At 55.4% G+C, this 56845-nt stretch carries 58 protein-coding genes (1 of these 58 running past the window's edge); 37 read left to right on the forward strand and 21 right to left on the reverse strand.

All coding sequences use genetic code 11. From position 1 onward, the window contains the following. Positions 1-67: 67 nt before the first annotated feature. On the forward strand, positions 68-211 hold the full coding sequence (locus LC417_RS08235) for a hypothetical protein (RefSeq protein WP_010246429.1): 144 nt from the start codon (positions 68-70) through the stop codon (positions 209-211). A 39-nt stretch (positions 212-250) separates the two neighbouring features. Next, positions 251-424, forward strand: a complete 174-nt coding sequence (locus tag LC417_RS08240; RefSeq protein ID WP_010246427.1) for a hypothetical protein — start codon at positions 251-253, stop codon at positions 422-424. On the opposite strand, the gene LC417_RS08245 is transcribed toward LC417_RS08240, so the two are convergent. Continuing rightward, on the reverse strand, positions 412-1575 hold the full coding sequence (locus tag LC417_RS08245; protein ID WP_223565696.1) for a beta-glucosidase: 1164 nt from the start codon (positions 1573-1575) through the stop codon (positions 412-414). The genes LC417_RS08240 and LC417_RS08245 overlap by 13 nt on opposite strands. Positions 1576-1730: 155 nt before the next feature. Here LC417_RS08245 and LC417_RS08250 point away from each other — a divergent pair, with 155 nt between their 5' ends. After that, positions 1731-3191, forward strand: coding sequence for a phospholipase D family protein (locus LC417_RS08250; protein ID WP_010246423.1), 1461 nt, complete (start codon positions 1731-1733; stop codon positions 3189-3191). A 296-nt stretch (positions 3192-3487) separates the two neighbouring features. Here LC417_RS08250 and mdoC read toward each other — a convergent pair whose 3' ends face one another. Next, positions 3488-4621 carry a glucans biosynthesis protein MdoC gene (mdoC, locus tag LC417_RS08255; RefSeq protein WP_010246421.1) on the reverse strand — a complete coding sequence of 378 codons (1134 nt, stop codon included), beginning with the start codon at positions 4619-4621 and terminating at the stop codon, positions 3488-3490. 268 nt (positions 4622-4889) lie between these two features. Between mdoC and LC417_RS08260 the strand changes: the two genes are divergently transcribed. The 3 genes from LC417_RS08260 (at position 4890) to LC417_RS08270 (ending at position 9344) form a co-directional block, all read left to right on the forward strand. Then, positions 4890-6425: a glucan biosynthesis protein G gene (locus LC417_RS08260; protein ID WP_223565734.1), complete on the forward strand. Its 1536-nt coding sequence runs from the start codon at positions 4890-4892 to the stop codon at positions 6423-6425. Then, positions 6418-8970, forward strand: coding sequence for a glucans biosynthesis glucosyltransferase MdoH (gene mdoH, locus LC417_RS08265; protein WP_223565697.1), 2553 nt, complete (start codon positions 6418-6420; stop codon positions 8968-8970). Before LC417_RS08260 ends, mdoH begins: the two co-directional genes overlap by 8 nt. Positions 8971-9104: 134 nt before the next feature. Then, on the forward strand, positions 9105-9344 hold the full coding sequence (locus tag LC417_RS08270; RefSeq protein ID WP_010669829.1) for a YceK/YidQ family lipoprotein: 240 nt from the start codon (positions 9105-9107) through the stop codon (positions 9342-9344). Here LC417_RS08270 and LC417_RS08275 read toward each other — a convergent pair. The 3 genes from LC417_RS08275 to LC417_RS08285 all read right to left on the reverse strand — a co-directional run bounded on the left by LC417_RS08275 (position 9335) and on the right by LC417_RS08285 (position 11586). Then, positions 9335-9736 (reverse strand): MysB family protein, encoded by a 402-nt coding sequence (locus LC417_RS08275; RefSeq protein ID WP_010246413.1) that lies wholly within the window; start codon positions 9734-9736, stop codon positions 9335-9337. The two genes, LC417_RS08270 and LC417_RS08275, sit on opposite strands and share 10 nt — an antisense overlap. A gap of 130 nt (positions 9737-9866) precedes the next feature. Next, positions 9867-10133, reverse strand: coding sequence for a hypothetical protein (locus LC417_RS08280; RefSeq protein WP_010669830.1), 267 nt, complete (start codon positions 10131-10133; stop codon positions 9867-9869). A 529-nt stretch (positions 10134-10662) separates the two neighbouring features. After that, positions 10663-11586, reverse strand: a complete 924-nt coding sequence (locus LC417_RS08285; RefSeq protein ID WP_010246409.1) for a Kdo(2)-lipid IV(A) acyltransferase — start codon at positions 11584-11586, stop codon at positions 10663-10665. Between the two features lie 252 nt (positions 11587-11838). Between LC417_RS08285 and LC417_RS08290 the strand changes: the two genes are divergently transcribed. Then, a complete protein-coding gene (locus LC417_RS08290; RefSeq protein WP_010246407.1) occupies positions 11839-12888 on the forward strand; it encodes a rhodanese-related sulfurtransferase in 1050 nt (349 codons plus the stop codon). Between the two features lie 39 nt (positions 12889-12927). On the opposite strand, the gene LC417_RS08295 is transcribed toward LC417_RS08290, so the two are convergent. From LC417_RS08295 to grxB, 9 genes are all read right to left on the reverse strand, one after another. Then, positions 12928-13503 carry a YceI family protein gene (locus tag LC417_RS08295; protein WP_159226301.1) on the reverse strand — a complete coding sequence of 192 codons (576 nt, stop codon included), beginning with the start codon at positions 13501-13503 and terminating at the stop codon, positions 12928-12930. Between the two features lies 1 nt (position 13504). Next, positions 13505-14080 (reverse strand): cytochrome b, encoded by a 576-nt coding sequence (locus LC417_RS08300; RefSeq protein ID WP_029519566.1) that lies wholly within the window; start codon positions 14078-14080, stop codon positions 13505-13507. A gap of 294 nt (positions 14081-14374) precedes the next feature. Then, positions 14375-15487, reverse strand: coding sequence for an N-methyl-L-tryptophan oxidase (gene solA, locus LC417_RS08305; RefSeq protein WP_010246401.1), 1113 nt, complete (start codon positions 15485-15487; stop codon positions 14375-14377). Positions 15488-15581: 94 nt separating this feature from the next. After that, entirely contained in the window at positions 15582-15836 is a 255-nt protein-coding gene (bssS, locus tag LC417_RS08310; RefSeq protein ID WP_010246399.1) for a biofilm formation regulator BssS, read from the reverse strand. A gap of 246 nt (positions 15837-16082) precedes the next feature. Further along, positions 16083-16355, reverse strand: a complete 273-nt coding sequence (locus LC417_RS08315; RefSeq protein ID WP_010246397.1) for a hypothetical protein — start codon at positions 16353-16355, stop codon at positions 16083-16085. A 145-nt stretch (positions 16356-16500) separates the two neighbouring features. Next, a complete protein-coding gene (gene dinI, locus LC417_RS08320) occupies positions 16501-16746 on the reverse strand; it encodes a DNA damage-inducible protein I (RefSeq protein ID WP_010246395.1) in 246 nt (81 codons plus the stop codon). A gap of 62 nt (positions 16747-16808) precedes the next feature. Continuing rightward, positions 16809-17852 (reverse strand): dihydroorotase, encoded by a 1044-nt coding sequence (gene pyrC, locus LC417_RS08325; RefSeq protein WP_033766918.1) that lies wholly within the window; start codon positions 17850-17852, stop codon positions 16809-16811. 684 nt (positions 17853-18536) lie between these two features. After that, positions 18537-19100 (reverse strand): lipoprotein, encoded by a 564-nt coding sequence (locus LC417_RS08330; RefSeq protein ID WP_010246390.1) that lies wholly within the window; start codon positions 19098-19100, stop codon positions 18537-18539. Positions 19101-19214: 114 nt separating this feature from the next. Beyond that, positions 19215-19862 (reverse strand): glutaredoxin 2, encoded by a 648-nt coding sequence (grxB, locus tag LC417_RS08335; RefSeq protein ID WP_033757257.1) that lies wholly within the window; start codon positions 19860-19862, stop codon positions 19215-19217. A 299-nt stretch (positions 19863-20161) separates the two neighbouring features. Here grxB and rimJ point away from each other — a divergent pair, with 299 nt between their 5' ends. From rimJ to murJ, 4 genes are all read left to right on the forward strand, one after another. Continuing rightward, the gene (gene rimJ, locus LC417_RS08340) at positions 20162-20752 is read left to right on the forward strand and encodes a ribosomal protein S5-alanine N-acetyltransferase (protein ID WP_163639613.1); all 591 of its coding nucleotides are present in this window, start codon (positions 20162-20164) and stop codon (positions 20750-20752) included. A 16-nt stretch (positions 20753-20768) separates the two neighbouring features. Continuing rightward, positions 20769-21407: a YceH family protein gene (locus LC417_RS08345; RefSeq protein WP_223565698.1), complete on the forward strand. Its 639-nt coding sequence runs from the start codon at positions 20769-20771 to the stop codon at positions 21405-21407. 1 nt (position 21408) lies between these two features. Next, positions 21409-22329 carry a Gfo/Idh/MocA family protein gene (locus LC417_RS08350; RefSeq protein WP_223565699.1) on the forward strand — a complete coding sequence of 307 codons (921 nt, stop codon included), beginning with the start codon at positions 21409-21411 and terminating at the stop codon, positions 22327-22329. Between the two features lie 122 nt (positions 22330-22451). Further along, positions 22452-23990 (forward strand): murein biosynthesis integral membrane protein MurJ, encoded by a 1539-nt coding sequence (gene murJ, locus LC417_RS08355; protein ID WP_010246379.1) that lies wholly within the window; start codon positions 22452-22454, stop codon positions 23988-23990. 306 nt (positions 23991-24296) lie between these two features. Here murJ and flgN read toward each other — a convergent pair whose 3' ends face one another. The 3 genes from flgN to flgA form a co-directional block, all read right to left on the reverse strand. Beyond that, positions 24297-24728 carry a flagellar export chaperone FlgN gene (gene flgN / locus LC417_RS08360; protein ID WP_010246377.1) on the reverse strand — a complete coding sequence of 144 codons (432 nt, stop codon included), beginning with the start codon at positions 24726-24728 and terminating at the stop codon, positions 24297-24299. Positions 24729-24733: 5 nt separating this feature from the next. Next, the gene (flgM, locus tag LC417_RS08365; RefSeq protein ID WP_010246375.1) at positions 24734-25042 is read right to left on the reverse strand and encodes a flagellar biosynthesis anti-sigma factor FlgM; all 309 of its coding nucleotides are present in this window, start codon (positions 25040-25042) and stop codon (positions 24734-24736) included. A 104-nt stretch (positions 25043-25146) separates the two neighbouring features. After that, positions 25147-25806 (reverse strand): flagellar basal body P-ring formation chaperone FlgA, encoded by a 660-nt coding sequence (gene flgA / locus LC417_RS08370; RefSeq protein ID WP_010246373.1) that lies wholly within the window; start codon positions 25804-25806, stop codon positions 25147-25149. 154 nt (positions 25807-25960) lie between these two features. Between flgA and flgB the strand changes: the two genes are divergently transcribed. From flgB to flgL, 11 genes are all read left to right on the forward strand, one after another. Beyond that, the gene (flgB, locus tag LC417_RS08375) at positions 25961-26374 is read left to right on the forward strand and encodes a flagellar basal body rod protein FlgB (protein WP_009090882.1); all 414 of its coding nucleotides are present in this window, start codon (positions 25961-25963) and stop codon (positions 26372-26374) included. Positions 26375-26376: 2 nt separating this feature from the next. Next, entirely contained in the window at positions 26377-26781 is a 405-nt protein-coding gene (gene flgC, locus LC417_RS08380; RefSeq protein WP_013357440.1) for a flagellar basal body rod protein FlgC, read from the forward strand. Between the two features lie 12 nt (positions 26782-26793). Further along, positions 26794-27468: a flagellar hook assembly protein FlgD gene (gene flgD / locus LC417_RS08385; protein ID WP_033766924.1), complete on the forward strand. Its 675-nt coding sequence runs from the start codon at positions 26794-26796 to the stop codon at positions 27466-27468. 26 nt (positions 27469-27494) lie between these two features. Next, entirely contained in the window at positions 27495-28751 is a 1257-nt protein-coding gene (gene flgE, locus LC417_RS08390; RefSeq protein ID WP_033766926.1) for a flagellar hook protein FlgE, read from the forward strand. A 20-nt stretch (positions 28752-28771) separates the two neighbouring features. Further along, on the forward strand, positions 28772-29527 hold the full coding sequence (locus LC417_RS08395; protein WP_010669843.1) for a flagellar basal body rod protein FlgF: 756 nt from the start codon (positions 28772-28774) through the stop codon (positions 29525-29527). Positions 29528-29544: 17 nt separating this feature from the next. Next, a complete protein-coding gene (gene flgG / locus LC417_RS08400) occupies positions 29545-30327 on the forward strand; it encodes a flagellar basal-body rod protein FlgG (RefSeq protein ID WP_003849881.1) in 783 nt (260 codons plus the stop codon). 60 nt (positions 30328-30387) lie between these two features. Next, positions 30388-31098: a flagellar basal body L-ring protein FlgH gene (locus tag LC417_RS08405; RefSeq protein WP_029518984.1), complete on the forward strand. Its 711-nt coding sequence runs from the start codon at positions 30388-30390 to the stop codon at positions 31096-31098. Between the two features lie 9 nt (positions 31099-31107). Then, positions 31108-32217 carry a flagellar basal body P-ring protein FlgI gene (locus LC417_RS08410; protein ID WP_010669845.1) on the forward strand — a complete coding sequence of 370 codons (1110 nt, stop codon included), beginning with the start codon at positions 31108-31110 and terminating at the stop codon, positions 32215-32217. Beyond that, a complete protein-coding gene (gene flgJ / locus LC417_RS08415) occupies positions 32217-33179 on the forward strand; it encodes a flagellar assembly peptidoglycan hydrolase FlgJ (protein ID WP_111533670.1) in 963 nt (320 codons plus the stop codon). The genes LC417_RS08410 and flgJ overlap by 1 nt, the downstream gene beginning before the upstream one ends. Positions 33180-33302: 123 nt before the next feature. Then, complete coding sequence (flgK, locus tag LC417_RS08420) at positions 33303-34952, forward strand: flagellar hook-associated protein FlgK (protein ID WP_010246355.1); 1650 nt, start codon at positions 33303-33305, stop codon at positions 34950-34952. A gap of 14 nt (positions 34953-34966) precedes the next feature. Further along, positions 34967-35932 (forward strand): flagellar hook-associated protein FlgL, encoded by a 966-nt coding sequence (gene flgL / locus LC417_RS08425; protein ID WP_033766930.1) that lies wholly within the window; start codon positions 34967-34969, stop codon positions 35930-35932. 396 nt (positions 35933-36328) lie between these two features. Here flgL and rne read toward each other — a convergent pair whose 3' ends face one another. Beyond that, entirely contained in the window at positions 36329-39787 is a 3459-nt protein-coding gene (rne, locus tag LC417_RS08430) for a ribonuclease E (RefSeq protein ID WP_223565700.1), read from the reverse strand. A gap of 573 nt (positions 39788-40360) precedes the next feature. Here rne and rluC point away from each other — a divergent pair. After that, positions 40361-41317 carry a 23S rRNA pseudouridine(955/2504/2580) synthase RluC gene (gene rluC / locus LC417_RS08435; protein ID WP_010246350.1) on the forward strand — a complete coding sequence of 319 codons (957 nt, stop codon included), beginning with the start codon at positions 40361-40363 and terminating at the stop codon, positions 41315-41317. A gap of 11 nt (positions 41318-41328) precedes the next feature. Here rluC and LC417_RS08440 read toward each other — a convergent pair whose 3' ends face one another. Further along, positions 41329-41916, reverse strand: coding sequence for a nucleoside triphosphate pyrophosphatase (locus LC417_RS08440; protein WP_052270907.1), 588 nt, complete (start codon positions 41914-41916; stop codon positions 41329-41331). A 140-nt stretch (positions 41917-42056) separates the two neighbouring features. On the opposite strand from LC417_RS08440, the gene yceD reads away from it, so the two are divergent. The 14 genes from yceD to ptsG all read left to right on the forward strand — a co-directional run bounded on the left by yceD (position 42057) and on the right by ptsG (position 54265). Further along, entirely contained in the window at positions 42057-42578 is a 522-nt protein-coding gene (yceD, locus tag LC417_RS08445; RefSeq protein ID WP_010246346.1) for a 23S rRNA accumulation protein YceD, read from the forward strand. Positions 42579-42592: 14 nt separating this feature from the next. Then, on the forward strand, positions 42593-42763 hold the full coding sequence (rpmF, locus tag LC417_RS08450; RefSeq protein WP_003849870.1) for a 50S ribosomal protein L32: 171 nt from the start codon (positions 42593-42595) through the stop codon (positions 42761-42763). Between the two features lie 25 nt (positions 42764-42788). After that, positions 42789-43829, forward strand: a complete 1041-nt coding sequence (plsX, locus tag LC417_RS08455) for a phosphate acyltransferase PlsX (protein ID WP_022625870.1) — start codon at positions 42789-42791, stop codon at positions 43827-43829. Further along, positions 43830-44783 carry a beta-ketoacyl-ACP synthase III gene (locus LC417_RS08460; protein ID WP_010246341.1) on the forward strand — a complete coding sequence of 318 codons (954 nt, stop codon included), beginning with the start codon at positions 43830-43832 and terminating at the stop codon, positions 44781-44783. Between the two features lie 16 nt (positions 44784-44799). Then, positions 44800-45732, forward strand: coding sequence for an ACP S-malonyltransferase (gene fabD / locus LC417_RS08465; RefSeq protein ID WP_010669852.1), 933 nt, complete (start codon positions 44800-44802; stop codon positions 45730-45732). A 10-nt stretch (positions 45733-45742) separates the two neighbouring features. Continuing rightward, positions 45743-46477, forward strand: coding sequence for a 3-oxoacyl-ACP reductase FabG (gene fabG, locus LC417_RS08470; RefSeq protein ID WP_010246337.1), 735 nt, complete (start codon positions 45743-45745; stop codon positions 46475-46477). Between the two features lie 154 nt (positions 46478-46631). Further along, positions 46632-46868: an acyl carrier protein gene (gene acpP / locus LC417_RS08475; RefSeq protein ID WP_003849865.1), complete on the forward strand. Its 237-nt coding sequence runs from the start codon at positions 46632-46634 to the stop codon at positions 46866-46868. An 85-nt stretch (positions 46869-46953) separates the two neighbouring features. Further along, complete coding sequence (fabF, locus tag LC417_RS08480) at positions 46954-48195, forward strand: beta-ketoacyl-ACP synthase II (protein WP_022625869.1); 1242 nt, start codon at positions 46954-46956, stop codon at positions 48193-48195. Between the two features lie 91 nt (positions 48196-48286). Beyond that, positions 48287-49102, forward strand: coding sequence for an aminodeoxychorismate lyase (gene pabC, locus LC417_RS08485; protein ID WP_223565701.1), 816 nt, complete (start codon positions 48287-48289; stop codon positions 49100-49102). After that, complete coding sequence (yceG, locus tag LC417_RS08490) at positions 49099-50118, forward strand: cell division protein YceG (protein ID WP_050680208.1); 1020 nt, start codon at positions 49099-49101, stop codon at positions 50116-50118. The genes pabC and yceG overlap by 4 nt, the downstream gene beginning before the upstream one ends. Further along, complete coding sequence (tmk, locus tag LC417_RS08495; protein WP_223565702.1) at positions 50108-50740, forward strand: dTMP kinase; 633 nt, start codon at positions 50108-50110, stop codon at positions 50738-50740. Before yceG ends, tmk begins: the two co-directional genes overlap by 11 nt. Beyond that, entirely contained in the window at positions 50740-51729 is a 990-nt protein-coding gene (holB, locus tag LC417_RS08500; RefSeq protein WP_062757401.1) for a DNA polymerase III subunit delta', read from the forward strand. Before tmk ends, holB begins: the two co-directional genes overlap by 1 nt. An 18-nt stretch (positions 51730-51747) precedes the next feature. Beyond that, the gene (locus LC417_RS08505; protein ID WP_223565703.1) at positions 51748-52539 is read left to right on the forward strand and encodes a metal-dependent hydrolase; all 792 of its coding nucleotides are present in this window, start codon (positions 51748-51750) and stop codon (positions 52537-52539) included. A gap of 289 nt (positions 52540-52828) precedes the next feature. Next, complete coding sequence (gene ptsG / locus LC417_RS08510) at positions 52829-54265, forward strand: PTS glucose transporter subunit IIBC (protein WP_010669858.1); 1437 nt, start codon at positions 52829-52831, stop codon at positions 54263-54265. A 54-nt stretch (positions 54266-54319) separates the two neighbouring features. On the opposite strand, the gene LC417_RS08515 is transcribed toward ptsG, so the two are convergent. Next, the gene (locus LC417_RS08515; RefSeq protein WP_223565704.1) at positions 54320-55459 is read right to left on the reverse strand and encodes a glycoside hydrolase family 105 protein; all 1140 of its coding nucleotides are present in this window, start codon (positions 55457-55459) and stop codon (positions 54320-54322) included. A gap of 3 nt (positions 55460-55462) precedes the next feature. After that, positions 55463-56845, reverse strand: partial view of an MFS transporter gene (locus LC417_RS08520; RefSeq protein WP_111533674.1) — the 3' portion only. 216 nt of this gene lie beyond the right edge of the window; 1383 of the gene's 1599 nt are visible here — the last part of the coding sequence; its start codon lies beyond the right edge, outside the window; it ends in the stop codon at positions 55463-55465.

The following is a 56845-nucleotide window of genomic DNA, read 5'->3' on the forward strand; positions in this document are numbered from 1 at the left end:
CAGCCTTTCATCTACACTGTCACTCACCGCATCACTCCCGGCGGCCCATGTTTTTCACAGGATAGTTATGTCTTTACCCTTGCCGCCCGACGATCACGATGAGCCAATTCGCCAGTCACTTGACGATGCGCACTTTGCGATAGTGGTGCTTGCGGTGACCTCGGTAACGCTTATAATCTTTGTCCTGATGATTACGCTCTGGATGAGCTGACACGCACAGGGATTCAACGGATTGAATAAGGAGAAGGCGATGGACTCCGGAGATGACAAATTAATCGCAATTATCGGTTTGCTGGCGGCCTGCCTGATCGGGGTGACCTTCCTGTTTACCATGGTCTGGCTGACCGACGTACGTCATCCTGCCGATCCCTCTCTCGACGTTCGCTCCTGTTACCCTAAAAAGCCACCTTCTCAGCACGTCTGATTTCGTGTCGCAAACTTAATCTGCTGACTGCGCAATACCAGCGCCAGCGGCTCATGTAGATTACGGTTGCCATTGGGATCGGCTAATCCCAGCAGCGGGCCAGGGGAACGCCGGTCATCGGCCCAGGCCGGATACTCCACTACCGGATAGAGCGAAATCCCCTCCACCGCAATGCCCTGATCCAGCGCCACCGCCACATTTTCACTGATCTCCTGCAGCCAGGGCGCGCGCGCTTCACCCTCAGCGCCGGTTTCGGCAATCAGCATCGGACGCTGGTAGCGCTTCCAGCACTGTGCCAGCAGAATATGCAGCGGCACACGCTCCGGATCCTCCAGCGACATCGGCTGGTCGGGGAAAAACCAGTGGTTATCGGGATAGTAGTTCAGGCCGAGGATATCCAGGCAATCTTCACTGCCGCCTAGCTCCTTATCGACGCGACCGGCCAGCATGTCCCAGGCTTCGAACTGCGCCTGATGCTGCGCATCGGCATAGGGTTTGCTGTCCGGATTATCAGGATGATGAGCGATCTGCACCAGCGGGTCAGTCAGCACAAAGCGCGCCTCCGGATAGACCTCGCGAATGGCATGTATCGCCGCCAGCGAGGCGCGGACCAGCTGGCGCTTCAGCTCTTTACCGCGCTGCGCAGCATGAGGATTAAACCAGGCCACATCCGCCCCGGCCCATGACCAGAATGAGATTTGATTAACCGGTGTAAAGAAGGGGCGTTCGATGCCCTGATCGCGCATCAGTTGTGCCATCGCGCGGGCGAAACGACTAAAATGGTCAACAAATTCGGCTTTCCAGATATTAAGATGATCGGGATAACCGAAATGAGCCAGCTCCCAGATGATCTCCATCTGCTGACGTCGTGCGGCGTCGACCATCGGCAGAAAGCTCTGCCAGTCATACTGGCCAGGGATCTTTTCGATCAGATGCCAGCGCGCACCGTCGCGGGCGGTGAGCAGATGCTGCTCAGCCAGGGCGGCATAATCTTTTTCCAGCAGCATATCGTGTCCGCTGCTGATCACCATATCCAGCCGTTTCCCGGGTGTACGGCAGGCTGTGGAACAGGGGAAACTGCCCTGGAAAAAGCTGCGAAACAGGCTGGGATGATAGCGCTGGCGGGCATCTGTAAGGGATTGATGAGACATATTCCTCTCCTGCCGGGATAATGCCGGTCACAGATCGTCCGGTTAAGTCTAGACTAAAAAACGCCCGTGACCCCTCACTAACTCAGAACAGAGGAATAGCATCAGAGGTCGGACCGGGGAATAATAAAAATAACTGCATTTTACAGGGAAATGTCATGACCGAAGCGTTTGAGCTCTCCCAGCCATTGGAACGGTCCAGCTGGCTGGAAACACAGCTGGAGCCAGAGTGTCTGCGCCATCCGGGGCTGAGCGGCGTCCATCAGCTGAGCGACGGGCTGGATGCTTTTGCTGCCCGCTATCTGCTGATGCAAAAAGCGGAGCGTTCACTCGATATCCAGTATTACATCTGGCAAAACGATCTCTCTGGCCGGTTGCTGTTCAGCGCCGTGCTGGAAGCTGCCCGACGCGGGGTGAAAGTGCGGCTGCTGCTGGATGACAACAATACGCCGGGCCTGGACGACACGCTGGCCCAGCTCAACCGCCATCCCAACATTGAGGTGCGGCTGTTTAATCCGTTCTCGTTTCGCACCCTGCGCGCGCTGGGTTATCTCACCGACTTTGCCCGTCTGAACCGACGCATGCACAACAAAAGCTTTACGGTGGATGGCGTCACGACCGTGGTCGGTGGGCGCAATATCGGCGACGAATATTTCGGCACCGGTAATGAACCGCTGTTTGCCGATCTCGACGTCATGGCAATAGGCCCGGTGGTTAAAGAAGTCGCAGAGGATTTTGAGCGCTACTGGCGCAGCAAGCCGGTCTCGCCGCTGCAGCAGGTGCTGGATGAAGAGGAGCCGGAAGAGGACAGTGTGAGTCTGCCAGCAGAGTGGCGTCACAGTGAACCGGTGCAGCGCTATCTTCAGCGGCTGGAAAATTCTTCGCTGCTGCAGGAGCTGGAAGAGGGCACGCTGGCTCTGACCTGGGCAAAAGCGCGCCTGCTGAGCGATGATCCGCGTAAAGGGCTGGGCAAAGCGCGTGCCAGAAGCCTGCTGCCGCAGCGAATGCTGGAGGTGATAGGCACGCCGCAAAAGCAGTTCGACATCATCTCGGCCTATTTCGTGCCGACCCGCGCAGGGGTCGCTCAGCTGCTGTCGCTGAAGCGCAAAGGGGTAAAAATTGCCATTCTGACCAATTCGCTGGCGGCTAACGATGTGTCGATTGTCCATGCCGGCTACGCTAAGTGGCGCAAAAAACTGCTGCGTCATGGTATTGCGCTCTATGAGCTGAAACCGCAGGCGGGCGTGCCTGATGCCCCGCACGACCGTGGATTAACCGGTAACTCCGGCTCCAGCCTGCATGCCAAAACCTTCTCAGTGGATCAACAGACGCTGTTTATCGGCTCGTTTAACTTCGATCCCCGTTCAGCGGTGCTGAATACGGAAATGGGACTGGTGATTGAGAGTGCGGCGCTCGCCGGAGAGACGCATCAGCGTTTCAGCCAGTCAATGCGCGATCGGGCATGGACGCTGCGGCTGGATAAGTGGGGCAGGGTAAACTGGCTGGAGTATCCGGGTGAGCCGGAGCAGATTGTGCATAAACACGAGCCGGGCTGCTCCTGGTGGCAACGGCTGCAGGTACGCCTGGTGTGGCGGTTGCCGATTGAGTGGCTGCTTTAAGCTGGACCTTGCCTGGGTACAGGCGCTGGCTCAGGAAGCATACGCCCTCCGCAAAGACGCAAAACCCGCCATCCCTGGCGGGCTCAGCGCGGGCGATTACGCACCTCATCCCTGAGGTGCGCCCGTTGCCGGGCCAACGCGTTGCGTTGTTCAAAAACGCTCCCGGCGTTTTTGTCCCTGGCCCGCTATGCTTTGCTACTGGCGTATGCTCCCATCGCTTTAAACTCTTAAGCTGTCTGTGAGACACATCATTTATAGCCTGACCTCACTTATGGCCCGAGGTCACTGATCGCCTGTCATTGTGCTTGTTTACGCTCAAATTTCCCCGAGAACAGGAACCGCAGCAGCGGAATGCGCAGGTGAATCTCATACAGCAGAAACGCGATGCCAAACACCATCAGCAGGCCAACGAAGAAGCCCAGCGTGTTGTTTTCAATCCGCGGCGTCACGTAAATGCCATACAGCAGCGTCAGCGGATGGTGCACCAGATAGATAAACAGTGATGCATTGACCAGATACATAATGCGCGGCGAATGTGAATTCAGCAGCTTATGACCAAAGCAGAAGCAGACGTTCAGCATGCAAATGCCCATCAGCGTCGAGATAATCGCATCCAGCTCATACAACCAGCCCTCACCGCTGCTCAGTCGCTGGTTGGCGCAATAGGCCGCAAACATCAGCAGCGCACCGACCCACATCACCAGATTGAAGCGGACAAACAGCTGCTTCAGCGGGGGATGTTTCCACGCCAGCGCTCCCAGCATAAAGAACGGCAGATAGAAGAGCGTCTGCATTACAATGATGCTAAACAAACCATCCATCAGCCACGCAGGCTGGAAAATAAACACCAGACGCCGGAACACGCACCAGAGTAGCGCCCACGCCAGTACGCCCGCCGTCAGCGATCCCCAGCCAACCCGCGAATAATCAATGGTGCGATGCTGATCGCGCAACCAGCGGAAGGTCACCATCCCCAGCGTGGTCAGCATCACCAGCACCACCAGGAACCACAGGTGTGAAATCAGCTCCCACATCAGGTTATTAAACTTCTGATAGGGCGTGAAACGGGGCCAGTCAGCCAGCTTATCCGTCCACTCTTTCAGCATAAAAAATTGCGGCAGCGTCAGCAGCGGAATGGCGGTCAGCATTGGGATACCTACCCGTTCCAGACGCACCTTCAGGAAGCGACGTGGCTGATAGCGCAGATACAGCATGTAGGAGAAATAGCCCGAAATGACGAAAAACACCTGCATACGAAACGCATGAATAAAATCATTCAGCAGCGTCAGCCATAACGACGCTTCATGACTGTTTACTGCCCATTTCTGCGCAGAGTAGATGAGGGAAACGTGAAACGGCACCCCCAGTAACATCAGATAGGCGCGGATGGAGTCGAGGAAGTATTCACGTTCAGGTTTTACAGTACTCATAAAGTTCCAGTTCGTTAGTACGTTTAACCGGTTTCACCCTGAAACCGGATTATGCTCTGTGAAAATTCTACCTGGGATAAACCAGGTATACTATCAGTGGAATCCGTAGTGTCTAATTGTCCTAAAAGCAGGGTTAAGCCTGACGAAATGCGGGAACAATGTTGCGCATAAGCTGTCGGAAAACCGAATAATCCTTTAAGATAAACGGGTTTGATTTAAGCACACGAAAGGGGGGGATGTGCTGACTAAAGAAAAAAATAAAGCCGGACTGATGAAGGTACGCTGGATTGGTACTGCAGTTCTGCTGGCGTTGTACGCCAATAACAGTTGGGCGTTTAACATCGACGATGTTGCCAAACAAGCCAAAGCGTTGGCAGGGAAAAGCTTCGAAGCGCCTAAAAGCAATTTACCCTCTCAATTTCGTGAAATGAAATTTGCTGATTATCAGCAGATCCAGTTTAACCACGATAAAGCGTATTGGGGCAAACTGCGCACGCCGTTCAAGCTGGAGTTTTATCATCAGGGAATGTATTTCGATACCCCGGTGCAGATCAACGAAGTGACCGCCAGCGCGGTGCGCGAGATTAAATACAACCCCGATTATTTTAATTTCGGTAATGTAAAACATGACGCAGATGCGGTAAAAAACCTCGGTTTTGCCGGTTTCAAAGTACTTTACCCACTCAACAACAAGGGTAAAAACGATGAGATCGCCAGCTTCCTGGGCGCGAGCTATTTCCGTGTCATCGGTGCCGGTCAGGTTTATGGCCTGTCGGCACGTGGACTTGCCATCGATACGGCGCTGCCGTCCGGTGAAGAGTTCCCGCGCTTTAAAGAGTTCTGGATTCAGCGTCCTAAACCACAGGACAAACAGCTGGTGATCTACGCACTGCTCGATTCGCCGCGTGCGGCGGGTGCGTATCGCTTTGTGCTGCATCCGGGTGACGCTTCAACGGTTGATGTGCAGTCAAAAGTTTACCTGCGTGATAACGTCGGCAAACTGGGTGTTGCACCGCTGACCAGTATGTTCCTGTTTGGTCAGAACCAGCCATCGACGGTGAACAACTTCCGTCCGGCACTGCACGACTCTGACGGTCTCTCTATCCACAATGGCAACGGGGAGTGGATTTGGCGTCCGCTGAACAACCCGCGTCATCTGGCAGTGAGCACCTTCACCATCGAGAATCCGAAAGGGTTTGGTCTGCTGCAGCGTGGGCGTGACTTTAACAACTATCAGGATCTTGATGACCGCTATGATCTTCGTCCAAGCGGCTGGGTTGAGCCAATAGGCGACTGGGGTAAAGGCCGGGTTGAACTGGTTGAAATCCCGACGGCAGATGAAACCAACGACAACATCGTTGCGTTCTGGACGCCGGAGACGCTGCCAGAGCCTGGCAAAGAGATGAACTTCAAATATCGTCTGCACTTCTCGCGCGACGAAAACCAGCTGCACTCCGATGATACCGCCTGGGTCAAAAATACCCTGCGTTCAGCGGGTGACGTGAAGCAGTCTAATCTGGTGCGTCAGCCGGATGGCACCGTGGCTTTCACCATCGACTTCGTGGGTAAAGACATGAGCAAGATGGCGGAAAACAGTCAGGTGTCACCGCAGGTCAGCGTGGGTAAAAATGCTGATGTGGTTGAGCAGAGCGTACGTTATAACCCGGTCACCAAAGGCTGGCGTCTGGTGTTGCGTCTGCGTGTGAAAGATGCCAAGCAGTCCACCGAAATGCGTGCGGCCTTGGTTAGCGGCGACAAGACATTGACGGAAACCTGGAGCTATCAGTTACCTGCCAATGAATAAATCGACTTTTACACCTCAACGTTATGTGGAATCTCTGCCGCTGGATGCGGCAGGGAAGGCCCGCCTGAGCGTCTCATTGCAGAATACCAGCGAGTTCCACTTCATCCATGATGTGCTGGGCAGGGATGTCGCAGCCAGTGACCGTCCCGACGATGCGCCGTTAAAATCGGTCTCATCGCGGGTTGAAATGGCCTGGCCCGATTCGCTGGCCGAAGGTCAGCAGTTGGGTAAAGATTACCTCGACCGTACCACGCTGAAGGCGATGCCGAAGGTCAAACGCTCACTGATGTTCCCGGAAGCCTGGCGTACCAACCCGGTCGCCCGTGCCTGGGACTCACTGCGTGGACACAAATCGGTGCCGCGTTATAGCAATGCCGAAGAGCGGCGTGCCGAGGAGAAGTGGCGTCATGTCGGTTCAATTCGCCGCTACATTCTGCTGATCCTGACCATTTTCCAGACCGTGGTCGCCACCTGGTACATGAAGAGTATTCTGCCGTATCAGGGCTGGACGCTTCTGGATCCGATGGAGATGATCAATCAGAACTGGCAGCAGTCAGTGATGCAGATCCTGCCTTATTTGTTGCAGACCGGCATCCTGTTCCTGTTCGCCATACTTTTCTGCTGGGTCTCTGCCGGTTTCTGGACGGCGTTGATGGGCTTCCTGCAGCTGCTGATTGGACGTGATAAATACAGTATCTCTTACTCAACGGTCGGAGATGAACCGCTTAACCCGGAACATCGTACCGCGCTGATTATGCCGATCTGTAATGAAGACGTTGAGCGTGTTTACGCCGGTCTGCGTGCGACCTGGGAGTCGGTGGTTCGTACCGGTAACGCTGAACACTTCGACGTCTACATCCTCAGCGACAGTTACGATGCGGATATCGCGATTGCCGAACAGAAAGCCTGGATGGAACTGGTGCGGGATGTTGGCGGGGCAGGCAAGATTTTCTATCGCCGTCGTCGTCGTCGCGTGAAGCGTAAAAGCGGAAACATCGATGACTTCTGCCGTCGCTGGGGCAGCAACTACAGCTACATGGTGGTGCTGGATGCCGATAGCGTCATGAGCGGAGAGTGTCTCACCGGTCTGGTACGCATGATGGATGCCAACCCGAATGCCGGGATCATCCAGTCGTCGCCGAAAGCATCGGGTATGGATACGCTTTATGCGCGCTGTCAGCAGTTTGCGACCCGCGTCTACGGTCCGTTATTTACCGCCGGTCTGCACTTCTGGCAGCTGGGCGAGTCTCACTACTGGGGTCACAACGCCATTATCCGCGTGAAACCCTTTATTGAGCACTGTGCCCTGGCACCGTTACCGGGAGAAGGCTCCTTTGCGGGTTCAATCATGTCGCATGACTTCGTAGAAGCTGCGCTGATGCGTCGTGCCGGTTGGGGCGTCTGGATTGCCTATGACCTGCCGGGATCCTATGAAGAACTGCCACCGAACCTGCTGGATGAGCTGAAACGTGACCGCCGCTGGTGTCACGGCAACCTGATGAACTTCCGCCTGTTCCTGGTGAAAGGGATGCACCCGGTTCACCGTGCAGTGTTCCTGACGGGTGTGATGTCCTACCTCTCGGCTCCGCTGTGGTTTATGTTCCTGGCGCTCTCCACTGCCCTGCAGGTAGTGCATACGCTGATGGAACCGACCTACTTCCTGCAACCGCGGCAGCTCTTCCCGGTCTGGCCGCAGTGGCGTCCGGAACTGGCAATAGCGCTGTTCTCAACCACCATGGTGCTGCTGTTCCTGCCGAAAATGCTGAGTGTCGTGTTGATCTGGTTTAAAGGATCGAAGGCCTACGGCGGACCTCTGCGGCTGCTGGCTTCACTGGTGCTGGAAACGCTGTTCTCGGTGCTGCTGGCACCAGTGCGTATGCTGTTCCATACGGTGTTTGTGGTCAGCGCCTTCCTCGGCTGGGAAGTGGTGTGGAACTCACCGCAGCGTGATGACGATGCGACACCGTGGAGCGAGGCGTTTAAACGTCACGGTTCGCAGATGGCATTGGGTCTGGTGTGGGCGATTGGTATGGGACTGCTGGATCTTAACTTCCTGTGGTGGCTGGCACCGATCGTCTTCTCACTGATTCTGTCGCCGTTTGTCTCGGTCATGTCGAGCCGCGCAACGCTGGGCATTAAGAGCAAGAAAGCGAAGCTGTTCCTGATCCCGGAAGAGTACTCACCGCCGCAGGAGCTGGTGGATACCGATCGCTATGTGGTACTGAACCGTGAGCGCGCGCTGGAAAATGGCTTTATGCATGCCTTATTCCATCCTGCCTTCAACGCGCTGGCAACGGCACTGGCCACATCGCGCCACAAGCAGAGTCAGTTACTGGACTATGCGCGTGACCGTCGGGTTGATCAGGCGCTGAGCGATGCGCCGGATAAACTGGGCCGCGAACAGCGTCTGCAGTTGATCAGCGATCCGGTGGTGCTGGCCCGTGTTCATACCCGACTGTGGGAAGATGCGGACAAGTATCATCAGTGGGTTGAGAGTTATCAAAAACTCACGCTCAACCCCAACGCGCTGGCAAACAACGCGTAATCTGAAAAAGCGGCAGCGATGCCGCTTTTTTTATCGGATTAAAACAGCGATTCGCTGATAAATTTATTGCTGGCAGTCACCGCGAGCAGCGCGTGACGATCTCAATGGCTGTTTCTTCATGGCGGATATGTGTGGTGAAAGGGTGCTTAAAGGCGGGTGTTATCGTCGCGGCTGTGCTCTGCTTAAGCGGATGCGGCAGTATTATCAGCCGTACCATTCCCGGGCAGGGGCACGGTAATCAGTACTATCCCGGCGTACAGTGGGATGTTCGCGACAGCGGATGGCGGGTCCTGACGATCCTCGACCTGCCGCTGTCGCTGGTGGTTGATACCCTGTTGTTACCGGTGGATGCCAGCCACGGTCCTTACGAGTAACTGCGATCGGAATCGCTGTTATCATCTTCCCACTCTTGCGCGGCGGCTTCACCCTCTTCGGTGTCCAGCGGCGGCTCCAGCTGGAACTCGCCGTCATCCCACTCGTGCAGGGTATTTTCTGCTAACCACTCCTGACGTAGTTCAACTTCGTCAAAATCGGCATCAAAAATGGCCTGTGCCGCTTCACCGCTACGGTAAGGCAGACATTCGCCTGCTTCACCTTCTTCTGCCATGAATTCAGCCTGCCACATGATATCGCCATCCTGCATCACATACTTTTGCAGACCAAACTGGCTGATTGATGCATCCCCTTCCTCGAGCTCCGGGTGGTTAGCGAGGAACTCTTCACGTGCAGCATCGATGGCTTCCTCTAAGGTACTGTACATGCTCATCGCTCTTCTCCTTCACGGGTCTTTGACTATGGATTTATTTGATTTCAGTGAAGGATAGACGAAATCTGAAGGAGGGAAAGGTCAGGCCGGTGCAACTGGCGGGAAATAAGCCATTTCCCGCCAGTCAGGGTCAGATCATCTTTTGCGGGAAATGCAAAACAGGTTGAACGGACTCATGAATCACGGGGGCTGAGTAGCGGATACAACATTTTATACATGGCTTAACTTTCTTAAAATTAATTCTGGCGATGGAGAGGGCCTGACTCAAATTATATAACGTGCCGATAAATATGACCTCTTCTTTATCAGGCATACGCTTGCACCCTTTACGATGAAGAAAGTGATAATTTTCCTGATCGGTACCGATTGTAACGTAATAGTAGAGACCTTTGTTCATATTAACTGTCCCATTAGAGGTTTGCTGTGTTGTCTTTTTTATAATTCTGGCCAGAGCCCTTAAAGGCCTGACTGTTACAAACGAAACTACCGATAAGCATTAATGAGTTCAAATTCCATAATGGTCTATCGGGGTGTTAAAAAAATGTAAAATGGAATATAAGCTAAATCAGCAAGGCAATCGCTTGTAAAATAAGTTAATTTTTATCGATTCATAAGCGGTGAGACACCGTTAAGACCGGCTAAATAGGATTAGGCCTGGCGTACAGAATAATCAGCGCCATAACGCATTCAATAGCACTCGCTGCAATATTAATTAATAAAAAGCGAAACAGGCTGAATGCCCCCTGCCGTCCTGTTAATTGATTAGCGGTTTTAACTTTAAACAGAGAGAAATTATATTATGAATACGGGTGTTTATTAATTACTGGACCTGCGGTTTCGCTTACAGGCTGAGTCAGCCATGAGTGATTTATTTAGCAGGGGAGTAAAACGCGCTAAATGCCTGACAGACATTTAGCGCGAACAGATTAATAACGGGAGGGTTCGCCCTCGGGGCGCGTTTTAAAGCGGCGGTGCAACCACATGTACTGTTCCGGTGCCAGCAGCACACCCTCTTCAACGACCTGATTCATTCTGGTTGCGGTTGCGACATCACTTTCCAGCGTAAATTCGCCGCTGATGTCAGGCAGTATCATCAGTTCATAGCCGCGACCCCCAGGCAGACGACGCGGTACGAAAGGGATGACAGCCGGTTTACCGGTGCGGATCAGCAGATGGGTGCCCACCGTTGTGGCCGCTTTTTCCACGCCAAAGAAGGGCACAAAGACGCTGCTGCGCGGGCCATAATCGTGGTCGGGCGCATACCAGATAATGTCACCCTGTTTCAGTGCGCGGATCATTCCTTTGAGATCTTTACGGTCGAGCATGCTTTTATTCGACCGCATCCGACCTTTGACCTGAAGCCAGTCGATCAGTTTGTTGTCATTCGGGCGATAGACGCCAATGCCAGGGTTATGGATACCAAACATGCGTGCACCAATCTCCAGCGTCAGAAAGTGCATGCCGATAAGCAGCACGCCGCGCTGGCTATCGCGCGCCTGCTGAATATGCTCCAGCCCCGACGGCGTATGCCATTTATTGATGCGCCAGTCAGGCCAGAACCACGCCATACCGGTCTCAATTAATCCCATGCCGACCGATTCGAAATTGTGTTTAACCATCGCTTCGCGCTCATTTACCGGCATATCCGGAAAACTTAATTCCAGATTACGCCGGGAAATACTGACGCGGTGTTTCATAAAACGCATCCCAATGCGGCCAATATTACAGCCGAGAACATAAAGCAGGGGATAAGGAAGTAGCACCAAAAGATAAAGAGAAGCGACACCCAGCCAGGTCAGCCAATAGCGCGGGTGAAGCAGTTCTCGTGAAAACTGAGGCAACTGAGTCATGTGAAGGTTAATTTTCCTGCGTCGCGCACCGTGCGGTGCTGATATCTCGTTGATTTACGCCATTGTGCCAGTTTTTGACGTGCGCTTAAATATCACTATCGGAACGTGCCATCAATGAACAAAGGTTAATAGTCCAATGTTGCTGGAAAAAACGGCAACAGGCGATCAATCTGGTCACTGGCCTTTGCATCCCGGTGAAATCAGGTATCATGTGCGCGCTAAATTTCTTCTATTGATAACAGGACGAACACCATGCCAGTGTTACATAACCTCGTTTCCAATAAAGAGCTGAAGGCGCGCATGCTGGCTGAAACCGAGCCGCGCACCACTGTCTCTTTTTATAAATATTTCCAGATTGCCGATCCCAAAGCATTCCGTGACGCGCTCTATCTTGGCCTGACAGCTCTTAAGGTCTTTGGTCGCGTCTACGTGGCCCACGAAGGCATCAATGCGCAGATCAGCGTGCCAGCCAGCCAGTATGAAAAGATGAAAGAATGGCTGTATGGCTTTGATCCGGCGCTGAACAACCTGCGGATGAATATTGCGCTGGATGATGATGGTAAATCGTTCTGGGTGCTGCGTCTGAAAGTGCGCGACCGCATTGTCGCGGACGGTATCGAAGACGACAGTTTTGATGCCAGCGATGTGGGTCAGTATCTTAAAGCGGCGGACGTAAACGCCATGCTGGACGATCCTGACGCCCTGTTCGTGGATATGCGTAACCACTACGAATATGAAGTGGGTCGCTTTGATAATGCGCTGGAAGTGCCTGCTGACACCTTCCGCGATCAGCTGCCGATGGCGGTTGAGATGCTGCAGGATCAGAAAGACAAAAAGATCGTGATGTACTGCACCGGCGGGATCCGCTGTGAAAAGGCCAGTGCCTGGATGCGGCACAACGGCTTTGAAGATGTCTATCACATTGAGGGCGGTATCATCGAGTATGCCCGACGTGCCCGTGAGCAGGGATTACCGGTACGTTTCAAAGGCAAAAACTTTGTTTTTGATGAGCGGATGGGTGAGCGGATCTCTGACGATGTGTTGTCGAACTGTCATCAGTGCGGCGAACCCTGTGATACCCACGTTAATTGTGTCAATGACGGTTGTCATCTGCTGTTTATTCAGTGCAAAAGCTGCGCGGAGAAGTTTGAGAACTGCTGTAGCCCGATCTGCCAGGAAGAGGCGAAGCTCTCACCGGAAGAGCAGCGCGCGCGTCGGGCAGGACGTGAAAATGGCAACAAAATCTTTAACAAGTCGCGTGGCCTGTTAAACATGACCATTCCCTCGCCGCTGAAGAAATAAGCGTGGCCGCCTGAAGTCAGCTTCAGGCGGCTTGCTGTTTTACTGGCGTACACCCTCAACCGAGATCATCAGCTGAACCTTCTGCGAAGCTGGCCCCAGATCTTTGGTGATGTTGAAATCTTTCAGTGCAATTTCCCCTTCAGCCTCAAAGCCAGCGCGGTAGCCGCCCCACGGATCCTTACCTTCACCCAGCATTTTCGCCTCGAGCGTTACCGGTTTGGTCACGCCATTCAGCGTAAGATCGCCAGTAATCTTCAGCTCATCACCCTCTTTTTCCACCGCTGTGGATTTGAACGTGGCCTGCGGGTTTTTGCTGGTGTTCAGGAAGTCGGCACTGCGCAGGTGCTTGTCACGTTCAGCATGGTTAGTATCGATGCTGCTGGTGTTAATGGTGACGTCGACTTTATCTGCGGCAGGATTCTTCTCATCAAAGGTGAAGCGGCCATCAAAATCCTTAAAGGTGCCGTAGAGCCAGCTGTAACCCAGATGCTGGATACGGAACTGAATAAAGGCGTGCTGGCCCTCCTTATCGATTTTGTAGTCAGCGGCAGAGGCGGTGAGTGAGCCGAGCAGCAGACTGGCACCGGTCAGCGCCAGCAGGGTCTTTTTAAACATATTATTTATCCTTTTCAGAGGGAGAGGTGAAACGCAAACCCGACATCCGTTTTAAGGTGATATCGCGATCGATAAAGTGATGTTTTACCGCAGCCAGCCCATGCAGCAGTGACAGGACCACAACCGTCCAGGCCAGCCAGAGGTGAATGTCGCCCGCAAGATCAGCCTGTTCGCCAGCACCGCTGAACAGCGCGGGCAGGGTGAACCAGCTGAATACCGAGATGGGTTTGCCATCGGCGGTGGAGATCAGATAGCCGCTGATCAGAATCGCCAGCAGCAGGGTATACAGTAACAGGTGGGCCACCACCGAACTGATGCGTACCAGCGGGGAATAACTGCTAAGCGGTTTTGGCGGCGGTGAAATAACGCGCCACAGCAGGCGAACGATCAGCGTCAGCAACAGGATCACGCCGATGCTTTTATGGATCTCAGGCGCGTCGTGATACCAGCTGTCGTAATAGCCGAGGCCGACCATCCATAATCCCAGCGCAAACATGGCGTAAATTGCCAGCGCCATCGACCAGTGCAGCAGCACGGCAACCAGGCCAAACTGATGAGATGAATTACGTAATAACATAATGAGGTTTTCATGAAGTAATAATCTGAAATAAGCATCCACATTATGAAATATAAAAGCAATCATCCTTACGCTTCTATAACTTTAATTTTATATTGTGAAAAGGTTGAATAAATCAGGTGTGAAATGCGCAATATTACTGAATGAGTTATTTGTGAGGCGCTGGTCGTTAACTAAAAAGAGCCGGAATTAACCAAAAGGGCGAAATATATTCTGACTTTATGTCAGTAATAGTCAATTTTCGTCAAAGTCTGTCAGTCGGGCGGCATCAGGCTGATACCACCCTTTATCGAGTCAGAAACGTGAGAGGCGGAAGGGTGTCAGATCAAAAGAGAACGGTTTTTGCTGGGCAAATTCTGCAGCCAGTTCGCCCAATACGCTGGCGAATTTAAACCCGTGTCCACTGAGCCCGGTGATTAACAAGCGGTCTGGTTCACCCGGCAGGGTATCAATTATAAAGTCTTCATCCGGGCTAAAATCGTAGCTGCAGGCTTCGCCATGCAGACAGACACCGACGCCAGGTAAAAACTGACGGAGGAATCCAAAAGCTTCGCTGCCATCGGCCGCCACCGCGCCAAAAGGTTTACGATCCTCAGGCTGCTGCATCAGCTGACCGCCATCATGACGACCCACTTTCAGGGCGTTGTTATCCGCCGGGAAGCCATAAAACTGGCTGCCATCGCCCATTTCCACCGTAAAACCGGGAAACTTATTGTTCTCACTGTAGCGGCCATCTGCCTGATACCAGGCGAACACCTTGCGGGTGGGCGCGACCGGCAGGTCAGGAACTAATTTGCCAACCCATGTGCCCGCACTGATCAACATTTTGCGGCCCCGGTAGACGCCATCCAGGGTAGTGACCTGCTGCAGATCGCCATCGCGACCCAGCTCTGAAACCGGGCAGTTAAACAGCTGCGCGCAGCCCGCCTGCTCCGCCAGCTGGATCCAGCTGCGTACCGCCTGTTCACATTTCAGATAGCCGGACTGCGGCTCAAATACGCCCAGATAGCCCTCAGGCACATTGATTTGTGGCCAGCGCTTGCGCACGTCATCTGGCTGCATCACCTCAATATTGAGCTGCCAGCGGGTCGCGCTGTCGATGACGTTCTGAATAAACGGCGACTGATTCGGGGCGAGGTTAAGTACGCCACTGCGATGCATGATGCGCTCACCGGCACGCTGTTCCAGCTCATCCCACAGCGTTTGCGCCCGCAGGACCAGGGGAACATAGCCTTCACCTTCACCATAAGCGTGACGAATCAGCCGGCTCTCGCCATGATGTGTGCCCTGATTATGGGGAGGATGGGCGCTGTCGATCATTAACACCGATAAACCCGCCTGGGTGGCATAGTAGCCTGCCGCCGCGCCCACGGAACCGCTGCCAACGACGATAAGATCATAAATCATGGTAACTACGCTCTAAGAGACAGATAATCAAAAGCATACCAGAAACAGAAACGAAAAAGGCACCCCTGAGGGCGCCTCTTTGATGCGGCAGAAATTAATGCTTTTTGAGGAGTCGTTCTATCTGCTCGGCTGATTCTATCTTGGCGATGCCTGCTTCGAGGATCGAGATAAATTGCCTTGCCACATCCGTTGTCAGCCAGTATGTCGGGCCAACATCCGCTTCTTCTTCTTTTTGATCCTGCGACGACAACGAGTGCAGGCGGATCATCATGGCGTCATAGCTGTCAACGGTACTGATATCCCAGCCCACCAGTGGGTGAGTCTGTATAACATCTTTTCTTCTGTCCATTATAACCTCCTTATTACTCGTTAAACGAAGTGCATGATGAGGTTCAATGCGGCTTTTTTATTCCAATAGCGAAACAATTATAACAGTAAACGAGGGTATCACTGTTTAAAAAATGCCGTGAGTCAGCTTCTCACAGAATATTTGCGTTTGAAAGGCGGGCGTAAAAAAATAAAATGCCTGACGGGCAGGCATTTTTATCAGCAGTCAAAAGACAGGCAAAAAGCGGGCTTAGCCGCGTGAGCGGACTCAGAGAGCCGGCGTTTCTGGCACTACGCCGCCGCCGCGTTTTTGCAGTGTTTCTGCCAGACGGGCAAAGTGCTGCTGAAGCTGCTCATCATGGTTTTGATTTTGGGCTTCCAGCGACAGATTGTGTACCAGTAGCTGACTGGCACGATCGTCAAGACAGAAAATCAGACTGGAAAAGGCATTTTCCAGCACCGTTAAACGACGCTTCTGATCACCAATCAGTGCTAACAACTCACCAAAGGTCATCGCCTCTTCCGGTTTATCAGTAGTCATGGTGTCGCACCTCCTGTTATGCGTGACGAGCGCAAGGATAGGGCATTGATCATTAAGAGTCTAGATGCAGGACGGGGTAAGTGCGAGAGGGGAGAAAAGATAAAAAAACCGGGTGGCGACACCCGGAAAAAAAGCACAGTGGCGGTTAATCAGTATTGAACCAGTCGTCAGCGCTTTCCCACGTCTGCTGCAGGATCTCGCTGATCTGGTCGCGCGTCTCTTTTCCACCGCCCAGCACGCTGAGATTATTGGCACTGGCATAACGTACCTTGACGTGATTGGTCGAGTCAGGGAACTGTTCATCAATGCGGCGCGATAATTCATCGCTCAACGCTTCTATCGCGCCAGCAGGAAGAGGTCGGGTATTTGATACGGTAATTTCAACGCGCATAACAGCCTCCGTTTAAGATACTGTATATATTTACAGTATCGGCAGGCCGGAGGCAAGTAAAATTATGCGATGCGCCAGTTCAGTGTTTCACCCGCCAGGAACGGCACCAGTGAATGGCTGCCGAGCGCGATGGACTCTGGCACCTGCCAGGACTCACGCACCAAAGTAATCGTCCCTTCATTCAGCGGCAGGCCGTAAAAACGCGGGCCATTCTCCGAACAGAACGCTTCAAAATGTTCCAGCGCGTTCAGCTCTTCAAAAACGGTGGCGTAAGCGGGTAACGACACTGGCGCATTAAATACCCCCGCGCAGCCGCAACTGGCCTCTTTGAGATGACGCAGATGCGGTGCTGTGTCGGTGCCGAGGAAGACGCGCGGATGACCACTCGCCACTAATTTGCGCAATGCTTCCTGATGCACGTTGCGTTTAAGAATCGGCAGGCAATAGAGGTGCGGACGAATACCGCCCACCAGCATGTGATTGCGGTTAAACATCAAATGCTGCGGGGTAATGGTTGCGCCCAGCGTCTCATCGGCGGCGGCAACATATTCTGCGGCGTCCTGAGTGGTAATGTGCTCCATCACTACTTTCAGTGCCGGAAACTGGCTGCGCAGCGGCACCATAACCGTTTCGATAAACCGGGCTTCGCGGTCAAAAATGTCGACATGCGCATCCGTGACTTCGCCGTGGATCAGCAGTGGCATACCGAGCTTCTGCATCCGCTCCAGCACGCGGGCAATGGAGGCGATATCGGTAACGCCATGGCTGGAGTTCGTCGTAGCGTGCGCCGGATAGAGCTTAGCCGCGGTAAACAGACCGGAGGTGAAACCGCGCTCAAGCTCATCAGGATCAAGCGAGTCGGTCAGATAGCAGGTCATCAGCGGCGTAAAGGCGTGATCGGCGGGCAGCGCCGCCAGGATGCGATCGCGGTACGCTTCACCTGCTGCCACGCTGGTCACCGGTGGCACCAGGTTAGGCATCACAATGGCACGACCATTCACCGCGCTGGTATAGGGCAGGACCGTGTTGAGCATCTCATCGTCGCGCAGATGAATATGCCAGTCGTCAGGGCGACGCAGGGTAAGTTGCTGAGGTTGTGCTGTCATCAGTGAAGCTCCGGCAGAAGGGAAACAAAAGGCGTGTTTTGGCCGGGGTCTAAGCATAAGGATTCAGGCAACCGTTTGCACCTGCTTTTTATGCTGATAAAGAAAATCCGCTGCCCAACAGGGTAATGCTGGTCAGTTAAGATTAGATTTGTAAAGGCTGTCACGGTCAAACGTGGCAGCTTTTTTCCGGGCGAGCGAGCCGCAGTGCGGGCCTGAGCATCGCTGCTGCTGCCGGGCCGTCCTCGCGCCGCTCACGCGGTACCTTCGGCTTTGACGTCGTGCCGACGAACCGTTCGGGGATCGGCCCTCCCTGGCCGGCCCCGAACTGCCCACGCTTCCCGGCGTGGACTTCTGGCCCGGCGTCACGCCTCAGCGCTGCGGATAGCCCTTTCAGCAGCAGAGGCGCTCAGGCCTCCACTTTCGTGCCCTTTTTAACAGCACGCACCAGAAGCTTCAGAGCAGGCCGGAGCCGGGCAGGGGCAGGCAATCCGCAGCGCTGAACAGAATGAGTCTGCCAGGAGAGCCCGCAGGACGCGGGCGAAAGGCGGGGCGGCACAGGATGTGCCATCCCCGGCGGTCCGTCAGGCAGGCGAATGAAGTGAAGGAACCGCGCAGCGGCGCGAGGACCGCCAGCCCCTGAGCGGCACCAGACTGCGTTATCACCTGTCGCTTAACTGACTGGCATTACTGCGTAAAGGGAATAACCAGTTCGCCAGGTTTTACTTCCAGTCCTTTGGCAAACTTCTTCGCCAGCGACTCGCCTTTGCTGCGGTCGGCGCTGAGCACGTAAGCCGGCTTTTGATCAAAGTAGTTTTTCAGCGACTGATTCAGATAAGGCGTCAGCGTTTTCATAATGGAGGCCATTTTTTCCGGAGCGACCTGCGCATCAACTATTTCCAGATCGCGCAGATAGATTGCACCCTGCTGCTGGTCATAGACCGGCTGAGCACGCATCTTCAGTTGCATATCGGCCTGCTGCGGACCAAACAGTGACGTCACATTGATTTTAGCATTACCAGAGAGCGTCACTTTACCTGGCTCTTCACGGCCAATCTGACTGGTCAGGTTGTTCAGGACGATGTGCGCATTAACCAGCCCGGAAACGCCAATATCTTTCTCATAGTTGTTGTGCTTCTGCAGCGCCTGGTTTACTTCCTGTTCGCTGATGGTGTATTGCGTCAGTTGATTACAGCCGCTCACCAGCAGCGCGATCAACAGGGCAGTCAGCCCGAAAAAAGCCTTTTTCATCGATCTTTATCCTGAATATCAGAGCCAATAAACAGGCCATAGCCTGCCTGAATGCGTAGCGGGTGTCATCAGGAAAGAGATGAGAAACGCCGCAGCGTCTCTCATCGGGAGGAGTTAGTGAGCTATCGAGGAGAGCAGATTCACCTGGGTCTGTTTGGCCATGTTATCGCGGTAGTCAGCGACCCGGCTCGGCCAGTCGATACCGGCCACCAGCGTCAGAGAGCGCAGCAGCGGGAAGAGATTAAAATCATCTTCCGACAGCTCGCCATTCACCGCATTGGGCTGGGCGATTAATTTGTCCAGCTTGCGCAGATCGTCGCTGACGTTTTTGATCAGGCCGGCAGAATGACTTTTCAGCGTGTCGAAATCACCGATGCTCGCCTGCTTTTTGTTGCGGAAATAGTCACGCGCCTCCGGCGTCGCAAATTCGGCAAACGCCGCCTCTGCAATGCGCGGCAGAAGCAGTTTATTGACATAGCTGTTCATGTGACGCAGCCAGTCGCCGATCGCCGGATTCAGCGCGCCGATGATCAGCGGTTCGCCATCCTGCTGATCGACATAGTGTACGATCTCCATACTTTCAGGCATCGCGCTACCATCCTGCTTCTGCAGAATGGGCGCCATTTTCTGTCCAATCAGTCGTTTCGGCGTCTCTTCATCGTCGTTGAGCATTACCACCAGCTCAACCGGTTTGTTTTTCAGGCCAAAAATCATTCGCGCTTTAACGCAGAAAGGGCAGTGGTCGTAGATATAGAGCTTCATCCTGATCTCCCGGGTTTTACAGGTTTAGTGTTTAACAGAGTGAATCAATTCATCCTGCTTTCGGGCTCGTAAAAAGTATGGAAGAGATTACTCCACAGGGCAAACCTGCCTGTCAGGCACGCTGCAGGATCCGCTGGTGATGCCGCCTGCAGCAGGGGTTATCCGCAGTGCGACCCGAGCAAAATCAGCCTCTTTATCGCTAAACCGCTGTAACGTTTTACCGCAGCCCAGGCGGCGGTTATAGTGAAAGCCGGGTAATGACGGCTCATCTCTATCAGCCATTGATTTCAGGAGTCAGGATGTTTGGCTATCGTTCTGCCGCGCCCAGGGTGCGATTAACCACCGATCGGCTGGTGGTCCGTCTGGTTCACGAGCGTGATGCCTGGCGAATGGCAGATTACTACGCGGAAAACCGCCTGTTTTTAAAACCGTGGGAGCCGGTGCGTGATGACAGCCACTGCTACCCCTCGGGCTGGCAGGCGCGGCTTGGGCTGATTTCCGACATGCATAAGCAGGGTTCGGCCTTCTATTTCATTTTAATGGACAGCGATGAAACCGAAGTGAGGGGAGTGGCGAACTTCAGCAACGTGTTGCGCGGATCCTTTCATGCCTGTTATCTCGGCTATTCACTGGGTGAAAAGTGGCAGGGGAAGGGGTTCATGTTCGAAGCGTTGCAGGTGGCTATCCGCTATATGCAGCGCCAGCAGCATATTCACCGCATCATGGCTAACTACATGCCGCACAACCAGCGCAGCGGCGATCTGCTGGCGCGACTCGGTTTTGAGAAAGAGGGTTACGCGAAAGATTATCTGCTGATCGACGGACGCTGGCAGGATCACGTGCTGACAGCCTTAACCCTGCGGGAATGGACGCCTGACCGGCGTGGATAATAATGAGGATGCGAGCATGAAGATGACTTTATCGGCGCAGGCGATGCGCGTGCTGGGCTGCCTGCTGGAGAAGCAGGTCACCACGCCGGAACAGTATCCGCTGTCACTGAATGGCGTGGTGGTGGCCTGTAACCAGAAATCGAACCGCGAGCCGGTGATGGAGCTGAGCGAAAGTGAGGTACAGGATCAGCTCGATCAGCTGGAAAAACGGCATCTGATCACCGCCAGCAGCGCAGCCGGGCAGCGGGTCGTGAAATATGAGCAGCGTTTCTGCAACTCCGCGTTTGGCACACTAAAGCTTAACAGCGCAGAAGTCGCTCTGTTGACGCTGCTGTTACTGCGCGGGCCCCAGACGCCAGGCGAACTGCGTACCCGCAGCGGCCGTCTGCACGAGTTCAGTGATGTCAGCGAAGTTGAGCAAACGCTTGAAGGATTGATGCAGCGCGACGACAGTGCTCAGGTGATCCGTCTGTCGCGTGAACCTGGCAAGCGCGAAAGCCGCTTTATGAATCTGCTGGGCGATGAGCCTGACCAGCCGCAGGCCGCAGACGCGTCGGAAGAGCAGGGCGAACTGGCGGCGCGCGTCGCAACGCTGGAACAGCAGGTTGCAGCGCTTCAGGCACAACTCACCCAACTGCTGCAACCGGAGAGCTGAGATGACCTTACGTATTGGCATGGTGGGATTAGGCGGTATCGCGCAGAAAGCCTGGCTGCCGGTGCTGTCGGCGGCGACGGACTGGACCCTGGCAGGGGCGTTTTCCCCGAACCAGGCCAAAGCCCGGCCGCTCTGTGACAGCTATCGCATGCCATATTTTGGTTCGCTGAATGAATTAGCCGCTGCCTGCGACGCGGTCTTTGTCCACAGCAGCACCGCCACGCACTATGAAGTGGTCAGGGCGCTGCTGCTGGCAGGAAAGGATGTCTGCGTCGATAAGCCGCTGGCTGAAACCCTGGAACAGGCTGAGGCGCTGGTGGCGCTGGCGGAAAAACGGCAGCGTAAACTGATGGTGGCGTTTAACCGGCGGTTCGCCCCGCGCTATCAGCAGCTGCGGGCGGAGATGGCGGACGCCGCTTCTCTGCGGATTGAAAAGCACCGTAGCGACAGCGTCGGGCCACAGGATCTCCGCTTTACCCTGCTCGATGACTATCTGCATGTGGTGGATACCGCCCTCTGGCTGGGTGGGAAACCTTTTCGCCAGGTTCAGGGACGCATCGACACCAACGAACAGGGGCAGATGCTCTATGCCGAGCACCATTTCGCTGTTGAGGGCTTGTCGATTACCACCAGTATGCACCGGCGCGCAGGCAGTCAGCGCGAGCGGGTCAGCGCAGTATGTGACGGTAAGTGCATCGACATCAGTGAAATGCGCGACTGGCAGGAAGAACGGCGTGACGGGATGCTGATTACGCCACCGCCCGCCTGGCAGAGTCATCTGACCCAGCGCGGTTTCAGCGGTGCGGCTCGCCATTTCATCGACTGCGTACAAAATCAGACGAAGCCTGAAACCAGCGGTGAGCAGGCGCTGATGGCGCAGCGTGTGGTGGAAAAATTGTGGCGTGAGGCGACGCAGGAATAACGCCTTGTAACACTCCGTGCTGGTCATTTCCCTCCGTGGCAGTAGACTGTCGCCGGGCATCTTCTGGGTGCCCGCGCTAATTCTCCTTTTTTGCCGATTCTTTTCAGGATGCGCCGTCAATTATGAATTTGTTGAAATCGCTGGCAGCGGTCAGTTCTATGACCCTGTTTTCCCGCGTACTGGGCTTTGCCCGTGATGCCATCGTGGCGCGGGTGTTTGGCGCCGGAATGGCGACCGATGCGTTCTTTGTTGCGTTTAAACTTCCCAATCTGCTGCGGCGTATTTTTGCTGAAGGCGCCTTTTCTCAGGCCTTCGTGCCCATTCTGGCTGAATATAAAAGCAAGCAGGGCGAAGAGGCGACGAAACTGTTTTTGGCTTACGTCTCGGGCCTGCTGACGCTGGCGCTGGCGCTGGTCACGGTGGCGGGCATGATTGCTGCGCCCTGGGTCATCATGGTGACGGCACCCGGCTTTGCCGACAGTCCCGATAAGTTTGCGCTCACCAGCTCGCTGCTGCGGGTGACCTTTCCCTACATTATGCTGATTTCGCTGGCGTCACTGGCGGGTGCGGTGCTGAACACCTGGAACCGCTTCTCGGTACCGGCCTTTGCACCGACCCTGCTGAACGTCAGCATGATTGGCTTTGCGCTGTTTGCCGCGCCGCACTTCCACCCACCGGTAATGGCGCTGGCCTGGGCCGTCGTGGCTGGCGGCGTGCTGCAGCTCGGCTATCAGCTGCCACACCTGAAGAAGCTCGGGATGCTGGTGCTGCCACGCCTGAATCTGCGTGATGCGGGCGTCTGGCGGGTCATGCGTCAGATGGGACCTGCCATTCTGGGCGTTTCTGTCAGTCAGATCTCACTGATCATCAATACCATCTTCGCCTCGTTTCTGGTCTCAGGTTCGGTCTCCTGGATGTACTACGCGGACCGCCTGATGGAGTTCCCCTCGGGGGTGCTGGGCGTGGCGCTGGGCACCATTCTGCTGCCGTCGCTGGCCAAAAGTTTTGCCAGCGGCAACCATGATGAATATTCCCGGCTGATGGACTGGGGTCTGCGCCTCTGTTTCCTGCTGGCGCTTCCCAGCGCGGTGGCGCTGGGCATGCTCTCCGGCCCGCTGACCGTGGCGCTGTTCCAGTACGGCAAATTCACTGCCTTTGATGCTCTGATGACGCAGCGCGCCCTGATCGCCTACTCCGTCGGACTGATGGGGCTGATCGTGGTCAAGGTGCTGGCTCCGGGCTTCTATTCCCGTCAGGACATCAAAACGCCGGTTAAAATCGCGATTATCACGCTGATCATGACGCAGGTAATGAACCTGGCGTTTATTGGTCCGCTGAAACACGCCGGTCTGTCACTGTCTATTGGGCTGGCAGCCTGTCTGAATGCGTCTTTGCTCTACTGGCAGCTGCGTAAGAAGAATATCTTTATGCCGCAGCCGGGCTGGAGCAGCTTCCTGATCCGCCTGCTGATAGCCGTAGTGGTGATGGCAGGTGCGCTGTTTGCCATGCTGCAGTGGATGCCAGCCTGGGAGCAGGGATCGATGCTGTGGCGGCTGCTGCGTCTGGCCGCGGTCTGTGGTGTGGGCGGCGGGGCTTACTTCCTGGCGCTGGGACTGCTGGGCTTCCGGTTGCGCGACTATGCGCGTCGCACCGCTGTGTAAAGCTTGCCGCAATAAATAAATTCAACGCGCAGGGAACAGGGGCAGAGGAGGAAAGCGTCCCGCGCCATGGACAAAAACGCCGGGAGCGTTTTTGAACAACGCAACGCGTTGGCCCGGCAACGGGCGCACCTCAGGGATGAGGTGCGTAATCGCGCGGGCCGAGCGGCCAGGGATTGGCTTTAGCGTCTTTCCGATCTGCCCCTGTTCCCTGTGCAGGCTCAATTTTAAAGCTCATCATGGTGAAGGAAAAAACGCACCAATAAAAAATCCCGCACCAGGCGGGATTTTTTTTCGCTACTTTCCGGTTCAGGCTTTGCGACTTAACGTCGCCTGGCCTTTACCCATCCCATCCGGGCCGTAAAAGGCCTGGGTCTGATGCGGCTTCAGCACGTCAAGCGCATCCTGGGTGTAGCGGATCTGGTGTTGCAGCAGCAGGCCGTTATGAACATTGGCATCCTGCAGACGACGGCTATGCTGCTGGATAGTGTCCCAGCGGCGCGCCATGTCGTTCTGACCACGATAAGGTGCCGATGTCGCCTGACTCTGTTCAGCGGTGCGGCGCATCTCATCCAGATAGTTCAGCGTACTGAGCAGCGCGCTTTTATCTTCGGTAATACGCTGCAACAGATTGCTGTTAATGTTTCCGGCTGCCAGCTGCTGCTGCTCTTCTTCCAGCACGGCTGAGAGCGACGCCAGCACGTCCTGCATCTTATCTAAGGTGGTCTGCAAATTACTCATGGGAACTAATTACCCTCTAAATACGCCTTGGTGTCGGCAATCAGCGCATCGGCGATTTTGCCGGTATCCATCTTCAGTTCGCCATTACGAATGGCGGTTTTCAGTTGTTCAACGCGCTCGACGTTAATATCTTTGCTGCTCGGCTGCATCAGCTGCGACTGCGCGCTGCTCAGGCTGACCTGGGCTGCTGCAGGGGTCGTGGCTGCTGCCACCGGGCTGGCGCTCTGGCGCACTTTGCTGCTGCCGGACTCACTGCTATCGCGGCTCTGTACGGTGCTGGCGGGTTTCAGAGGTTGCGTTCTGTCAATGCTCATGTTCGGGCTCCTGTACGGTCAGGGGAAGTCTGCCACCTGAATCAGAATAGCGTTATCGCTTCGTTGATTCTTCTATCGGCAGCACTACTGGCTTCTTTAACACTTTACAGCGTTATAAGAATATTCCCATCCTCGCGTACCTTACCGCTGACAATCTGGCCATTTCCCATCCTGACCCGGACCGACTGCGATCGGGCGGCGTTATTCAGCGCCTTGCCCTCACCGCTGGCGTCAAAGCCGTCACCGCTGGCAATCACCATCACATTCTGCCCCGCCTTGACACGCCACGGCTGACGCAGCGTGGAGGGATTAATCGGCTGTCCTGGCTGGATATCGCGCAGCACCACAGCATCTGCGACCGAGTCCGCATTCAGCAGGGCGCGGGCAGGCAGAGTATCAAGGCGGCCGGTCTGCAGAGTGAAATCACTCTCGCTCACGCTACTGCCCTGGCTCAGCAGCCGGTTCGCCACCAGATAGGAACCGGTGACCTGCACCTGAACCTGAATATAACGGCGGTTCTCGCCACAGTTTGCCGCCACGCTCATATTGCCCCACAACCGGCTGTTGCCGGGCAGGGTGAACTGTGGCGCCTCACAGGCTGGCCACTGTTCCTGTGGCGTGCGTACCACCACGACCATGCCATCAGCATGCTGGGCGTCACGCGCTTTAAAAAATTGATTCAGTTGTGCATTGAGATCCCCGGCGGAAACCGGCAGGGCGATCGCGACCAGCAGGCTGGTCAGCAGGGTCAGATATCGACGCATTGTGCATTTCCTCACTGATGATGGCGACGAGTGTAACCCTTAAGAAAAATCCTTAATTGTCAAAATAGCGGTCATTTGAGGCCTTATTCAGACGATGACCCCTTGCATTTTCAAATTAAGCTGCGAGCTCGAAATTCTCATACGCGGAGGAAACATGCTCGACAAACTGGATGCGGCGCTGAAATTTGGTACGGAGGCCCTCAACCTGCGTGCTCAACGTCAGGAGATCCTGGCGTCAAATATTGCCAACGCCGATACCCCTGGTTATCAGGCCCGGGATATCGACTTTGCCAGCGAGCTGAGTCGGGTGATGTCCAATGGTCGTGCGGAAGGCAGCAGCATGGCGTTAAAAGTCACGTCAGCTCGCCACATTGAAGCACAGACAAACGGCGTGCCATCGATGGATATGCTTTATCGCATTCCTGACCAGCCTTCTGCCGACGGCAACACCGTAGATATGGACCGTGAGCGTACGCAGTTCGCGGATAACAGCCTGAAATATCAAACCGACCTCACCCTCATCAGTAGCCAGATCAAAGGCATGATGAGCGTGTTACAAGGACAATAATTATGGCCTTGCTGAATATTTTTGACATTGCCGGTTCAGCGATGACCGCGCAATCACAGCGATTAAACGTCAGTGCCAGTAACCTGGCGAACGCCGACAGCGTCACCGGCCCCGATGGAAAGCCTTACGTGGCAAAGCAGGTGGTTTTCCAGACCGATGCGGCGCCAGGCTCAGCCACCGGCGGCGTGAAAGTGGCAAGAGTCGTGGATGACCCTACACCTGCCAAGCTGGTCTATGACCCGGGCAATCCGATGGCAGATGCCAAAGGCTACGTGAAGATGCCGAACGTGGATGTGGTCTCTGAAAGCGTCAACACCATGTCGGCGTCACGCAGCTACCAGGCCAACGTCGAAGTGCTCAACACCGTGAAGTCGATGATGATGAAAACCCTGACGATCGGGCAATAACGGAGAAAAATTATGGCTATCGCGGTAGGCGTTAACGAAAGACTGGACCCCACGGTCCTTAGCTCCTCTAACACCAGTGGCACCGGCAACAATGCGCAGGATCTGCAGAATCAGTTCCTGACCATGCTGGTGACGCAGTTAAAGAACCAGGATCCCACCAATCCAATGGATAACAGCCAGCTCACCACGCAGCTGGCACAGATCAATACCCTGAGCGGCATTGAAAAACTGAATACCACGCTGGGATCGATCTCCGGCCAGATCAGCACCAGCCAGTCGCTGCAGAGCTCCACGCTGATTGGGCATGGCGTAATGGTCAATGGCGGACAGATTCTGGTAGGCAACGGCACCACAACGCCATTTGGCGTTGAGCTGGCCTCCGCCTCAACCGGCACATCGGCCACCATTAAAGATGCCAGTGGCACGGTGATCGACACCGTCGATCTGGGCGCGCTGAGCGCTGGCGTGCACACCTTCTCGTGGGACGGCAAGCTGACAGATGGCTCTGTCGCCCCGGATGGTAAATACAGCGTTGCGATTGCCGCAAGCAATGGCAACACACAACTGGTGGCACAACCGCTTAACTACGCCTACGTCAATGGGGTGAGTACTGCGAACAACACCACAAAACTGGATCTCGGCACCATGGGCTCCGCCACCCTTGACGACGTACGTCAGATTCTCTGATTAACCTGTAGACAGGAAACAAACACATGTCATTTTCCCAAGCGGTCAGCGGCCTTGGTGCTGCTTCAAGTAACCTTGATGTCATCGGTAACAACATTGCCAACTCCGCCACTGCGGGCTTTAAATCGAGCACCATCGCGTTTGCCGATATGTTTGCCGGTTCTAACGTCGGCCTCGGCACCAAAGTTGCTGCGGTAATCCAGAACTTTAACGACGGCGCTACCACCACGACCAGCCGTGGCCTGGACGTTGCGCTGAGCGGTAACGGCTTCTTCCGTATGACCGACAGCAGCGGCGGCGTCTTCTATTCACGCAATGGTCAGTTAACGCTGGATGCCAACCGTAACCTGGTCAACACCCAGGGTCTGAACGTGACCGGCTATCCGGCCAGCGGTTCACCGGCCACAATCCAGTCAGGTGCTAACCCGGTGGCGCTGCGTATTCCTACCGAGCAGATGTCAGCCCGCGCGACCACTACCGCCGGTCTGGTTGCCAACCTGAACTCAACGGACAAAACGCCATCTGTGGCCACCTTCTCGACGGCGAACGCAGACAGCTACAACAAGAAAACCACGGCAACCGTGTTCGACTCGCAGGGTAATGACCACGCGCTCGACATGTATTTCGTGAAAGACACCACCAGCAACAGCTGGACCGTGCGCACCATTGATGGCAACACCGGCAGTTCAGCGGGTGACTTCAGAATGGCGTTTGACACCAGCGGTAAGCTGACCAGCGTCTCTAAGCTGGATGCCACCGGCGCTGTCGTCAGCACGACTACCGATGGCACCGTCGGCCTGACACTGAACGTGGGCGGAGCCAATGGCGCAGTCGCCAATCAGCCGATCAACCTGAGCATGCTGGGCAGCCTGCAGCAGAACACCGGCGCCACCACCTTTGGCAGCCCGACCCAGGATGGTTATGCACCTGGCGATCTGACCAGCTACGCGATCAATGATGACGGCACCATCACCGGCAGCTACTCCAACAAGAAAACCCAGCTGCTGGGTCAGATTGTTCTGGCGAGCTTCTCTAACCCGGAAGGTCTGCAGTCACAGGGTGACAACGTCTGGTCTGCGTCAAGTGCATCCGGTCAGGCAGCAATCGGTCTGGCGAATACCGGCACCTTTGGTTCACTGACGGCTGGCGCACTGGAATCTTCCAACGTCGACATGAGTAAAGAGCTGGTGAACATGATCGTCGCGCAGCGTAACTATCAGGCGAATGCGCAGACCATCAAAACTCAGGACCAGATTCTCAACACGCTGGTTAACTTACGTTAATTCGCTAACAGGATTGCCATATGGATCACGCGATATATACCGCGATGGGCGCGGCCAGCCAGACGCTGGATCAGCAGGCGGTTACCGCCAGCAACCTCGCCAACGCCTCTACACCGGGTTTTCGTGCGCAGCTGAATGCGCTGCGCGCCGTGCCGGTGAGTGGCTGGTCGCTGCCAACCCGTACGCTGGTCGCCGCCTCGACACCGGGCGCCGACATGAGTCAGGGCGCGATGGATTACACCGAGCGTCCGCTCGATGTGGCGGTGCAGCAGGATGGCTGGCTGGCGGTGCGTACCGCTGACGGCAGCGAAGCCTATACCCGCAACGGCAATATGCAAATCAGTCCGACCGGTACGTTGACGGTTCAGGGCAATCCTGTGATGGGCGATGGCGGTCCGATTGTGATCCCGCAGGGCACTGAAATCACCATTGCAGCCGACGGCTCGATCACCGGGCTGAATGCCGGTGATTCGCCGAACGCCACGGTTCAGCTGGGCAAGCTGAAGCTGGTCAGGGCAACCGGGCAGGAGCTGCAGCGCAGTGATGACGGCATGTTCCGGCCTACTGCGTCGACGCAGGCGACCCGCGGTGCCGCGCTGCAGGCTGATGCCACCATGCAGGTGATGCCTGGCGTGCTGGAAGGCAGCAACGTCAAACCGGTAGAAACCATGGTCGATATGATCGCCAACGCCCGACGTTTTGAGATGCAGATGAAAGTCATCACCAACGTCGACGAAAATGAACAAAAAGCCAACCAGCTCCTGAGCATGGGTTAAGGCACGAGGATAACAACATGATTCGTTCTTTATGGATCGCTAAGACCGGTCTTGATGCGCAGCAGATGAACATGGACGTCATTGCCAACAACCTGGCAAACGTCAGCACCAACGGCTTTAAGCGTTCGCGTGCCGTGTTCGAAGATCTGATGTACCAGACCATGCGCCAGCCGGGCACCCAGTCATCAGAACAGACAACGCTGCCTTCTGGTTTGCAGATCGGTACCGGTGTTCGTCCGGTGACCACTGAACGTCTGCATACGCAGGGCAACCTGTCGCAGACCAGCAACTCAAAAGATATCGCCATTAACGGCCAGGGTTATTTTCAGATTCAGATGCCGGATGGCACCTCTGCTTATACCCGTGACGGCGCGTTTCAGGTTGATCAGAACGGCCAGCTGGTGACCAACTCCGGTTTCCCGGTACAGCCAGGCATTACCATTCCGGCTAACGCCACCAGCATTACGGTGTCGCGTGACGGTGTGGTCAGCGTGACGCAGCAGGGGCAGGCCCAGGCCGCGCAGGTCGGTCAGTTAACCCTGAGCACCTTTATGAATGACGCCGGTCTCGATAGCGTGGGTGAAAACCTCTACAAGGAAACGCAGGCATCGGGCGCTCCGACGGACAGCACGCCAGGCCAGAACGGCGCGGGCCTGCTCTATCAGGGCTATACCGAAACCTCGAACGTTAACGTGGCGGAAGAGCTGGTCACCATGATCCAGACGCAGCGCGCCTACGAAATCAACAGCAAGGCGATCAGTACCTCTGATCAGATGCTGGCGAAATTAACTCAGCTTTAATCCCGAACAGGGCCAGCCCGTGCTGGCCTGAATGACAGACATTAATAAGGTCGTGACGCCGTGGCGAAGCAACAGATTCTCAAGCCTGGACATTGGTTAGTCGCCTCGTTGCTGCTAACTCTCAACGGATGTGCCCTGGTCCCGCGTACCCCGCTGGTCGAAGGTGCAACTACAGCGCAACCAATGCCGTCCGCGCCACCGGTGGTCAACGGCTCTATATTCCAGGGCGTCGCGCCGCTTAACTACGGCTATCAGCCGCTGTTTGAGGATCGCCGTCCACGCAACATTGGCGATACCCTGACCATTACGCTGCAGGAAAACGTCAGCGCCAGCAAGAGCTCCTCAGCCAATGCCAGCCGCGATGGCAGCAACAGCTTTGGTGTGAGCGCGGTGCCGACCGGTCTGGCAGGCCTGGTGGGTGCAGGTGGTGAAAAAGCCAACCTCAGCGCCGAAGGCAAAAACGATTTCGCAGGTAAAGGCGGCGCATCCGCCAATAACACCTTTACCGGCACCATTACCGTCACCGTGGATCAGGTGTTGTCAAACGGCAACCTGCACGTGGTCGGTGAAAAACAGATCGCCATTAATCAGGGCACGGAGTTCATTCGCTTCTCGGGCGTGGTCAACCCACGCACCATCAGCGCCAGTAACGCCGTGTTATCTACCGCTGTCGCCGATGCACGTATTGAGTACGTCGGAAATGGTTACATCAATGAGGCGCAGACCATGGGTTGGTTCCAGCGTTTCTTCCTGAACATCTCGCCGATGTAAGAGGTTTCAATGAAAAAGTTAACGCTGTTACGCGCCGGGCTGGCGCTGCTGCTGGGCGTCAGCCTGCTGGCAAAAGCCGATTTGATTCGTGATTTAACCACGGTACAGGGCGTTCGTGATAACCAGCTGCTGGGCTACGGCCTGGTCGTGGGCCTGGATGGCACCGGTGACCAGACCACCCAGACGCCATTTACTACCCAGACAGTGAGCAACATGCTGTCGCAGCTTGGTATTACCGTTCCCACCGGAACCAACATGCAGCTGAAGAACGTGGCGGCCGTCATGGTCACCGCTAAACTGCCCTCGTTTGCCCGTCAGGGACAGAACCTGGATGTGGTGGTCTCGTCGCTGGGTAACGCCAAAAGCCTGCGCGGCGGCACGCTGTTAATGACGCCGATGAAAGGGGTCGATAACCAGGTTTATGCGCTGGCGCAGGGTAATATCCTGGTCGGTGGCGCGGGTGCGTCAGCGGGCGGCAGCAGTGTTCAGGTTAACCAGCTGAACGGTGGCCGTATCACCGGCGGTGCAACCGTTGAGCGTGAACTGCAGAGCAACTTTGGTACGCAGAACACCATTAACCTGCAGCTTAACAGCGAAGATTTCTCAATGGCGCAGCGAATTGCTGATGCCATTAACGCCCGTGGCGGTTACGGCGCAGCGCAGCCGCTGGATGCCCGTACCGTGCAGATCCGCGTATCGCCTAATAATGGTGCGCAGGTACGTCTGCTGGCTGAGATCCAGAACATTAATGTGTCGATCCCGGTTGAAGATGCCAAAGTCATCATCAACTCCCGTACCGGTTCGGTGGTAATGAACCGTGAAGTGACGCTGAATCAGTGTGCGGTGGCGCAGGGCAACCTGTCGGTGACGGTTAACCAGCAGCAGAACGTCAGTCAGCCTGATACTCCACTGGCCGGTGGTCAGACGGTGGCGACGACGCAGACTCAGATCGATCTGCGCCAGACCGGCGGTGCGCTGCAACGCGTCAACGCCAGCGCCAACCTGAACAACGTGGTGCGTGCGCTGAATGCGCTGGGTGCGTCACCTATCGAACTGATGTCAATTCTGCAGTCGATGCAGAGTGCCGGCTGTCTGCGTGCCAAACTGGAAATTATCTGATGGCTGATATGCAATCTCTGACGAGTTCGGCTTTCGACAGCCGTTCCCTGAATGAACTGAAACGCCAGGCCAGCAACGATCCGAAAGGACAAGCGTTGCAGGTGGCGCGTCAGGTCGAAGGGATGTTTGTACAGATGATGCTGAAGAGTATGCGCGAGGCGTTGCCGCAGGACGGCATTATGGGCAACGAGCAGACCAAACTCTTTACCTCTATGTATGATCAGCAGATTGCACAGGAGATGGGGAAGCGCGGCCTGGGCCTGGCGGAAACCATCGTCAAACAGATGCAGCCCGCCACCGCGCCGGATGAAAAAGCCGGTACGGTGCCGATGAAGCTGGATAACAGCTTTATTCTCAGCACCAGCGGGGCAACACCACTGCCCACGCAGCAGCTGGAGCAGATTGTGCGTAAGGCAATGCCGCGTCTGCCGCCGGTCGCTTCACCGACGGGTCTGCCCAGTGACAGCCGCGAGTTTATCGCCCAGTTGACGCAACCGGCGCAGGCTGCCAGCCAGCAGAGTGGCATTCCTCATCACCTGATTCTGGCGCAGGCTGCGCTGGAGTCGGGCTGGGGCCAGCGTCAGATCCTGACCCGCGACGGCAAACCGAGCTACAACGTGTTCGGGATTAAAGCCAGCGGCGACTGGAAAGGTGACACCACCGATATCATGACCACCGAATATGAGCAGGGCGAAGCGAAGAAAGTGCGTGCCAGCTTCCGCGTCTATAACTCCTATTTCGAGGCGCTGACCGACTACGTCAAACTCCTGACCAAAAACCCACGCTATGCGGCGGTGACGAACGCCTCAAGCGCAGAGCAGGGTGCGCAGGCCTTACAGGCGGCCGGTTATGCCACCGATCCAAAATATGCGCAAAAGCTGGTGGGAATGATTCAGCAATTCAAAAGTATGGGCGACAAAGTCGTCAAAGCTTACAGTCAGGATATGGGCGACCTGTTCTGATCATTGCGCCTCAAGTTTCACTTTAGCAAGCCGATAACATCCCTATAGCCAGAAGCGTTTTCGCCTGCTGGCGCCCACTTTGATGTCTGCCAGCCCGGTTGACGGGGAACGTAAGGAACCGAGATGTCCAGCATAATTAACTCCGCGATGAGCGGATTGAGTGCCGCGCAGGCCGCTCTGAGCACCACGAGTAACAACATTTCCAATTACACCGTGGCGGGCTATTCACGTCAGACCACGGTACTGGCGCAGGCGAACAGTACCCTGCAGGGCAATAGCTATTATGGTAACGGCGTGAATATCACCGGTGTACAACGTGAATATGATGCGTTTATTGCTACGCAGCTGCGCGGTTCCAGCGCGAACTACAGCGCGGTAAGCACCCAGCACAGCCAGATTTCTAACATTGACGATCTGCTGTCGACCTCGACTACCAGCCTGTCGACCTCGCTGCAGGGCTTCTTTACTAACCTGCAGAACGTGGTCAGCAACGCCAACGATCCGTCGGCGCGTCAATCGATGCTCAGCAATGCGCAGGGGCTGGTCAGCCAGTTCCAGACGTCAGCGCAATACCTGAACAATATGCAGAACAGCGTCAATGCCGATGTCGATTCCAGCATCAAGCAGGTCAATACCCTCACCAGCCAGATTGCCGATCTGAACAAACAGATTGGCAAACTGAGCACGGCAAACGGTGCCGCACCTAACGACCTGCTCGATAAGCGCGATCAGCTGGTGAATACCCTGAATAACGTGGTTGGTGTGACGGTATCGCAGCAGGATGGCGGCTACACGGTTGCGATGGCCAATGGCCTGACGCTGGTGAACGGCGACAAATCTCACGATCTGGTGGCGATGCCTTCCAGCAGCGATCCAACACGCACTACCATCGGCTATGTCGATAAGCAGGCGGGCAACGTCGAGATCCCGGAGAAGCTGATCACCACCGGTTCGCTGGGCGGTCTGCTGGCGTTCCGTACTCAGGATCTGGATCTGGCACAGAACCAGCTGGGTCAGTTAGCGGCGGCGTTTACCACCAGCTTCAACGATGTTCACAAGCAGGGATTTGATAGCAAAGGCAATCAGGGCGTCGATTTCTTTAATATCGGCAGCCCGATCGTGGTGGGCAACAGTAAAAACAGCACCGCCGCGTCCGTCACCGCTGAGTGGACCGATACCAGTGCACTGAAAGCATCCAATTACACCGTGAGTTATGACGGCAATAACTGGACCGCAACCCGCGCCTCAGACAGTACGGCCGTTACCATCACGCCAGGTACTGATGCCAGTGGCAACACCACGCTGAGCTTTGACGGCCTGAAACTGACCGTCGCCGGCACGCCTGCACCTGCTGCCAAAGACAGTTTCCTGGTGAAGCCGGTCCAGAACGCCATCAACGATATGTCAGTCGCGATCACCAGTGAATCGCAGGTGGCCGCCGCGGGTGCTGTCGGCGGTGAGAGTGATAACCGTAATGCGCAAAAACTGCTGAATCTGCAGGATGTGAAACTGGTCGGCGGCAACGCCACGCTGTCTCAGGCCTACGCCACCATCGTCAGTAGTGTGGGTAACAAAACCAGTTCACTGGAAACCACCAGCACCACTCAGAAAAGCGTGGTCAGTCAGCTGACCCAGCGCCAGCAATCGGTCTCTGGGGTAAACCTCGATGAGGAGTACGCCAACCTGACCAAATATCAGCAATATTACATGGCCAATGCGCAGGTGCTGCAGACTGCCAGCACCGTGTTTAATGCATTGATCAATATTCGCTAAGGGCAGGAGATAACATGCGAATCAGTACAAATATGATTTTTGAGCAGCAGGTGCGTGGCATCACTGACTCACAGGCCTCCTGGCTGAAATCAGGCCAGGAGCTCTCCAGCGGCCGCCGTGTGAATAATCCTTCGGACGATCCGATTGCCGCGTCTCGTGCTGTCGTGTTGTCACAAACCCAGCAGCAGGGCAAGCAGTATGCGCTGGCGCGTACCTTTGCCGAGCAGGGTCTCTCACTGGAAGAGAATACGCTGAAAGGCGTCACCGATGGGATCATTGCTGCCCAAGGGCTGATCGTCAACGGTTCAACCGGTACGCTGAGCGACGATGACCGTGGTTCGATTGCTACCCAGCTGGAGGGTATCCGTGCCCAGTTGCTGAACCAGGCAAACAGCCAGGATGCCAATGGCCGCTATATTTTTGCCGGTTATAAAACTGACAGTGCGCCATTTGTGGATGCGGCAGGCACCGGCGTCGGCTATGCAGGCGGCACTGAGGCGATCACTCAGAAGGTCGATACCAGCCGTACCATGACCGTGGGCCATACCGGTGACAATATCTTTATGGCGATCTCTGGCAATGCCACCAAAGAGCCGGATGGCAGTGCCAGCGAAACGAATGTGTTTAAGATGCTGGATAGCGCCATTGCTGCACTGAAAGTGCCGCAGGATGATGCTGACGCCGCAACCAAACAGACCTTCCAGGCGGCGATGGATAAAACCAACCGTGGCCTGGGTAACTCGCTGAATAATGTCTTAACCGTGCGTTCTGAGATTGGTACCCAGCTTTCAGAGATCGATACGCTGAATGCCCAGGGCGATGACCGTAGTGTGATTTACAGCTCGCAGATGAGTGACCTGGTTAACGTGGATTTAACCGAAGCAGCTTCTAACTACACCATGCAGCAGACGGCACTACAGGCGTCCTATAAGACCTTTACCGACATGTCTAAGATGTCGCTGTTCCAGATGAATTCGTAGTCTGACCTGAAATTTTGAGCGTACTTTAACCGGATGCGCTTACTTTTTCCCACCCTCCCGCTAAAGGAGGGTGGGATTTTTTTGCCTGCGATTTAGCCGGTGGCGGGAACCATAGAAATTAAACCGGGTTGATTTACAGCGACAGTCAGCTCGCATGTCAGTCTTGCTTTCACGCTTTCACGCTTTCACGCTTTCACGCTTTCACGCTTTCACGCTTTCACGCTTTCACGCTTTCACGCTTTCACGCTTTCACGCTTTCACGCACACACGCACTTTCCTGATTCCTGATAAACGAGGAGGGGAGGTTAATTATCCTCTGTCCGCTGGCGGGCAGAATCGCAGGCATAAAAAAACCCCGGCTTGCAGGCCGGGGTTTAGTTCACAACAGCTTATGCGTTACGGCTTGGTCGCCGGGGCTGTGGCATGATGTGTGGCGCTATGACCACCCGCAGAACCGCGACCGTCGAACTCATACGGTGCACGCACCCAGTCACTGTGCGGTGCCGGTTCTGACTGCCAGACTGGCGCAGGCGCTTTAGTCATCGGCGCAGAGGCAAAATGCTTCCAGCGCGTACCGTCATTCGGCACTGAGGCAGTTGCAGGCTCGGATGCCGTTGCAGGCACTGATGCAACAGGTTCGGCCGCAGTCACCGGTGCTGCAGGGGCGACATCGCGTGCGGCCACCGGAGCATGAGGTTCACGAACTGGCGCTGTTTCAGCTTCAGCAGCGACTGGCGCATTCAGAACTTCTTCAACTTCTGCTGCGATCGCTTCGCTGACGTCGGTAGCCGATTGCTCAGCAACCTCCACAGGCTGTGCTTCTTCTGCAACCGCTGCAGGCTGTGCAGTCTCAACCGCAGGTGTCACAACCGGCGCTTCGGTGACAGGCTCAGCAGGCACGGCTTCGGCTGCTACCGCTTCCGCTTTTGCTTCATCTGCCGCCGGAACAACGGAAGGCTGCTCGTCAACCGGCGCGTCGATAGCACGGGTATCGTCAGTGTTCACGACCGGCACTGGCGTTTCTGCCTGCGGCTCGGCCTGTTGCACTGGTGCTTCCTGAGCAACAGATTCAACAGCGGCAGCAATGGGCAGTGCACTGGCGGCGTCTGCTGTCTCTTCGCGGTTGTACGCTGGCGTCTCGTGAGTCACATTCTGAACCTGCTCTTCGCTGGCCTGGCTCACCGGGTAACGGATCCAGACTTTACCGGATGCCATCTCTGGTGATGCAGCTGCAGCGGCCAGCGGCATTGCTGACTGAGTCGGATAACGCTCATCACGGTAACGACGACGACGCTGTCCGCTGACGCGCAGATGACGAGGCGAACGACGTGAACGACGCGGCATATTGGCGTTATCACGATTGTCGTTGTCATCCTGCTCTTCACCCTGCGCTGCCTGGAACTCAGGCTGCGGCTGAGCCACGTCTGTCTGCTGAGGCTGACGCACTTCAGCTGGCTGGGCAAAGTCGCTGGCTTCGGCTGGCATAGGTGGACGGTTATCATCAACACGCACCTTCTGGTTCAGCTGACGCGGCTTGCGACGCGGCATAACCTGTACGCGCTCATCATCCTGCGGCTCGGTCACGTCCGGAACGTCGGCTACCACTACCGGCTGCTCAGCCACTTTGGCGGCTTCTTCACCGGCGCGTTTCTCTTCCTGACGACGACGCTGACGCTCAGCACGCTGTTCACGGCGCTGTTGCTGCTGCTCATCACGCTGCTGGCGCGCTTCTTCGCTCAGTGCCGGACGCTCTTCACGCACTTCACCAGCCTGGGACTGACGCTTGTTACGGCGATTATCATTACCCTCGCGCGGCTCGCGATTTTCACGTGGCTCGCGACTTTCGCGCGGTTCACGACTTTCACGAGGTTCGCGGTTTTCACGAGGCTCACGGTTTTCGCGTGGTTCACGGCCTTCACGCGACTGCGCGTTATCTCCGTTGCGCGGCGTACGCTCACGACGATTATTGTTACGACGGTTGTTATTGTTGTTGCGGCGCTCGCCACGGCCGTTGCCGTTTTCCTGCTCGCTTTCAGGCGCTTTCTGCGGTTCTGCAACCTCAGTGGCCACGGGTGCGGCGGCAGGGGCTTCTTCGCCTGCGAACATTTTTTTCAGGCCACCAAGCAGACGGCCAAAGAAGCCGGTGCTGACGGTAGCAGGCGCAGCCACAGCAGGTGCTGCTTTTGCGGCTGGCTGGGCTTCAGCGCGCTGCGCTTCTGGCTCAACTTCTACCGGTGCCGGAGGCGCATCAGGCATCACAAACGCGGCCAGAGCAGGCTGCTCAGGACGACGACGTTCAGCATGTTCCTCTTCCGACGGCATCGCCATTTCGGCTTCATGCAGCTTCGGCAGATGATAGCTCAGTGTCTGCGTCTCTTCGCCTTTGCGCACGCGCAGCACGGAGTAGTGTGGGGTTTGCATCTTGTCATCAGGAACGATGATAGCCCGCACGCCACCCTGGCGTGTTTCAATAGCGTTAACCGCTTCACGTTTTTCATTCAGCAGGTAAGAGGCCACCTGAACCGGAACAATGGCGTGAACTTCTTTGGTGTTGTCTTTCAGCGCTTCTTCTTCAATCAGACGCAGGATCGACAGCGCCAGTGACTCGTTATCACGGATGGTGCCGGTGCCGCTACAGCGTGGGCAGACGTGATGACTGGATTCACCTAATGACGGGCTCAGACGCTGACGGGACATCTCCAGCAGGCCGAAACGTGAAATGTGGCTGATCTGAATGCGGGCGCGGTCCTGACGGACAGCTTCACGCAGACGATTCTCAACCGCGCGCTGATGGCGTACCGGCGTCATATCAATGTAATCGATAACGATCAGGCCGCCCAGGTCACGCAGACGCAGCTGACGAGCAATCTCATCGGCCGCTTCAAGGTTGGTGTTGAACGCCGTCTCTTCGATATCACCGCCGCGCGTTGCACGTGCTGAGTTGATATCGATAGCGGTCAGCGCTTCGGTACTGTCGATCACAATCGAGCCACCGGAAGGCAGGCGGACTTCACGCTGGAAAGCGGATTCGATTTGCGATTCGATCTGATAGTGGCTGAACAGCGGGATTTCACCGGTGTAGAGCTTAATTTTGCTGCTGAAGTCCGGACGGCCCAGCGCAGCGATATGCTGACGCGCCAGTTCCAGTACTTTCGGGTTATCGATAAGGATTTCACCGATGTCCTGACGCAGATAGTCGCGGAAGGCACGCACAATCACGTTACTTTCCTGATGGATCAGGAACGGAGCAGGGCGGTTTTCAGCGGCTTTCTTGATCGCTTCCCAGTGTTTAAGACGGAAGCTTAAATCCCACTGTAGCGATTCGGCTGATTTACCGACGCCCGCAGTACGGACAATCAGGCCCATGCCTTCCGGCAGTTCCAGCGCCGACAGGGCTTCTTTCAGCTCGGTACGATCGTCACCTTCGATGCGGCGAGAGATACCGCCTGCACGTGGGTTATTCGGCATCAGTACCAGATAGCTGCCCGCCAGAGAGATAAAGGTGGTCAGCGCAGCGCCTTTATTGCCGCGTTCTTCTTTATCGATCTGAACAATGACTTCCTGACCTTCACGCAGCACGTCTTTAATATTCGGACGACCATGCGCGTTGTAGCTGGAGGGGAAGTATTCGCGGGAGATTTCTTTTAACGGGAGGAAACCGTGACGCTCTGCGCCGTAATCGACAAACGCAGCTTCAAGGCTGGGTTCAATGCGAGTGATTTTACCTTTGTAAATGTTGGCTTTTTTCTGCTCGTGTCCAGGACTTTCAATATCCAGATCGTACAGACGCTGACCGTCAACCAGGGCAACGCGCAACTCCTCCTGCTGAGTTGCGTTTATTAACATTCTTTTCATCGTGACTTACTCGTTATTCTTTCATGAGTGATTACAGCTGCGGGCATAGTTACCCTGGACGAGTATCAACCGATGGCCCCGTGACTTAGTGCAATGTCGTCAACCTCACGGCTGTCGACCGCGCGAGGGGCGCAAATAACGTCGGTGGCCTGTTTTTCATAAGGGAAAACAGCACCAGATAGTGGAAATGCCTGAGAGAATAAAGAAAACCCGTGCATCCCATACTGTTGTCCAGGCCGCAACCCGCAGCCCGCTAAGTGCCTGATTTCGCATTACGTCTTACGCCATTGCTGCGTGTCTGCTCAATCCGGCAAAATGACAATTTCGCTCTTTTTCTGCCCTGAAATGGTTCAGGTAAGAAACTCAAGCATTATTCCATTGCTAACCTTCATATAGCAAGGCGACTTTAGCCAGCTTGTGAAGTTTCTTTACATTTAAATCGCTAATGTGTCGGACAAAACAGCGCTTTGCTGAAAAAGCCAGCAGAGAGGCGACCTGCCGTCACATCAACTCCAGAGTTAAGCACAGAAAAAGGGGTGGCGCTATCAGGGGACACTATTTAGAATCGCCGCCATGAAAACAGAGAATCCCGGCGTACATTTTGTCGCCATCACGGCTGAAAATGCCGGACAGCGCATTGATAACTTTTTGCGCACCCAGCTCAAGGGTGTGCCCAAAAGCATGATTTATCGCATCGTTCGCAAAGGCGAGGTGCGGGTGAATAAAAAGCGCGTCAAGCCAGAATATAAGCTGGAGGAGGGCGATGAGGTGCGCATTCCGCCGGTTCGGGTAGCGGAACGCGATGAAGATGCCGTTTCCCCCAAACTGGCGAAAGTGGCGTCACTGGCCGATGCCATCCTGTTTGAGGATGAGTCGCTGCTGGTGATGAATAAGCCTTCCGGCACAGCCGTGCATGGCGGTAGCGGACTCAGCTTCGGGGTGATTGAAGGGTTACGTGCCCTGCGACCGGAAGCGCGCTTTCTGGAGCTGGTGCATCGCCTGGATCGTGACACCTCCGGCATTCTGCTGGTCGCTAAAAAGCGTTCGGCGCTGCGTTCTCTTCATGAGCAACTGCGTGAAAAGGGGATGCAGAAAGATTATCTGGCCCTGGTGCGCGGCAACTGGCCGTCACACCTGAAGGTGGTTCAGGCGCCGCTGCTGAAAAACATCCTGCAAAGCGGTGAGCGCGTGGTGCGCGTCAGCAGCGAAGGCAAAGCCTCAGAAACCCGCTTTAAAGTAGAAGAGCGGTTTGAGTTTGCCACGCTGGTGAAAGCGAGCCCGGTCACCGGTCGTACCCATCAGATTCGCGTCCATACGCTGCATGCCGGGCATCCCATTGCCTTCGACGATCGCTACGGAGAACGTGAGTTTGACAGTCAGCTGGCGGCAACCGGTTTAAAACGCCTTTTCCTGCATGCTGCGGCGCTGACCTTTACGCATCCCGGCACCGGCGAAGTGATGCGGGTCGAAGCGCCACTGGATGATGGCCTGAAGCAATGCCTGCTTAAGCTGCGTCAACTGAAAGCGTAATCTCTCCGGCATCAGTTCGTTAAAGGATTGATGCCGGCCTGCTGCAACATCTCATTGAGCGCGATCAACGGCAGCCCGACCAGCGTATTGGGATCGCGTCCCTCCAGCCGATCAAACAGACAAATCCCCAGACCTTCACTTTTAAAACTGCCCGCACACTGAAGCGGCTGCTCCTTTTCCACATAGCCGCTGATTTCAGCGTCAGTTAACGTGCGGAAATGAACCACAAAGGGCTCACAGCAGTGCAGCAGCGTGCCACTGGCCGGATGAAATAGCGCCAGACCGGTATAAAAGGTAATGGCTTTTCCGCTGGCGGCACGCAGTTGCGCCCGCGCATTCTCAGCCGTGTGAGGCTTACCGGCGATTGCGCCATCCAGCACGCAAACCTGGTCGGAGCCGATTATCCAGTGGCTGGGATACGTTTTTGCCAGCGCCTGCGCTTTAGCCACGGCAAGACGGGTCACCAGCACTTCAGCGGTTTCATCGGGCTGAGGTGACTCATCAACCTCAGGCGCGGCGGTAATAAAAGGCAGGCCCAGTTTATGCAGTAATGCCTGCCGAAAGGGCGAGGTTGAAGCTAAAAGAATCGATGGCGTCATTTTTTTTCAATAGTGATAGCGAATTGGTGACAGTCATTTTAAACTGTGCGCCGCACTGGATGCGAATAGTGGTTGAAAGATGCTGTTTAACGGCCTTTTTCTTTGACTCTATGACATTACAAAGTTAATATGCGCGCCCTATGCAAAAGGTAAAATTACCCCTAACGCTGGACCCTGTCCGCACTGCTCAGAAGCGCCTTGATTATCAGGGTGTCTACACATCTGTACAGGTGGAGCGTGTGGCCGAGTCGGTCGTTAGTGTGGACAGTGATGTGGATTGTGCCATGTCGTTTGCGGTTGATAACCAACGTCTGGCAGTACTGACGGGTACTGCTGAAGTACAAGTGACGTTGCGTTGCCAGCGCTGCAACCAGACCTTTCCTCATCACGTAAAAGTGAGTTACTGCTTCAGCCCTGTCTCTTCTGAAGAGCAGGCCGAGGCATTGCCGGAAGCGTACGAGCCGGTCGATGTCAACGAGTTTGGTGAGATCGATCTGCTGGCGGTTGTCGAGGATGAAATTATTCTCGCGCTGCCGGTCGTTCCGGTGCACGATTCTGAACACTGTGAAGTGTCCGAGGCGGACATGGTCTTTGGTAAACTGCCTGCAGAGGTGGAGAAACCAAATCCATTTGCCGTATTAGCCAGTTTAAAGCGTAAGTAATAGGAGTAAGGTCCATGGCCGTACAACAGAATAAACCCACCCGTTCTAAGCGTGGTATGCGTCGTTCGCACGATGCGCTGACCACTGCTGCTCTGTCAGTAGATAAAGTTTCTGGCGAAACTCATCTGCGTCACCACATCACTGCGGACGGTTACTACCGCGGTCGCAAGGTTATCGTTAAGTAAGTTTCTTGCTTAGCAAGGCGATACCTTGACACGTTTGACCCTGGCGATTGATGCCATGGGCGGGGACTTCGGTCCCTGCGTGACAGTGCCTGCAGCATTGCAGGCACTGGCCTCTCATTCGGAACTATTCCTTCTTCTGGTCGGACATCCCGACACTCTCATGCCATTGCTTGCCAAAGCGGATTCCTCCCTGATGGGGCGTTTGCAGGTCATCCCTGCCGAATCGGTTATTGCAAGTGATGCGCGGCCCGCTCAGGCCATCCGCAACAGTCGCGGCAGCTCAATGCGTGTGGCACTGGAGATGGTTAAAGAGGGACGTGCGCAGGCCTGCATCAGCGCCGGGAATACCGGTGCGCTGATGGGGCTGTCGACACTCTTATTAAAACCGCTGGATGGCATTAAACGTCCGGCGCTGATGTCCGTTTTACCGCACCAGCAACAGGGTAAAACCGTGGTGCTGGATCTGGGCGCAAATGTGGGCTCAGACAGTGCGATGCTGGTGCAGTTTGCCGTAATGGGGTCGGTAATGGCTGAGCATGTGCTTGGTATTGCACGGCCCCGTGTCGCGTTGCTCAATATTGGTCATGAAGAGACCAAAGGGCTGGAAACGATCCGCGACGCCGCGGCAGTGCTGCGAGAATCACCGCAAATCAACTATATTGGTTACCTTGAAGGTAACGAACTGCTCACCGGTAAAACGGATGTGATGGTCTGTGACGGTTTTGTCGGAAACGTCACGCTGAAGACTATGGAAGGCGTGGTAAGAATGTTTCTTTCTCTGCTGAAGTCATCAGGGGAAGGTAAAAAACGGTCATGGTGGCTTCAGTTGCTGGGACGCTGGATTCAGAAACGTCTGACGAAGCGCTTCGGGCATCTCCACCCTGACCAGTACAATGGCGCTTGTCTGTTAGGATTGCGCGGAACAGTGATCAAGAGTCACGGTGCGGCAAATCAACACGCCTTCGCTGTGGCCATAGAACAGGCAGAGCAGGCGGTGAGGCAGCAAATTCCCGAGCGAATTGCTGCGCGCCTTGATGCTGTATTAGCCAGGAGTGACAAAGCCTAGATGTATACCAAAATTATCGGTACGGGCAGTTATCTGCCAAGCCAGATCCGCACCAATGCCGATCTGGAAAAAATGGTGGAGACGTCGGACGAGTGGATTGTTACCCGTACCGGCATCCGCGAGCGTCGTATTGCTGCGCCTGACGAAACCGTCGCCACCATGGGATTCAGCGCGGCGCAACGCGCCCTTGAAATGGCAGGCATTGAAGCGAACGATGTTGGGCTGATTATTGTCGCCACAACCTCTTCCAGTCATGCCTTCCCCAGCTCTGCCTGCATGATCCAGCAAATGCTGGAAATCAAAGACTGCGCGGCGTTTGACCTCGCTGCCGCCTGTGCAGGTTTCACCTATGCACTGAGCGTGGCCGATCAATACATCAAAAATGGCGCGGTGAAACATGCGCTGGTGATTGGTGCTGATGTCCTGGCACGCGCGCTTGATCCGGAAGATCGCGGCACGATCATCCTGTTTGGCGATGGTGCAGGCGCGGTCGTGCTGGGTCAGAGCGAAGAGCAGGGGATCATCTCTACCCATCTTCATGCTGATGGTCGCTATTCACAGCTGCTGACGCTGCCTTATCAGGATCGTGCGCATCAGGATCAGCCCGCTTATGTCACCATGTCAGGCAACGAAGTCTTCAAGGTTGCCGTCACCGAGCTGGCTCACATCGTTGATGAAACGCTGCAGGCCAATAATCTCGATCGTGAAATGCTGGACTGGCTGGTGCCGCATCAGGCGAACCTGCGCATTATCAGCGCCACCGCGAAAAAACTCGGCATGACCATGGATAAAGTGGTCGTCACACTGGATCGTCATGGCAATACCTCTGCCGCATCGGTGCCAAGCGCACTGGATGAAGCGGTCCGTGATGGCCGCATCAAACCCGGACACCTTATTCTGCTGGAAGCCTTTGGTGGTGGATTCACCTGGGGTTCTGCGCTGGTTCGCTTTTGATTGACAGGAACGAAAAATGACGCAATTTGCATTTGTTTTCCCCGGTCAGGGTTCACAGACCGTGGGCATGCTGACTGAATTAGCGGCAACGTATCCGCTGGTAGAAGAGACCTTCCGTGAAGCCTCTGACGCGCTGGGATATGATCTGTGGCAATTAGTAAGTCAGGGTCCGGCTGAAGAGCTGAACAAAACCTGGCAGACTCAGCCTGCACTGTTAGCCGCCTCCGTGGCAATCTACCGTGTCTGGCAGCAGCAGGGCGGTGAACAGCCAGCCCTGATGGCCGGTCACAGCCTGGGTGAATATTCAGCGCTGGTTTGCGCGGGTGTGCTTAACTTTGCGGATGCAGTGAAGCTGGTTGAACTGCGCGGCAAACTGATGCAGGAAGCGGTGCCTGAAGGCACTGGCGCGATGCAGGCGATTATTGGCCTGGATGACGCGGCTATCCGCAAAGCCTGTGAAGAGAGCGCGCAGGGTCAGGTTGTCTCACCGGTTAACTTTAACTCGCCGGGCCAGGTGGTTATTGCGGGTAACAAAGAAGCCGTTGAACGTGCGGGTGCCGCCTGTAAAGCAGCGGGCGCTAAGCGTGCCTTGCCACTGCCGGTCAGCGTTCCTTCTCACTGCGCACTGATGAAGCCTGCGGCCGATAAACTGGCGGTGGCGCTGGAGAGCATCACCTTTAACGCGCCTGCGGTACCGGTGATCAACAACGTCGATGTGAAAGCTGAAACCGATGCTGCGGCCATCCGCCATGCGCTGGTCCGTCAGCTCTACAGCCCGGTTCGCTGGACCGAGAGCGTGGAAGCGATGGCAGCACAGGGCGTGACGCAGCTCCTTGAGATGGGGCCAGGTAAAGTCCTGACCGGACTGACGAAACGTATTGTCGATAGCCTGACAGCGGCTGCCGTTAACGATACTGCATCCCTGACGGCTGCACTCGGTAAGGAATAAGAGGAAAATCATGAGCTTTGAAGGTAAAGTTGCGCTGGTTACCGGCGCGAGTCGCGGCATTGGTCGTGCGATTGCAGAAACACTGGCGGCACGCGGTGCTAAAGTGGTAGGAACTGCAACCAGCCAGAGTGGCGCCGACGCCATCAGTGCTTACCTTGGCGACAAGGGCAAAGGCCTGTTACTGAATGTGACTGACGCTGACTCAATCAGCACTGTTTTAGAGAATATTCGTGCTGAATTTGGCGAAGTGGATATTTTAGTCAATAATGCAGGCATTACGCGTGATAATCTTCTCATGCGCATGAAGGACGATGAGTGGGAGGATATCCTGGATACCAACCTCACATCGGTATTCCGCCTTTCCAAGGCGGTCCTGCGTGCCATGATGAAAAAGCGCGTGGGCCGTATCATCACCATTGGTTCCGTTGTTGGAACCATGGGTAATGCGGGCCAGGCAAACTATGCGGCAGCAAAAGCGGGTTTGATTGGCTTTAGCAAATCACTGGCGCGCGAAATCGCGTCACGTGGCATTACCGTCAACGTCGTGGCTCCAGGCTTTATTGAGACTGACATGACGCGGGCACTGAACGAAGATCAACGTTCCGGTATTTTGGCGGAAGTTCCTGCGGGTCGCTTAGGCGATGCTCAGGAAATCGCCAATGCTGTGGCATTTTTAGCCTCTGACGAAGCAGCCTACATCACAGGTGAAACGCTGCACGTCAACGGCGGAATGTACATGGTCTGATAAATCACGAAATGATTTGCTTTATTTGCGGTTAGAACCGCAAAATAACGCAAAATCGTGGTTCGACCAGCCGGGATTTTGTTGCATCTTTTTCACCATTTTATACACTACGAAAACCATCGCGAAAGCGAGTTTTGATAGGAAATTAAATAGTATGAGCGATATCGAACAACGCGTTAAGAAAATCATCAGTGAGCAGCTGGGTGTGAAAGAGGAAGAAGTCACCAACTCTGCATCTTTCGTAGAAGACCTGGGTGCCGATTCTCTTGATACCGTTGAGCTGGTGATGGCTCTGGAAGAAGAGTTTGATACTGAGATTCCAGACGAAGAAGCTGAGAAAATCACTACCGTTCAGGCAGCGATCGACTATATCAATAGCCATAAAGGCTAATGAATATCTTCAGGCGGTCGCTCGACCGCCTGATTTTTTTGTTTGTCCCACATAGTTCCCTATTTCCCCTCCCTGGAGGACGAACGTGTCTAAGCGTCGTGTAGTTGTGACTGGTCTTGGCATGTTGTCTCCTGTCGGCAATACCGTAGAGTCTACCTGGAGTGCTCTCCTTGCCGGTCAGAGCGGCATTACCCTGATCGACCATTTTGATACCAGTGCTTATGCAACACGTTTTGCAGGTCTGGTAAGAGATTTTAATTGTGATGACTACATCTCGCGCAAAGATCAGCGCAAGATGGATGCCTTCATCCAGTACGGCATTGTGGCCGGTATGCAGGCCATGCAGGACAGTGGTCTGGTTGTTACCGACGAAAATGCAAGCCGTATGGGCGCAGCAATTGGCTCCGGCATCGGTGGTTTAGGTCTGATTGAAGAGAATCATACTTCACTGGTCAACGGCGGCCCGCGCAAAATCAGCCCATTTTTTGTGCCTTCAACCATCGTTAACATGGTGGCGGGTCATCTCAGCATCATGTATGGCCTGAAAGGTCCAAGCATCTCTATCGCGACAGCCTGTACCTCTGGTGTGCATAACATCGGTCATGCCGCACGCATCATCGCCTATAACGATGCTGATGTGATGCTGGCGGGTGGCACAGAGAAAGCCAGTACGCCATTAGGCGTCGGTGGCTTTGGTGCAGCACGTGCTCTCTCAACCCGTAATGAAAACCCGCAAGCGGCCAGCCGCCCGTGGGATAAAGATCGTGACGGTTTTGTGCTGGGTGACGGCGCTGGCATTGTGGTACTCGAAGAGTATGAACATGCGAAGAAACGTGGTGCGAAAATCTACGCGGAAATCGTAGGTTTTGGTATGAGCAGCGATGCCTACCACATGACTTCACCACCAGAAGATGGATCAGGCGCCGCGGCGGCAATGATCAACGCATTGCGCGATGCTCAGCTTACGCCAGAGCAGATCGGCTATGTCAACGCGCACGGCACCTCCACGCCAGCGGGTGATAAAGCGGAAGCGCGGGCGGTGAAATCGGTCTTTGGGGCAGCAGCCAGCAGCGTGATGGTAAGCTCGACCAAATCAATGACCGGACACTTACTGGGTGCGGCAGGCGCGGTTGAATCGATCTATTCGATTCTGGCGCTGCGCGACCAGGCCGTTCCACCGACCATTAACCTCGACAATCCGGATGAGGGCTGCGATCTCGACTTCGTGCCCCACACCGCGCGTCAGGTTCCCGGTCTGGAGTACACCCTGTGTAACTCCTTCGGTTTCGGCGGAACCAACGGTTCGTTGATCTTCCGTAAAGTGTAATCGTTGTTGATTGCTAAAAAGGCCCGCGATGCGGGCCTTTTTTTATCCTGCAGAATGCGCTGAAATCACGAGTCACGCTCAGGAGAGAACCATGTGGATTAACGGGTTAAAACAATCGATGCTGGCCGCCAGTGACCGCGGCCTGCAGTTTGGGGATGGCTGTTTTACTACCGCCGCGGTGCGTCAGGGTAAAATCGTGCTGCTGGAGAGCCACATTCAGCGCCTCAGAGAGGGCTGTGAGCGATTATGGATTGATGGCGTCGACTGGCTTCAGCTTGAGACTGAAATGCGACAGGCCGCGCAGCAACAAACCCAGGCGGTGCTGAAAGTGATTATCAGCGGCGGCAGCGGCGGACGGGGCTACAGCCGGCGCGGCTGCGGTGAACCCACGCGGGTCGTCTCGCTGGCACCCTGGCCGCAACACTACGCCGATTTACAGCAGCGTGGCGCGTCACTCCGACTCAGCCCGATCCGTCTGGCACGAAACCCACAGTTTGCCGGTATCAAGCACCTTAATCGTCTGGAGCAGGTGATGATCAGAGCTCATCTTGACCAGACAGACGCCGACGAGGCACTGGTGCTTGACACTGAAGGTTGGGTGGTGGAATGCTGTGCGGCCAATTTATTCTGGCGTCAGGGCTCGCAAATTTTCACGCCTGATCTGTCAGCGTCGGGTGTGGATGGCATTATGCGGCGAAGTCTGATGGCGCAACTTGCGACCGAAGGCCAGGCTTGCCAGGTAATAAAAAGCGAACCGGCGCAGCTGCTGGCCGCCGATGAAGTGGTGATATGTAATGCGCTGATGCCGGTCCTGCCGGTCCGACAGATAGAAGCGGTAGAGTTTACTGAGCGTTCGCTGTTTAATCAGTTGCGCGCAAGCTGTGAAAAGATAATGGATGCATCATGATTCGAAGCAAAAAAATCGTCGTCAGCCTGCTGGCGATCGTGGGTCTCGCGGCTGTGCTGAGTTACTGGCAGGTTAAGCGGTTTGCGGCCACCCCGTTAACCCTGCAGCAGGAAACGATCTACACGCTGCCTGCCGGCACGGGCCGGGTCGCACTTGAAGCGCAGCTGGAAGAGCAGAAGATTATTCCGCACAGTATCTGGTTTGGCGCGCTGCTGCGTCTGGAACCTGAACTGGCTACCTTCAAGGCGGGTACCTATCGCCTTGAGCCGACCATGACGGTGCGCTCGCTGTTACAGCTGCTGGCCAGCGGTAAAGAGGCGCAGTTCCCGGTGCGGTTCGTGGAAGGCCAGCGGCTGAAAGAGTGGCTGAGTGAGCTGCGCAAAGCGCCTTATATCCGGCATACCCTGAAAGATGATCAGTTCGCCACCCTTGCCAGCGCACTAAAAGTGGAGCCTGAGCAGCTGGAGGGCAACTTCTTCCCGGATACCTGGCTTTACACGGCTAACACCACCGATATGGCGCTGCTACAGCGCGCTCATGATCGGATGAAAAAAAACATTGCTGAGGTGTGGCAGGGACGGGCGGATAATCTGCCTTATAAAACCCCGCAGGATCTGGTGACCATGGCCTCAATCATTGAGAAAGAGACCGGCGTCAGCGAAGAGCGCGCGCGCGTAGCCTCGGTGTTTATCAATCGCCTGCGCACCGGTATGCGGTTACAGACCGATCCCACCGTCATCTATGGCATGGGCGACAGCTATAACGGGACGCTGACCCGCAAAGATCTTGAGACGGCCAGCGCTTACAATACCTATATCATTAACGGTCTGCCGCCGGGTCCGATCGCCATGCCGGGTAAAGCCTCTCTGCAGGCAGCGGCCCATCCCGAGAAAACCAACTATCTCTACTTTGTTGCGGACGGCAAGGGCGGCCATACCTTTACGACTAATCTTGCCAGCCATAACAAGGCGGTGCAGGTTTACCGGCAGACGCTAAAGGAAAAAAATGAACAGTAAGTTTATCGTCATTGAAGGCCTGGAAGGCGCCGGTAAAACCACCGCGCGTGACGCCATCGTCGCTACGCTGCGTGCCCGTGGCATTCACGATCTGGTCTTTACCCGTGAGCCTGGCGGAACGCCGCTGGCAGAACAGCTGCGGGTGCTGGTTAAGCAGGGTATTGAGGGCGAGCAGGTTACAGATAAAGCGGAACTGCTGATGCTCTATGCGGCGCGGGTTCAGCTGGTGGAAACGGTCATTAAACCGGCGATGGCGCGCGGTGCCTGGGTGATCGGCGACCGTCATGATCTCTCTTCTCAGGCTTATCAGGGAGGCGGACGTGGACTTGACGCCGGTCTGATGCAGACGCTGCGTGATACCGTGTTAGGTGATTTCCGTCCCGATCTGACGCTCTATCTTGATGTGACACCCGACATCGGTCTGCAACGCGCCCGTGCGCGCGGTGAGCTGGATCGCATTGAGCAGGAATCATTACGCTTCTTTGAACGCACCCGCGCGCGCTATCTGGCGCTGGCAGCGGAGGACCCCACCATCTTCACCATCGATGCGACACAATCACTGGCCGATGTGACAGCGTCACTTCAGTTGGCGCTGGATGGCTGGCTGGCGGAGCAGGCGTGATGAACTGGTATCCGTGGCTGAATCAGCCTTATCGCCAGGTAATTGGCCAGCATCAGGAGAATCGCGCTCACCATGCGTTGTTGATCCAGGCGATGGCAGGTATGGGCGATGAGGCGCTGGTCTGGGGGATGAGCCGCTGGCTGATGTGCCAGCAGCGGGATGGCCTGAAAAGTTGCGGACAGTGTCACGGTTGCCAGCTGATGCAGGCAAATACCCATCCTGACTGGTATCGGCTTGAAGCGGAGAAGGGCAAAAGTACCCTGGGCATCGATGCGGTGCGGCAGGTTACGGAAAAAATGTACCACTTTGGTCAGCAGGGCGGCGCGAAAGTGGTCTGGCTGCCGGATGCCGCGCAGCTTTCGGAAGCGGCGGCCAACGCCTTGCTGAAAACGCTGGAAGAGCCGCCAGCCAACAGCTGGTTCTTCCTCAGCAGCCGCGATCCCTCGCGCCTGCTGGCCACGCTGCGCAGCCGCTGCATGGCGCTGCATCTGACGCCGCCGGACGAAGGACAAAGCCTGCTCTGGCTGAAGAAGCACGCTTCGCACGACGAACAGATGCTGCTGGCGGCTCTGCGTCTGAGCGCAGGTGCACCCGGTGCGGCGCTGAGCCTGCTGGAAAACGGACCGTGGCAGGCCCGGCAGAAGCTCTGCGATGCGCTGTCCGCTGCGTTGCAACAGGACATCCTGCAACTGCTGCCTGCGCTGAACGCCGACGACGCGGCAGCGCGTATCGGCTGGCTGCTCTCTTTGCTGCTGGATGCAATGAAGTGGCAGCAACATGCGGGTCAGTGGCTGAGTAATATCGATCGTCAGGATGTGGTGCAGTTGCTGGCCGGATACTTTTCTGCCAGCGCGCTCAACAGCAGCCTCCAGGATTGGATGCGCTGTCGCGAGCAGCTACTGCATGTGGCATCGGTAAATCGCGAATTATTGCTGACCGATCAGCTTCTGAGCTGGGCGGACAAACAGAAGCCCGCGCTTGTCGGCTAAACCTATCTGAGAGTAATTATGTTTATTGTGGATTCCCATTGCCATCTTGATGGCCTGGACTATGAAAAGAACCATCGTGACCTGGATGATGTAATCGCCAAAGCGGCGGCGCGTGATGTGAAATTTATGCTGGCAATCGCCACTACGCTGCCGGGTTTTCATACCCTTAAAAGTCTGGTCGGCGAACGGAAAAATATAGCGCTCTCCTGCGGTGTGCATCCGCTGAATCAGGAAGAGGCCTATGATGTTGAGGAGTTTCGTCGGCTCTCTGCCGATCCTCAGGTGGTGGCCCTGGGTGAAACCGGGCTGGATTATCACTATCAGCCAGAAACGAAAGATCAGCAGCAGCGCTCGTTCCGGGAGCATATCCGTACCGGTATTGCGCTGAACAAACCGATCATTGTTCACACCCGTGATGCCCGCGAAGATACGCTGGCGATTCTGCGTAAAGAGCAGGTTGAACGTTGCGGCGGCGTGCTGCACTGCTTCACTGAGGATCAGCCCACCGCAGCAAAACTGCTGGATATGGGCTTCTACATCTCTTTTTCCGGCATCGTCACATTCCGCAATGCCGAGCAGTTACGTGAAGCTGCACGCTATGTGCCGCTGGATCGGATGCTGGTGGAAACGGATTCGCCTTATCTGGCCCCGGTGCCTTTCCGTGGTAAAGAGAATCAGCCCGCTTATACGCGCGATGTTGCCGAATATCTGGCTGTCCTGAAAGGGGTGGATTTAGAAACGCTGGCAGCAACCACCACCCAAAACTTCTCAACGCTGTTTCATATCCCGATGAGCCAGCTGGGCGCCTGATCAGCTATTATTTCAGCCTCTGTAATTAATCTGTAACCTGCGTATATGACCCTGTTTTTTCAGACAGGGTCAGCTTTTTATCGCCGATTACTGGTGCGGATCAGTAAGAAATTTCGTAAAGTGCGCCCTTGTGATTGTCGAAACGTGATACCCGTCAAAGTAACAAATCGGGAATTATTTTACCCTTCGTAATAAATCAAAAGGCGGTCACCGCCAGCCCGGCAAAGAATCCTCCCTCTTTGCCACGCGCACTGCGCAAATATGCACTCTTACTCAGGAGCTTCACGCTATGTTCAAAAATGCTTTTGCCAACCTTCAAAAGGTCGGTAAATCGCTGATGCTGCCGGTATCGGTTCTGCCGATTGCCGGTATTTTGTTAGGGGTCGGTTCAGCCAATTTCAGCTGGTTACCTGCAGTGGTTTCGCATGTGATGGCAGAAGCGGGCGGATCGGTGTTCGCCAACATGCCGCTGATTTTCGCTATTGGTGTGGCGCTGGGCTTTACCAATAATGACGGCGTTTCGGCGCTGGCAGCGGTTGTTGCCTATGGCATCATGGTGAAAACCATGGCGGTGGTTGCCCCGCTGGTGCTGCATCTGCCTGCGGCGGAGATCGAGGCTAAACACCTCGCCGACACCGGGGTACTGGGCGGTATTATCGCCGGCTCCATTGCCGCATACATGTTTAATCGCTTCTACCGCATCAAGCTGCCAGAATATCTGGGCTTCTTTGCCGGTAAGCGTTTTGTGCCGATTATTTCCGGTCTGGCAGCTATCATTCTCGGCGTGCTGCTCTCCTTTATCTGGCCACCGATAGGTTCCGCGATTCAGGAGTTCTCGCAGTGGGCAGCCTATCAAAACCCGGTTGTCGCCTTTGGTATTTATGGCGTAATTGAACGTGCGTTGGTGCCATTTGGTCTGCATCACATCTGGAACGTTCCTTTCCAGATGCAGATCGGTGAATACACCAATGCGGCAGGTCAGGTGTTCCACGGTGATATCCCGCGCTATATGGCGGGTGACCCGACCGCAGGTAAACTCTCTGGCGGCTTCCTGTTCAAAATGTACGGTCTGCCAGCGGCAGCGATTGCTATCTGGCATTCAGCGAAGCCTGAAAATCGCGCTAAAGTGGGCGGTATCATGATCTCCGCCGCGCTGACCGCATTCCTGACCGGTATCACTGAACCGATTGAATTCTCATTCATGTTCGTGGCACCAATCCTGTATGTGATCCATGCGCTGCTGGCGGGTCTGGCATTCCCAATCTGTATCCTGCTTGGGATGCGTGATGGCACCAGCTTCTCTCACGGTCTGATCGACTTTATCGTGCTGAGCGGCAACAGCAGTAAAATCTGGCTGTTCCCGATTGTTGGTATCATCTATGGTCTGGTTTACTACACCATATTCCGTGTACTGATCGCGAAGCTGGATCTGAAAACACCTGGCCGTGAAGAGAGCAGCAGCAGCGAGCAATCTACCGCGACCGGTACCGAGATGGCGGGCAAACTGGTGGCGGCGTTTGGTGGTAAAGAGAACATCACCAACCTGGATGCCTGTATCACCCGTTTACGTGTCAGCGTCGCCGATGTGGCGAAAGTGGATCAGACTGAACTGAAAAACCTCGGCGCCCGTGGCGTGGTGGTTGCCGGTTCCGGTGTGCAGGCGATTTTCGGGACTAAATCCGATAACCTGAAAACCGATATGGATGATTACATCCGCAGCATGTAATGATTTACAGCGATGAAAAAGCCCCGCTAAGCGGGGCTTTTTTTTGGCCGGGATTCAGAGGTAAACGCGCAGATACTCTGTCAGGCAGAGCAGGGCCATCGCCTGGCCGTAGGGCATCGAGGTCAGAGGAACCGTGCGGTAGTAATCCAGATCCTTGCCCATTGCGGTTCCAAAGGAGACCTGTTTTAACTCGCCATCGTCATCAATATTGGCAATCACGCCGCGCAACGCTTTTTCTGCCACCTCGCGATACTCCGCGGGCAGATAACGCTTGCGAACCCCTTTCAGAATGCCATAGGCAAACCCGGCGGTGGCGGAGGCTTCCGGGTAGCTGTGCGGATCATCAAGCAGGGTGTGCCACAATCCGCTGCTGTGCTGACACTCCCTGAGTGCTTTAACCTGGGTCTCCAGCACCTGCTGCAGATAACGGCGGGTAGCGTGATGCTCAGGCCAGTTCATCATCTCCAGGAAGTCGGGAATGACAATCGTCACCCAGCTGTTACCGCGCGCCCAGCGTGCATCAGCAAAGTTATGGCGACCGTCAAAGTTCCAGCCGTGGAACCATAAGCCGGTTTTGCGATCCATCAGAAACTGGGTGTGCAGCAGGAACTGATAACTCGCTTCTTCAATCCACTCATCGCGCTTCAGCAACTGGCCAATTTTCGCCAGCGCCATTACGCTCATCATCAGCGTATCGTCCCAGAGCTGCTGCGGGTTTTCGTTGTTATAGACAATGTGCTGCAGGCCGCCCTGTTCGGTACGCGGCATCTCATACATGACCCATTCTGCCCAGCGCTCCAGCACCGGCACCCAGGCCGGGTTCCCGGTCTCTTCGTAACGGTAGGCCAGCGTCAGAAAAGGACAAACGGTATTCACATTTTTGGTCGGCGTGCCTTCCGCCAGACGCTGCGTAAACCACTCATCAATAATGGCCAGCGTCTGCTGGTCACCGGTCTGCTGATAGTAGTGCAGCATGCCATACAGACCGATGCCGTGTGTCCATTCCCAACCCGCCCAGCCTTTGGTATCAATCACCCGGCCATCGTCCAGCCGTAATAAAAATTCGCCTGTCTCATCGGTGATGTTAACCAGATTCTGTGTCAGCTTTTGAATCAGCTGTACCAGTTCGCTGCGTGGCAACAGATGCTCGGGCTGGCACAATAATTTGCTGTGTTTAACGGGAAATACAGTCATGGTTTATTCCTGTCGTTTTAAGGTCGGGTTTAAAGAAGGGTTTAAAGTGGGATGTGCGGACAATTTTTCCGGCGCTGGCTTATTACGATTAAGGAAGCCAATGTTGTTGTTGCCCCAAAGATTTTCGTAAGGCATGCCAGCCAGCGTTTCTACAATTCCGCGTGCTTCCGGCGTGATGCTTTCCGGCACGATGCGGCCCGCGTCGCGCATCTTCAGCGTCTCCTGGCGCAGCACAGTGTGGGTCTGCAGATTAAGCTTAAAGCGCAGTGACACGATAAAGCCGCAGGCCAGCACGGCCACAGTGCCTATGCTGAGAATCGCCAGGATAGTGTGGCTGACGCCGGGTACCTGGGTCGCCTGTCCAGAGACAAAGCCGGAGAGCTGCAGCACGATACCGACCAGCATGACTGCGCCAGCCTGCGACGCTTTACGCGTCAGGGTCATGATGCCGGCAAAAATTCCTTCACGGCGCTGTCCGGTGATCACCTCATCCACATCGGCGATATAGGTATAGGTGTTCCACGGCACATAGTTGATGCCGCCACGTCCCAGGCCTGCCAGGGCAGAGATCACCAACAGCAGCGACATGTTGTCGTTCATTCCGGCATACCACAATCCAGCGTAGGAGAGCGCCGCCAGGCCAAACAATATGGCCACCAGACGGTAGGCGGGCGCGGGTCCCATGCGGATGCAGAGCGGAATCATCGCCATCACGGCAATAAACTGCAGCACCGCCATGGTGCCCATCAGGCTGGAGGCGACCTGAGCGCTCTGCATCAGCACAAATACCACATACCAGGTAAAGACGGCGTTAAACACATCCTGGGCGATATAGCCGCCGAGGTACATGCCAAGGTGCTGGCGGAAGATGCGGATGCGTAAGGTTGAAGCCAGCTCGACATAGAGCCGCTTGAGATTCTGCATCAGCGTCAGCTGCTGCTTTTCCTGTTCTGCACGGCGTGACTCGGCGGAAAAGTCATCGGGGTGACGCTCCCAGGTAAAACACCACACCAGCGTCAGCACCAGCGCGCAGATTACCGAAAACACCAGGCTGGCGTAGAAGAAGGAGAGAGGATTATCTTTGCCCAGCATCCCCAGCAAAATACCGGGTAAAAAGGCAGCCAGAATGGCCGACAGCTGTGCCAGGCCGATGCGGGCACCGGAGAAGCGGGTTTTCTGTTTGAAATCGTCGGTCATTTCCGGCACCAGCGTTTCATACGGCACCAGGATCATGGTGTAGACGATATCAAACAACAGATACGTGCAGAGATACCACCAGAAACTCATGTCGCTGAGCCACATCAGGCTATAACTGAATACAGAGGGTATGCCGAGCAGGATAAAGAATTTGCGGCGGCCAAAGCGTTTGCCCAGCCAGGTCGAACC

The sequence above is a fragment of the Pantoea sp. OVA07A genome (genome assembly GCF_019969975.1).
GTDB lineage: Bacteria > Pseudomonadota > Gammaproteobacteria > Enterobacterales > Enterobacteriaceae > Pantoea > Pantoea agglomerans.

Bases quoted from the DNA above. Each gene is read 5' to 3' on its own strand.
- LC417_RS08235 (WP_010246429.1), top strand. From the start codon at position 68: ATGTCTTTACCCTTGCCGCCCGACGATCACGATGAGCCAATTCGCCAG.
- LC417_RS08240 (WP_010246427.1), top strand. From the start codon at position 251: ATGGACTCCGGAGATGACAAATTAATCGCAATTATCGGTTTGCTGGCG.
- LC417_RS08245 (WP_223565696.1), bottom strand. From the start codon at position 1,575: ATGTCTCATCAATCCCTTACAGATGCCCGCCAGCGCTATCATCCCAGC.
- LC417_RS08250 (WP_010246423.1), top strand. From the start codon at position 1,731: ATGACCGAAGCGTTTGAGCTCTCCCAGCCATTGGAACGGTCCAGCTGG.
- mdoC (WP_010246421.1), bottom strand. From the start codon at position 4,621: ATGAGTACTGTAAAACCTGAACGTGAATACTTCCTCGACTCCATCCGC.
- mdoH (WP_223565697.1), top strand. From the start codon at position 6,418: ATGAATAAATCGACTTTTACACCTCAACGTTATGTGGAATCTCTGCCG.
- LC417_RS08275 (WP_010246413.1), bottom strand. From the start codon at position 9,736: ATGAGCATGTACAGTACCTTAGAGGAAGCCATCGATGCTGCACGTGAA.
- LC417_RS08280 (WP_010669830.1), bottom strand. From the start codon at position 10,133: ATGAACAAAGGTCTCTACTATTACGTTACAATCGGTACCGATCAGGAA.
- LC417_RS08285 (WP_010246409.1), bottom strand. From the start codon at position 11,586: ATGACTCAGTTGCCTCAGTTTTCACGAGAACTGCTTCACCCGCGCTAT.
- LC417_RS08290 (WP_010246407.1), top strand. From the start codon at position 11,839: ATGCCAGTGTTACATAACCTCGTTTCCAATAAAGAGCTGAAGGCGCGC.
- LC417_RS08295 (WP_159226301.1), bottom strand. From the start codon at position 13,503: ATGTTTAAAAAGACCCTGCTGGCGCTGACCGGTGCCAGTCTGCTGCTC.
- LC417_RS08300 (WP_029519566.1), bottom strand. From the start codon at position 14,080: ATGTTATTACGTAATTCATCTCATCAGTTTGGCCTGGTTGCCGTGCTG.
- solA (WP_010246401.1), bottom strand. From the start codon at position 15,487: ATGATTTATGATCTTATCGTCGTTGGCAGCGGTTCCGTGGGCGCGGCG.
- bssS (WP_010246399.1), bottom strand. From the start codon at position 15,836: ATGGACAGAAGAAAAGATGTTATACAGACTCACCCACTGGTGGGCTGG.
- LC417_RS08315 (WP_010246397.1), bottom strand. From the start codon at position 16,355: ATGACTACTGATAAACCGGAAGAGGCGATGACCTTTGGTGAGTTGTTA.
- dinI (WP_010246395.1), bottom strand. From the start codon at position 16,746: ATGCGCGTTGAAATTACCGTATCAAATACCCGACCTCTTCCTGCTGGC.
- pyrC (WP_033766918.1), bottom strand. From the start codon at position 17,852: ATGACAGCACAACCTCAGCAACTTACCCTGCGTCGCCCTGACGACTGG.
- LC417_RS08330 (WP_010246390.1), bottom strand. From the start codon at position 19,100: ATGAAAAAGGCTTTTTTCGGGCTGACTGCCCTGTTGATCGCGCTGCTG.
- grxB (WP_033757257.1), bottom strand. From the start codon at position 19,862: ATGAAGCTCTATATCTACGACCACTGCCCTTTCTGCGTTAAAGCGCGA.
- rimJ (WP_163639613.1), top strand. From the start codon at position 20,162: ATGTTTGGCTATCGTTCTGCCGCGCCCAGGGTGCGATTAACCACCGAT.
- LC417_RS08345 (WP_223565698.1), top strand. From the start codon at position 20,769: ATGAAGATGACTTTATCGGCGCAGGCGATGCGCGTGCTGGGCTGCCTG.
- LC417_RS08350 (WP_223565699.1), top strand. From the start codon at position 21,409: ATGACCTTACGTATTGGCATGGTGGGATTAGGCGGTATCGCGCAGAAA.
- murJ (WP_010246379.1), top strand. From the start codon at position 22,452: ATGAATTTGTTGAAATCGCTGGCAGCGGTCAGTTCTATGACCCTGTTT.
- flgN (WP_010246377.1), bottom strand. From the start codon at position 24,728: ATGAGTAATTTGCAGACCACCTTAGATAAGATGCAGGACGTGCTGGCG.
- flgM (WP_010246375.1), bottom strand. From the start codon at position 25,042: ATGAGCATTGACAGAACGCAACCTCTGAAACCCGCCAGCACCGTACAG.
- flgA (WP_010246373.1), bottom strand. From the start codon at position 25,806: ATGCGTCGATATCTGACCCTGCTGACCAGCCTGCTGGTCGCGATCGCC.
- flgB (WP_009090882.1), top strand. From the start codon at position 25,961: ATGCTCGACAAACTGGATGCGGCGCTGAAATTTGGTACGGAGGCCCTC.
- flgC (WP_013357440.1), top strand. From the start codon at position 26,377: ATGGCCTTGCTGAATATTTTTGACATTGCCGGTTCAGCGATGACCGCG.
- flgD (WP_033766924.1), top strand. From the start codon at position 26,794: ATGGCTATCGCGGTAGGCGTTAACGAAAGACTGGACCCCACGGTCCTT.
- flgE (WP_033766926.1), top strand. From the start codon at position 27,495: ATGTCATTTTCCCAAGCGGTCAGCGGCCTTGGTGCTGCTTCAAGTAAC.
- LC417_RS08395 (WP_010669843.1), top strand. From the start codon at position 28,772: ATGGATCACGCGATATATACCGCGATGGGCGCGGCCAGCCAGACGCTG.
- flgG (WP_003849881.1), top strand. From the start codon at position 29,545: ATGATTCGTTCTTTATGGATCGCTAAGACCGGTCTTGATGCGCAGCAG.
- LC417_RS08410 (WP_010669845.1), top strand. From the start codon at position 31,108: ATGAAAAAGTTAACGCTGTTACGCGCCGGGCTGGCGCTGCTGCTGGGC.
- flgJ (WP_111533670.1), top strand. From the start codon at position 32,217: ATGGCTGATATGCAATCTCTGACGAGTTCGGCTTTCGACAGCCGTTCC.
- flgK (WP_010246355.1), top strand. From the start codon at position 33,303: ATGTCCAGCATAATTAACTCCGCGATGAGCGGATTGAGTGCCGCGCAG.
- flgL (WP_033766930.1), top strand. From the start codon at position 34,967: ATGCGAATCAGTACAAATATGATTTTTGAGCAGCAGGTGCGTGGCATC.
- rne (WP_223565700.1), bottom strand. From the start codon at position 39,787: ATGAAAAGAATGTTAATAAACGCAACTCAGCAGGAGGAGTTGCGCGTT.
- rluC (WP_010246350.1), top strand. From the start codon at position 40,361: ATGAAAACAGAGAATCCCGGCGTACATTTTGTCGCCATCACGGCTGAA.
- LC417_RS08440 (WP_052270907.1), bottom strand. From the start codon at position 41,916: ATGACGCCATCGATTCTTTTAGCTTCAACCTCGCCCTTTCGGCAGGCA.
- yceD (WP_010246346.1), top strand. From the start codon at position 42,057: ATGCAAAAGGTAAAATTACCCCTAACGCTGGACCCTGTCCGCACTGCT.
- rpmF (WP_003849870.1), top strand. From the start codon at position 42,593: ATGGCCGTACAACAGAATAAACCCACCCGTTCTAAGCGTGGTATGCGT.
- LC417_RS08460 (WP_010246341.1), top strand. From the start codon at position 43,830: ATGTATACCAAAATTATCGGTACGGGCAGTTATCTGCCAAGCCAGATC.
- fabD (WP_010669852.1), top strand. From the start codon at position 44,800: ATGACGCAATTTGCATTTGTTTTCCCCGGTCAGGGTTCACAGACCGTG.
- fabG (WP_010246337.1), top strand. From the start codon at position 45,743: ATGAGCTTTGAAGGTAAAGTTGCGCTGGTTACCGGCGCGAGTCGCGGC.
- acpP (WP_003849865.1), top strand. From the start codon at position 46,632: ATGAGCGATATCGAACAACGCGTTAAGAAAATCATCAGTGAGCAGCTG.
- pabC (WP_223565701.1), top strand. From the start codon at position 48,287: ATGTGGATTAACGGGTTAAAACAATCGATGCTGGCCGCCAGTGACCGC.
- yceG (WP_050680208.1), top strand. From the start codon at position 49,099: ATGATTCGAAGCAAAAAAATCGTCGTCAGCCTGCTGGCGATCGTGGGT.
- tmk (WP_223565702.1), top strand. From the start codon at position 50,108: ATGAACAGTAAGTTTATCGTCATTGAAGGCCTGGAAGGCGCCGGTAAA.
- holB (WP_062757401.1), top strand. From the start codon at position 50,740: ATGAACTGGTATCCGTGGCTGAATCAGCCTTATCGCCAGGTAATTGGC.
- LC417_RS08505 (WP_223565703.1), top strand. From the start codon at position 51,748: ATGTTTATTGTGGATTCCCATTGCCATCTTGATGGCCTGGACTATGAA.
- ptsG (WP_010669858.1), top strand. From the start codon at position 52,829: ATGTTCAAAAATGCTTTTGCCAACCTTCAAAAGGTCGGTAAATCGCTG.
- LC417_RS08515 (WP_223565704.1), bottom strand. From the start codon at position 55,459: ATGACTGTATTTCCCGTTAAACACAGCAAATTATTGTGCCAGCCCGAG.